At 72.0% G+C, this 57,671-nt stretch carries 45 protein-coding genes (2 of these 45 only partly in view); 20 read left to right on the top strand and 25 right to left on the bottom strand.

Features of this window, described 5'->3' with window-relative positions; all coding sequences use genetic code 11:
* The 3 genes from NAEX_RS07685 to NAEX_RS47460 all read left to right on the top strand — a co-directional run.
* Positions 1-1,179, top strand: partial view of a serine/threonine-protein kinase gene (locus NAEX_RS07685; RefSeq protein ID WP_170135539.1) — the 3' portion only. 1,599 nt of this gene lie to the left of the window's left edge; the window shows 1,179 of its 2,778 coding nt (coding positions 1,600-2,778); its start codon lies off the left edge, out of view; its stop codon occupies positions 1,177-1,179.
* A gap of 2 nt (positions 1,180-1,181) precedes the next feature.
* Entirely contained in the window at positions 1,182-2,072 is an 891-nt protein-coding gene (locus NAEX_RS07680) for a sigma-70 family RNA polymerase sigma factor (protein ID WP_245913945.1), read from the top strand.
* A gap of 153 nt (positions 2,073-2,225) precedes the next feature.
* Positions 2,226-2,870: a hypothetical protein gene (locus NAEX_RS47460; RefSeq protein ID WP_143140867.1), complete on the top strand. Its 645-nt coding sequence runs from the start codon at positions 2,226-2,228 to the stop codon at positions 2,868-2,870.
* Positions 2,871-3,182: 312 nt separating this feature from the next.
* Here NAEX_RS47460 and NAEX_RS07670 read toward each other — a convergent pair whose 3' ends face one another.
* The 4 genes from NAEX_RS07670 to NAEX_RS07655 all read right to left on the bottom strand — a co-directional run bounded on the left by NAEX_RS07670 (position 3,183) and on the right by NAEX_RS07655 (position 10,500).
* Positions 3,183-4,682: a sensor histidine kinase gene (locus NAEX_RS07670; protein ID WP_096326861.1), complete on the bottom strand. Its 1,500-nt coding sequence runs from the start codon at positions 4,680-4,682 to the stop codon at positions 3,183-3,185.
* A complete protein-coding gene (locus NAEX_RS07665) occupies positions 4,679-5,092 on the bottom strand; it encodes a response regulator (protein WP_096326860.1) in 414 nt (137 codons plus the stop codon). Before NAEX_RS07665 ends, NAEX_RS07670 begins: the two co-directional genes overlap by 4 nt.
* 86 nt (positions 5,093-5,178) lie before the next feature.
* Positions 5,179-8,541 (bottom strand): ATP-binding protein, encoded by a 3,363-nt coding sequence (locus tag NAEX_RS07660; RefSeq protein ID WP_096326859.1) that lies wholly within the window; start codon positions 8,539-8,541, stop codon positions 5,179-5,181.
* 459 nt (positions 8,542-9,000) lie between these two features.
* A complete protein-coding gene (locus NAEX_RS07655) occupies positions 9,001-10,500 on the bottom strand; it encodes an FAD-dependent monooxygenase (RefSeq protein ID WP_420814163.1) in 1,500 nt (499 codons plus the stop codon).
* A 76-nt stretch (positions 10,501-10,576) separates the two neighbouring features.
* Here NAEX_RS07655 and NAEX_RS07650 point away from each other — a divergent pair, with 76 nt between their 5' ends.
* Complete coding sequence (locus tag NAEX_RS07650) at positions 10,577-11,260, top strand: TetR/AcrR family transcriptional regulator C-terminal domain-containing protein (protein ID WP_096326857.1); 684 nt, start codon at positions 10,577-10,579, stop codon at positions 11,258-11,260.
* Between the two features lie 121 nt (positions 11,261-11,381).
* On the opposite strand, the gene NAEX_RS07645 is transcribed toward NAEX_RS07650, so the two are convergent.
* Entirely contained in the window at positions 11,382-13,715 is a 2,334-nt protein-coding gene (locus NAEX_RS07645; protein WP_170135538.1) for a TonB-dependent receptor, read from the bottom strand.
* The gene (locus NAEX_RS47455) at positions 13,712-13,963 is read right to left on the bottom strand and encodes a hypothetical protein (protein ID WP_143140866.1); all 252 of its coding nucleotides are present in this window, start codon (positions 13,961-13,963) and stop codon (positions 13,712-13,714) included. The genes NAEX_RS07645 and NAEX_RS47455 overlap by 4 nt, the downstream gene beginning before the upstream one ends.
* 242 nt (positions 13,964-14,205) lie before the next feature.
* Here NAEX_RS47455 and NAEX_RS07640 point away from each other — a divergent pair, with 242 nt between their 5' ends.
* Entirely contained in the window at positions 14,206-14,775 is a 570-nt protein-coding gene (locus tag NAEX_RS07640) for a hypothetical protein (protein WP_143140865.1), read from the top strand.
* Positions 14,776-15,330: 555 nt separating this feature from the next.
* Here NAEX_RS07640 and NAEX_RS07635 read toward each other — a convergent pair.
* On the bottom strand, positions 15,331-17,016 hold the full coding sequence (locus tag NAEX_RS07635) for an RCC1 domain-containing protein (protein WP_096326854.1): 1,686 nt from the start codon (positions 17,014-17,016) through the stop codon (positions 15,331-15,333).
* An 854-nt stretch (positions 17,017-17,870) separates the two neighbouring features.
* Here NAEX_RS07635 and NAEX_RS07630 point away from each other — a divergent pair.
* On the top strand, positions 17,871-18,299 hold the full coding sequence (locus NAEX_RS07630; RefSeq protein WP_338042613.1) for a protein kinase domain-containing protein: 429 nt from the start codon (positions 17,871-17,873) through the stop codon (positions 18,297-18,299).
* A gap of 128 nt (positions 18,300-18,427) precedes the next feature.
* Here NAEX_RS07630 and NAEX_RS07625 read toward each other — a convergent pair whose 3' ends face one another.
* Positions 18,428-19,921, bottom strand: coding sequence for a M23 family metallopeptidase (locus tag NAEX_RS07625; RefSeq protein ID WP_096326852.1), 1,494 nt, complete (start codon positions 19,919-19,921; stop codon positions 18,428-18,430).
* Positions 19,922-20,960: 1,039 nt separating this feature from the next.
* Here NAEX_RS07625 and NAEX_RS07620 point away from each other — a divergent pair.
* The 7 genes from NAEX_RS07620 (at position 20,961) to NAEX_RS49790 (ending at position 30,166) form a co-directional block, all read left to right on the top strand.
* Positions 20,961-21,962 (top strand): vWA domain-containing protein, encoded by a 1,002-nt coding sequence (locus NAEX_RS07620; RefSeq protein WP_096326851.1) that lies wholly within the window; start codon positions 20,961-20,963, stop codon positions 21,960-21,962.
* Between the two features lie 258 nt (positions 21,963-22,220).
* The gene (locus NAEX_RS07615; RefSeq protein WP_096326850.1) at positions 22,221-24,689 is read left to right on the top strand and encodes a heavy metal translocating P-type ATPase; all 2,469 of its coding nucleotides are present in this window, start codon (positions 22,221-22,223) and stop codon (positions 24,687-24,689) included.
* Between the two features lie 126 nt (positions 24,690-24,815).
* Positions 24,816-25,355: a hypothetical protein gene (locus NAEX_RS07610; RefSeq protein ID WP_143140863.1), complete on the top strand. Its 540-nt coding sequence runs from the start codon at positions 24,816-24,818 to the stop codon at positions 25,353-25,355.
* Positions 25,356-25,446: 91 nt separating this feature from the next.
* Positions 25,447-26,361, top strand: coding sequence for a hypothetical protein (locus NAEX_RS49795; RefSeq protein WP_170135536.1), 915 nt, complete (start codon positions 25,447-25,449; stop codon positions 26,359-26,361).
* Positions 26,362-26,441: 80 nt separating this feature from the next.
* Positions 26,442-27,917 (top strand): YbhB/YbcL family Raf kinase inhibitor-like protein, encoded by a 1,476-nt coding sequence (locus NAEX_RS07600; RefSeq protein ID WP_096326848.1) that lies wholly within the window; start codon positions 26,442-26,444, stop codon positions 27,915-27,917.
* Positions 27,918-28,047: 130 nt separating this feature from the next.
* Positions 28,048-29,010 (top strand): hypothetical protein, encoded by a 963-nt coding sequence (locus NAEX_RS07590; RefSeq protein WP_143140862.1) that lies wholly within the window; start codon positions 28,048-28,050, stop codon positions 29,008-29,010.
* Between the two features lie 40 nt (positions 29,011-29,050).
* Positions 29,051-30,166, top strand: coding sequence for a hypothetical protein (locus tag NAEX_RS49790; protein ID WP_096326845.1), 1,116 nt, complete (start codon positions 29,051-29,053; stop codon positions 30,164-30,166).
* Positions 30,167-30,388: 222 nt separating this feature from the next.
* Here NAEX_RS49790 and NAEX_RS07580 read toward each other — a convergent pair whose 3' ends face one another.
* From NAEX_RS07580 to NAEX_RS07570, 3 genes are all read right to left on the bottom strand, one after another.
* Complete coding sequence (locus tag NAEX_RS07580; RefSeq protein WP_096326844.1) at positions 30,389-31,417, bottom strand: hypothetical protein; 1,029 nt, start codon at positions 31,415-31,417, stop codon at positions 30,389-30,391.
* Between the two features lie 209 nt (positions 31,418-31,626).
* On the bottom strand, positions 31,627-32,295 hold the full coding sequence (locus NAEX_RS07575; protein ID WP_211302365.1) for an NHL repeat-containing protein: 669 nt from the start codon (positions 32,293-32,295) through the stop codon (positions 31,627-31,629).
* 9 nt (positions 32,296-32,304) lie between these two features.
* Complete coding sequence (locus NAEX_RS07570) at positions 32,305-33,522, bottom strand: HTH domain-containing protein (protein ID WP_096326842.1); 1,218 nt, start codon at positions 33,520-33,522, stop codon at positions 32,305-32,307.
* A gap of 308 nt (positions 33,523-33,830) precedes the next feature.
* On the opposite strand from NAEX_RS07570, the gene NAEX_RS07565 reads away from it, so the two are divergent.
* The gene (locus tag NAEX_RS07565; protein WP_096326841.1) at positions 33,831-34,541 is read left to right on the top strand and encodes a DUF899 domain-containing protein; all 711 of its coding nucleotides are present in this window, start codon (positions 33,831-33,833) and stop codon (positions 34,539-34,541) included.
* On the opposite strand, the gene NAEX_RS07560 is transcribed toward NAEX_RS07565, so the two are convergent.
* The 3 genes from NAEX_RS07560 to NAEX_RS07550 all read right to left on the bottom strand — a co-directional run bounded on the left by NAEX_RS07560 (position 34,526) and on the right by NAEX_RS07550 (position 37,008).
* Positions 34,526-34,903, bottom strand: a complete 378-nt coding sequence (locus NAEX_RS07560; RefSeq protein ID WP_096326840.1) for a permuted SH3 domain-containing protein — start codon at positions 34,901-34,903, stop codon at positions 34,526-34,528. The genes NAEX_RS07565 and NAEX_RS07560 overlap by 16 nt on opposite strands.
* Entirely contained in the window at positions 34,834-35,289 is a 456-nt protein-coding gene (locus tag NAEX_RS07555; RefSeq protein WP_096326839.1) for an efflux RND transporter periplasmic adaptor subunit, read from the bottom strand. Before NAEX_RS07555 ends, NAEX_RS07560 begins: the two co-directional genes overlap by 70 nt.
* 72 nt (positions 35,290-35,361) lie before the next feature.
* Positions 35,362-37,008, bottom strand: coding sequence for a prenyltransferase/squalene oxidase repeat-containing protein (locus NAEX_RS07550; RefSeq protein ID WP_096326838.1), 1,647 nt, complete (start codon positions 37,006-37,008; stop codon positions 35,362-35,364).
* Between the two features lie 126 nt (positions 37,009-37,134).
* Here NAEX_RS07550 and NAEX_RS07545 point away from each other — a divergent pair, with 126 nt between their 5' ends.
* The gene (locus tag NAEX_RS07545; RefSeq protein WP_096326837.1) at positions 37,135-37,851 is read left to right on the top strand and encodes an HAD family hydrolase; all 717 of its coding nucleotides are present in this window, start codon (positions 37,135-37,137) and stop codon (positions 37,849-37,851) included.
* Here the strand turns inward: NAEX_RS07545 and NAEX_RS07540 are convergent.
* Positions 37,824-39,212 (bottom strand): cytochrome P450, encoded by a 1,389-nt coding sequence (locus tag NAEX_RS07540; RefSeq protein ID WP_096326836.1) that lies wholly within the window; start codon positions 39,210-39,212, stop codon positions 37,824-37,826. The genes NAEX_RS07545 and NAEX_RS07540 overlap by 28 nt on opposite strands.
* Positions 39,213-39,428: 216 nt before the next feature.
* Between NAEX_RS07540 and NAEX_RS07535 the strand changes: the two genes are divergently transcribed.
* Entirely contained in the window at positions 39,429-40,373 is a 945-nt protein-coding gene (locus NAEX_RS07535) for an SMP-30/gluconolactonase/LRE family protein (RefSeq protein ID WP_170135535.1), read from the top strand.
* 3 nt (positions 40,374-40,376) lie between these two features.
* Here NAEX_RS07535 and NAEX_RS07530 read toward each other — a convergent pair whose 3' ends face one another.
* From NAEX_RS07530 to NAEX_RS07515, 4 genes are all read right to left on the bottom strand, one after another.
* Positions 40,377-42,338 (bottom strand): ATP-binding response regulator, encoded by a 1,962-nt coding sequence (locus tag NAEX_RS07530; RefSeq protein ID WP_096326834.1) that lies wholly within the window; start codon positions 42,336-42,338, stop codon positions 40,377-40,379.
* 1 nt (position 42,339) lies between these two features.
* Positions 42,340-42,792 (bottom strand): response regulator, encoded by a 453-nt coding sequence (locus NAEX_RS07525; RefSeq protein WP_177325973.1) that lies wholly within the window; start codon positions 42,790-42,792, stop codon positions 42,340-42,342.
* Positions 42,789-44,279: a sensor histidine kinase gene (locus tag NAEX_RS07520; protein ID WP_096326833.1), complete on the bottom strand. Its 1,491-nt coding sequence runs from the start codon at positions 44,277-44,279 to the stop codon at positions 42,789-42,791. The genes NAEX_RS07525 and NAEX_RS07520 overlap by 4 nt, the downstream gene beginning before the upstream one ends.
* 512 nt (positions 44,280-44,791) lie before the next feature.
* A complete protein-coding gene (locus NAEX_RS07515; RefSeq protein WP_143825532.1) occupies positions 44,792-47,239 on the bottom strand; it encodes a hypothetical protein in 2,448 nt (815 codons plus the stop codon).
* 257 nt (positions 47,240-47,496) lie between these two features.
* Here NAEX_RS07515 and NAEX_RS07510 point away from each other — a divergent pair, with 257 nt between their 5' ends.
* Positions 47,497-48,237, top strand: coding sequence for a hypothetical protein (locus tag NAEX_RS07510; protein ID WP_143825531.1), 741 nt, complete (start codon positions 47,497-47,499; stop codon positions 48,235-48,237).
* A 107-nt stretch (positions 48,238-48,344) separates the two neighbouring features.
* Positions 48,345-48,689 (top strand): plasmid stabilization protein, encoded by a 345-nt coding sequence (locus tag NAEX_RS07505; RefSeq protein WP_096326830.1) that lies wholly within the window; start codon positions 48,345-48,347, stop codon positions 48,687-48,689.
* A gap of 12 nt (positions 48,690-48,701) precedes the next feature.
* Here NAEX_RS07505 and NAEX_RS07500 read toward each other — a convergent pair whose 3' ends face one another.
* From NAEX_RS07500 to NAEX_RS07490, 3 genes are read right to left on the bottom strand one after another with little or no spacing between them, the layout of a single operon-like run.
* The gene (locus NAEX_RS07500) at positions 48,702-51,632 is read right to left on the bottom strand and encodes a PHP domain-containing protein (protein WP_096326829.1); all 2,931 of its coding nucleotides are present in this window, start codon (positions 51,630-51,632) and stop codon (positions 48,702-48,704) included.
* A 9-nt stretch (positions 51,633-51,641) separates the two neighbouring features.
* Entirely contained in the window at positions 51,642-52,109 is a 468-nt protein-coding gene (locus NAEX_RS07495) for a DUF2243 domain-containing protein (RefSeq protein ID WP_096326828.1), read from the bottom strand.
* Positions 52,100-52,309, bottom strand: a complete 210-nt coding sequence (locus NAEX_RS07490) for a hypothetical protein (protein WP_096326827.1) — start codon at positions 52,307-52,309, stop codon at positions 52,100-52,102. Before NAEX_RS07490 ends, NAEX_RS07495 begins: the two co-directional genes overlap by 10 nt.
* Positions 52,310-52,406: 97 nt before the next feature.
* Here NAEX_RS07490 and NAEX_RS07485 point away from each other — a divergent pair, with 97 nt between their 5' ends.
* Together NAEX_RS07485 and NAEX_RS07480 are read left to right on the top strand one after the other, a co-directional pair.
* Positions 52,407-53,087, top strand: coding sequence for a UdgX family uracil-DNA binding protein (locus NAEX_RS07485; RefSeq protein WP_096326826.1), 681 nt, complete (start codon positions 52,407-52,409; stop codon positions 53,085-53,087).
* Between the two features lie 282 nt (positions 53,088-53,369).
* On the top strand, positions 53,370-54,362 hold the full coding sequence (locus tag NAEX_RS07480; protein ID WP_096326825.1) for a WD40/YVTN/BNR-like repeat-containing protein: 993 nt from the start codon (positions 53,370-53,372) through the stop codon (positions 54,360-54,362).
* Positions 54,363-54,538: 176 nt separating this feature from the next.
* On the opposite strand, the gene NAEX_RS07475 is transcribed toward NAEX_RS07480, so the two are convergent.
* The 3 genes from NAEX_RS07475 to NAEX_RS07465 form a co-directional block, all read right to left on the bottom strand.
* Positions 54,539-55,750 (bottom strand): lanthionine synthetase C family protein, encoded by a 1,212-nt coding sequence (locus tag NAEX_RS07475; RefSeq protein WP_096326824.1) that lies wholly within the window; start codon positions 55,748-55,750, stop codon positions 54,539-54,541.
* A gap of 65 nt (positions 55,751-55,815) precedes the next feature.
* Entirely contained in the window at positions 55,816-56,970 is a 1,155-nt protein-coding gene (locus NAEX_RS07470) for an STAS domain-containing protein (protein WP_100793195.1), read from the bottom strand.
* Between the two features lie 406 nt (positions 56,971-57,376).
* On the bottom strand, positions 57,377-57,671 hold the final stretch of the coding sequence (locus NAEX_RS07465; RefSeq protein ID WP_096326822.1) for a terpene synthase family protein. The gene runs 779 nt beyond the window's last position; 295 of the gene's 1,074 nt are visible here — the last part of the coding sequence; its start codon lies off the right edge, out of view — the gene reads right to left on this strand; the stop codon is at positions 57,377-57,379.

Below are 57,671 nucleotides of genomic sequence, written 5' to 3'. Positions count from 1 at the left end.
ACCGAGCTGGGGCCCAGGGCCCAGGCGATGCTGGCGGTCGCCAGGGTCGAGCTCGATGCGCACGCACGAACCGCAGCGCGCGAGCATGCGATCGCGGCAGCCCGCGCGGCGAGCAACGCACGAGAGGACGATTTGCTGGCTGCTGCGCTGCTCGTCGAGGCCGCGGCCCTGATCGACGACCACCGCGCCGCGGATGCGCTCGGCGTCTGCGACGCAGTCGAGGCGTTCGCCGCCCGCGGACTCCCCCGCAGCGAGCGCATCGAGATCGTGCGCGCCGACGCCCTGTTCCAGCTCGGGCGCACCGACGAGGCGATCGCGCATTATCGACGCGGGATCGCCCAGCTCGAGGTCGCCGCCGCCCGCGATCCGGCGCGTCGCCTCGGCCTCGCCAGCGCCATCGGGGCCCTCGGCTCGGCGCTCGGCAAGGTCGATCGGATCGCCGAGGGGGCGGCCGAGCTTCGTCGTGCGCTCGAGATCGAGGAGGCGGCGTTCGGGCCCCAGCATCCCGAGGTCGGCCGGACGCTCCACGACCTGGCGGTGCTCGAGCGCAGAAACGGCGAGATCGAGGACGCCGAGCGCCACTTCGAGCGCGCGCGAGCGATCTTTGCCGCCGTTGATGGCGAGGCCACGCTCGAGGTCGCCACCACCGACTCCGCGCTGGCCGATCTGGCGTGGATGCGCGGTGACCTCGATCGCGCCCAGCGGCTCGCCGAGCGCGCGCTCGAGGCGCTCGCGCGTACCGGCCTCGATGAGCCGGTGCTGCGGTCCCAGCTGGAGAGCCAGCTCGGCGCGGTCCAGCAGGCGCGCGATCGCTGCTCGGCCGCGATTCCGCACTACGAGCGGGCGCTCGCCCTCTCGCTGCGCGCGGCGGAGCCGCCCGACCAGCAGGCGCTCGCGTACGTCAACCTGGCCGCCTGCCTGTCCGAGGTCGGCCGTGATGCCGAAGCGCGAACCGCCGCCGAGCAGGCGCTCGCCGCCTGGACGCGCGCGAACGCCGAGCCGCCGGAGCGCGCCGCGGCGTGGACGATCCTGGCCGGCATCGAGGCCCGCGGTGGGGACCGCCCCCGCGCCGTCGCGCTCGCCCGCCAGGCGATGGCTGCGCTCGCCGACCTCGAAGGCGAGCCGTACGTGGCGATGCGGGCTGTCCTGCACGATCAACTCGAAGGGTGGTCGCGTTGACGATGCGTACCCTGGCCCTGCAGCTCGCCGCGCGTACCGGGCACACGCTCGCTCCCGCCGATGTCACCGAGCTCGCCGCCCAGCTCGAGGCCGCCGCCGCGGCGACGCGCGCGAAGTGGCCGGAGCTGACGATCCGCGACGAGCTCTGGCTCGAGGCCCTCGCGCCGCGGCTCGACAGCGAGGCCGACCTCGTCGCCGCGTTCGCGCAGCTCGCGGTGGCCGACGTCTACCTCGTCGGCGCGTGTCTGGCGGGGGACAAGCCGGCGCTGGCGATCCTCGAGCGGCTGACCCGCACCGCGGCCACGCACGTGGTCGCCCGGCTCGGCGGCCGCCTCTCCGTCGAGGACGTCGTGCAGGAGCTGCTGATGAAGCTCGTCGTCGGCGAGTCGAGGAAGCTCGCAGGGTTCGGTGGTCAAGGCGCCCTCGCGGCGTGGCTGCGGATCTCCGCCGTGCGCACCGCCATCAGCCTCGGGCGCAAGCGCCAGGAGCTCGCGCTCGAGGACGAGACGCTCGAGGCGATCGCAGACGAAGGCGACGATCAGGCGCTCGCGTTCCTCAAGGCCAGCTACCGCGACGAGTTCAAGCGGGCGTTCGCGGCGGCCCTCGCCGAGCTCAGCAAGCGGAGCCGTACCCTGCTCCGCCTCCAGATCAACGATCAGCTCACGCTCCCGGAGATCGGCGCGTTCTACCGGGTGTCCCGCGCGACCGCTGCGCGCTGGCTCGCCGAGGCTCGGGCCGACCTGCTGAAGCGGACCCGCACCCGGCTGATGACCTCGCTCGGCCTCCCAGCCGAGGAGCTCGGCCAGCTGATGCGGCTCGTCGCCTCGAACCTCTACGGGACGCTGCCGGGACTCCTCCGCCAGACCCACGGCGGGGATGAGTCGGGGCAATAGGATCAGGGCCCGATAATTGGGTGAGACGGTCGAGCTCCTCGCTGCGTCCTGGCGGTGAGAGAGCCTGACCGTGTCCGACGCCATGGCTCGTCCATCACCTCATTACCCCCGAACCGCGCTCCAGCGGAGAGCCCAGGGGATCTGCAGCCCATCATGTCGAGACAATTCCTCCTTCTCCCCTCCGTCCTCGCCGCCGTTGCCCTGACCGTGGCCGGCTGCTCCCAACCGACCTCGGAGTCGAGCAGCTCCAAGGCCGAAGCGACCCCGAAAGCGAGCGGCTCCACCGCCGAATCGACCCCGAAACCAAGCAGCCCCACCGTCGAATCGAGCCCGGAACCCAGCAGCTCCGTCGTCTTCGAAGTCACCCCGGACCATCCGACCGTAAAGCTGGATCCCGCATCCGTGCAGCTTTCGGGAGCGCCGGTCGTGACGTTCTACAAGGACGCGGCGGGGTACGACTACGCCATCTGGCTCCACAATGGGCCGGCGGGCGCGAAGCTCACGTGTGCCAACTACGCGGAGGAGATCGACAAGAGCCCCGTCTCCGTCATCGTCTCCGGCAAGAGCCCCGCGGTCGCGAAGGACCTGAAGACGCTCACGGACACCCGGGGCGAGATCCACGTCACGAAGCCCGGGCAGCCGTTCGTCCGGAGCGGCGGCATGCGAGGGTTCGTCGTGACGTTCACCAAGACGAGCGACGCGGCGATGTCGGGCACCGTCGCTCTCCCCGAGGCGAGCGCCGCGGCGAAGAGCCTCACCGGCGAGTTCAACAACGCCATCGTCTGCGAAGAGAAGTAGCACCGACGCCAGGGGCTCGCGCGAGCCCCATTCTCGATCGCCCGCGGCGTCCGGGGCCGGGCTCCGGGGTCGCGGCGATCGACGCGTGCATGAAGAGCGCGAACAAGAAGACCCGGGGGCCCATCGAGGGCGGCCCGAGCCGAGCCGGTCCACGGGGTCGAGCGCAAGCCCTTGACCGAGCACCGATTCGAGCCGTCGCGCGAGACGACGGGCGCCGCGAGCCAGGGTTCATGGGCGCGGACGGCTTTCGGGCGACCGCAAGGGGCCACGGCAGCCGTGGCGGCGGCGATCGTCCGCCGTCGTCGTCGGACCCTAAAGACGCGGCAGGTCGATGTGAAAGGTCGTCCCTTCGCCCACGGCCGAGTGTACAGCCACGTTTCCGCCGTGCGCGTCGACGATCTCACGGACGATGAACAGGCCGAGGCCGATGCTGCGCTCGCGATCGTGGCGCTGTTCGCCGCGGCGGAACGGTTGGAACAGCGACGGGATCGACTCCGGCGGGATGGGTGGACCCTCGTTGTGCACGAGCACCTGCGCACGCGCCCCGCGGCCGACGCTGCGGACGGTGACCGGCGCGCCGGAAAGTCCGTAGCTGAGCGCGTTGTGGACGAGGTTGCCGACCGCCTGGGCGAGCCGATCGGGATCCCACCGGCCTTCGCCGTCGCCCTCCGGCTGGTGGAGGATGACGCGGTCGGGATGGTTGAGCGCCATCTCTTCGACGACCTGCCGGCACACCTCGTGGATCTCGACCGGCCGGGGATCGATCGGGAGCCGTCCGCTCGCGCGCACCTGCGTAAAGTCGAGCAGGTCGCGGATCAGCCGGGTCGCGCGCTCACCGCTGCGGACGATCCGCTGCACGACGTCGGCGAGCGGCGAGTCGGGCGGCAGGCTCTCGGCCAGCAGCCAGGCGCCGGTCAGCATCGCCGACAGCGGGTTGCGCAGGTCGTGGCTGACGATCCCGATCAGCTGTTGCTCGAACTCCGCCTGCCGCCGCTGCTCGGTGACGTCGCGCGCCGTGGCGACCAGCCGCTCCGGCTTGCCGCTGGCGGCGAGCACCGGCGAGACGATGACGTCCCACCACATCGACGCGCCGTCGAGCGCCGGGCCCAGCCCGACGACCCGACCGACCTTGCCGGCTCGCGCCGTGGCGAGCGCCTCGGCGACCTCCTGGCGGTGAGCGCTGCTCCACAGGTCGACCCAGGGACGGCCGCGGAGCTGACCGGGCTCGGCGGCGCCGAGCATGCGCAGCCCGCCGGGGCTGATCGACAGCATGCGCCCCTCGAGGTCGAGCACGACGATGCCGTCGTGGCTCGACTCGAGGATCCGCCGGCTGAACTCCTCGCTCGCGCGCAGGGCCTCCTGCGCCGCGCGGGTCGCCAGCTCCGACGCGCGCAGGCGGAGCGCGTGGCGGATGCTCTGCCCGAGCCGCTGAGGCGTCAGCGCGCCCTTGGCGATGTAGTCGACGGCCCCGTTCTTCATCAGCTCGACCGCCAGCGCGGTGTCCTCGTGCCCGGTGAGCACGATCGCCGGCACGAACACGTCGAGCTCGCGCAGCCCGCGGAGCACGACCAGCCCGTCGTGACGCGGGAACTGATAGTCGAGCAGCACGACCTCGACCGGCGACCGGCGCACGCGCGCGAGCGCGGCGATCGGGTCGTCCTCCTCGAGCAGCGTGACCTCGAGGCCGGACCTGGCCAGGCACCGACGGACCAGCTCGCGGTCGACCTCGTCGTCGTCGATCACCAGCACGCGCGCCGGCTCGCCGGGAGGCGGGCTCGAAACAGACTCCAGCTCGGGGTGAGGCTTGTTCACGGCATCTCGACCAGGGTCCAGTACTTGTTGAGCGTCGCCATCAGGTCGACGAAGTTGCCGAACGTGACCGGCTTGAGCAGGTAGCCGGCGACGTTGAGCTTGAACGCGTCGATCTTGTCGCGCTCCTCGTTCGAGGTCGTCAGCACGACGACCGAAGTGGTCTGCAGCGCCGGGTCGGCGCGGACGGCCCGCAAGAACTCGATGCCGTTCATCTTCGGCATGTTGATGTCGAGCAGCACCAGCCGGCGCGGCCCCAGCGAGCCGTCGCGCAGCTTCTCGAGCGCCTCGAAACCGTTGTGGGCGACGTGGATCGGGTTGGTCAGCCGGTTGCGCAGGAAGGCGCGCTTGACGGTCAGGACGTCGACCTCGTCGTCATCGACCAGAAGGATTTGCAGCTCGCGGTTGTCCATCAGGGCTCGTTTCGTGGCGCGCGTCGGGAGGATGAAGAGCCAGCTTCGGCGTGACCGGCGAGGAAAGCAAGCCGCGCCAGGTCCGCTCAGCCGGGGCGCTTGGGCCAGCGCACGAAGAACGTCGCGCCTGCGCCGGGTTGCGACTCGAGGGCGACGCTGCCACCCCGGCTCTCGACGATCTTTTTGACGACCGACAGTCCGATTCCCGTGCCCTCGACCTTGTCGCGGGACTCGAGCGTCTGGAACAGGCCCCAGACCCTCTCGTGGAATTCCGGCGCGATCCCCGGCCCATCGTCGCGGACCGAGAACTCGTAGAGCTGGCCCGCGTCGCGGCACGAGACGGTGATCCGGACATCGTCGCGGTGCGCGTGCTTGAGGGCGTTGCTGATCAGGTTCTGGAACACCTGCTGGAACGGGACGCGCTCGGCGGTCAGCGTCGGCATGTCCGGGGCGATCGTGATCCGCGCCGAGGGCGGCGGGGACAGCAGCTCGACCACCTCGGCCAGCAGCTGGCCGGTGTCGAAGGTGGTCGCGTCGACGCGGACGCGGCCGGCGCGCGAATAGTGGAGGATCCCGTCGATCAGCGTCTCGAGGCGGATCACGCGCCTGCGCAGCAGGTGCATGTACGACTGCGACTCCTCGTCGAGCTTGTCGACGAGCGCCTCCTCGATCCACTGCGACAGGCTGGCGATCCCCCGCAGCGGCGCCTTGAGGTCGTGGGAGGCGACGTAGGCGAACTGGTCGAGCTCCTTGTTCGAGATCGCCAGCTCCTCGGAGAGCCGCTCGACGCGTTGACGCGCGAGCACCTGCTCGGTGACCTCGAAGGCGACGACCATGGCGCCGGTGACCGCGTCGCTCGGGTCGCGGATCGGCTGCGCGACGTAGTTGAAGTAGGCGTCCCGGATGACGCCGTGGCGCATGATCGGGACGTTGAGCTCGAACACGTGGACGGGCTCGCCGGTCGCCAGCACGGTGTCGAGCGACGCGATCACGGCGTGCTCGCCGATCTCCGGGAACGCCTCGCGCACGGTCTTGCCGACCAGCTCCGGGCGCCCGAGCATCTCGCAGTACGGCGGGTTGGCGACCTCGTAGCGGTGCTCCGGGCCGACGAACACGGCGATCGGCACGGGCGCCTGCATGAACAGGTCGTACAGCTTCTCCCGCTCGCGCTCCGCGGCCGCGCGCAGGCGGGCGATCTGCAGGTGAGTGGCGACGCGGGCGACCAGCTCGCGCGCGGAGAACGGCTTGACGAGGTAGTCGTCGGCGCCGGCCTCGAGCCCCTCGACGCGCGACTCCTCGCCCGCGCGCGCCGACAGCATCAGCACCGGGACCCGCCGCGTGCGCGGGTCCTCGCGCAGCGCGCGGAGCAGGCCGAAGCCGTCGAGGTTCGGCATCATGACGTCGGTCAAGACGAGGTCGGGCGGGCGCTCCAGCGCCGTCGCGAGCGCGACGGCGCCGTCGGGGACGGCGTCGACGACCCACCGCTGCTGCAGCACGCGGCCGACGTAGTCGCGCATGTCGGCGTTGTCGTCGGCGAGCAGGATCCGCGCCGGCGGTCCGGCGTCGAGCGCCGGGTCGGACGCCGGCACCAGCGCGTCCGCGGCGAGGTCGTCGTCGCCTTGCTGCGGGCCGGCGAGCCAGCGCAGCGCCTCCTGCACGTACGGGGCCGCGCCGGTCGCCGACGATACCTGGGTGCGGCGGGCGTTGACCCGTTCGGCGGGCAGGTGCGCGTGGCCGCGAGGGATCGCGACCGTGAACGTCGTGCCGACGCCGACCTCGCTGGTGACGTGGATCGTCCCGCCGTGCAGGCGCACGAGCTCGTGGACCAGCGCGAGCCCGATCCCCGAGCCCTCGTGGGTCCGGGAGCGCGCGCCCTGGACCCGATGAAAGCGCCGGAACAGGTGCGGCAGCTCGTGCTCCGGGATGCCGGTGCCGGTGTCCCGGACGGTCAGCTCGACCTGGTCGCCGTACAGGCGCAGCGCGACCGCGATGGTGCCCTCGAACGTGAACTTGAGCGCGTTCGACAGCAGGTTGAGCACGATCTTCTCCCACATGTCGTGGTCGACGTGGATCGGCTCGGAGAGCGGCGGGCAGTCGACCGCAAAGACGAGCCCGGCGCGCTCGATGGCCGAGCGGAACGCGCTCGCCAGGTCGGTCGTCAGCGCCGACAGGTCGGTCGGCTCGTACGACGCCTGGATCCGGCCGGCCTCGATGCGCGAGAAGTCGAGCAGCACGTTGACGAGCTTGAGCAGGCGGACGGCGTTGCGGTACGCGGTGTCGAGGTCGGCGCCCTCGAGCCGGCGCTTCGCCGACGAGAGCGCGTCCTCGAGCGGGCCGAGCATCAGCGTCAGCGGGGTGCGGAACTCGTGGCTGACGTTGCTGAAGAAGATCGTCTTGGCGCGATCGAGCTCGGCGAGGGCCTCGGCCCGCCGCCGCTCCTCCTCGTACGCCTGCGCGTTGGCGATGCTGGCCGCGAGCTGCCCGGCGGCCAGCTGCAGGAACCCGCGGTAGTTGTCGTCGAGCTTGCGGAACGGGTTGAGCCCGACGATCAGGACCCCGGCGCGTCCCGTGTCGCCCGACGGGGCGATCGGCAGCGCGACCGCGTGCGTCGGCGGCCGCGGCCAGGCCCCGGTCGGGATGTCCCCAAGGACAGGCGGTAGCTCGATGACGCGCTCGTGCCCGCGGAGCGCCTCCGCGAACGGCCACACGGAGTCTTCGAGCGTCGACGCGACCTCCGGCGCGCCGGCGTGGCCGCGCGGGAGCCCGGCTGTCCCCGCCAGTTGCACGCGGCGCCGGTCGGCGTCGGCGATGTAGATCAGCGCGAACGGCAGGTCCTTCGGGTTGGTCTGCAGCGACGCCGCCCCGCGGGCGCACACCTCCTCCCACGTGCGCGCGTCGGCCGTGCGGGCCGCGAGCTCGCGCAGCAGCGCGAGCTGGCGCTCGCCGATGATCCGCTGCGTGTCGTCCGTGTTGGCGCAGATGATCCCGCCGGTCCCGCCCTGGTCGTTCGGCACCGGGCTGTATGAAAACGTGTAGTACGTCTCCTCCTGGTAGCCGTAGCGCTCCATGATCAGCAGCAGCGCCTCGTCGTAGGTGCCCTCGTTGAGGCGCATTGCCGACGCGGCGCGCGGCCCGACCTGATCCCAGATCTCGCGCCACACCACGGAGGCGGGCTGTCCGAGCGCCTCCGGGTGCTTGCCGCCGACGATCGATTTGTAGGCGTCGTTGTACAGGTTGATCAGCTCGTCGCCCCACCACACGAACATCGGCTGGAGCGAGGTCAGAATGATGCGTACGCAGGTCTTGAGGCTCTGCGGCCAGGCGTCGACCGGGCCGAGCGGCGTCGACGCCCAGTCGATCTCCCGCATGCGCGCGCCCATCTCGCCGCCGCCGGCGAGCACGTGCGACCTGCCCGAGCGGCCGGCGGAGGTATCCGAATCGGGGACCATCGATCTTCGATACCTCACCGAAGTCCGACTGAGAAGGACCCGCGTCAATCAACGCACGGAGCCGAGGTACGCCCCGGAATCACAATCCTTGCGGAGACTCACCGGACAATGATTATTTTGACCACGCCCTCGAGATCGCCGCCTCGATGCGAGCGGTATGGGCCTTCTGCGCGCAATTTCCGCCGTCGCTCCGGGCGCGCGACGGAGGCACGGGCGACAAATAGAACGGAACGCGGCCGCCCGAGATGGCAACCGAGCTCGGCTGCCGCTCAAGCTGTCATGTGCAAACGGCAGGCGACTTGAGGACCCCGTCGCCGTCTGCAGAAGCACTGCATCGATCTCGCCCGCAGCGAACAGACCGGCCGGCTCGAGCTGCCGACGTGGCCGCAGGCGTACCTCGACGACGACGAGTCCGACCAGGACCGCACGCCGGCGACGTCGAAGGGCCGCCGCCCCGTCTCACTCGAAGCTGGGCGGGAGAGGACCGCGGGTCGCGGCCGGCCCGCACCAGCGCGGCAGGACGGCGCCCAGGGACGACGCGTCGTCCCCGGCCCACGCGACGTGACCGTCCGGGCGGAGCAAGAGCCGCGTGACCCCCTCGAGCTCGTCCGGATCCGCAGCGAAGGTCGCGGCGACGAGCTCGACCCGATCGCGCCACGGCGCCCAGGCTTCGCGCAGCTCGAGGTCGCCGGCGCGACCGAGCAGAACGAAGCGGCCTGCGTGCAGCGAGGGGTAGAGGCGCTGCGGGCCGCGCTCGGTGGCCAGGTCGAGGTCGGGCACGCGTCGGCCGACCAGCGGGTGCGTCCCGGCTGCGTCGGGATAGGCCACGTCGATCGCGCTGATCAGGCCCGCGAGCTTGCGCTGGACCGCCGGAAAGGCGAGGAGCTCGTCGAACAGCTCGCGCAGGGCCAGGCCCTCGGGCGAGACGTCCATGAGCTTGCCCTGCGCGGTGGTGTTCCGCGCGAGCGCCTCGCCGACCGGGCGGCGCTCGTCGTGGTAGCTGTCGAGCAGCCAGGGCGGCGCCCAGCCGCGGACCGCGGCCGCGAGCTTCCAGCCGAGGTTGGTCGCGTCCTGCAGGCCGACGTTGAGCCCCTGGCCGCCTGCGGGGAAGTGCATGTGCGCCGCGTCGCCGGCGAGGAACACCCGGCCGACGCGATAGCGCTCGGCGAGCCGGGTCGCGTCGCCGAAGCGCGACAGCCAGCGCGGGGCGTGCATCCCGAGGTCGGCGCCGAAGATCCGCGTCACCGAGCCGCGCAGCTCGTCGAGCGTGACCGGCTCCGCGAGGGGGACCTGCGCCCGCGTCGGATCGATCACGACGATCCGATGCGCGCCGTCGCCGAGGGGGACCAGCAGCAGGAGGCCGTGCGCGTTCGTCCGCGAGACCGGGCGCGCGGGTGGATCGGCCAGGACGACGTCGCCGAGGATCGCCGTGCGGGTGGTCGCGCTGCCGGGGAAGTCGACGCCGACCGCCCGCCGCACGGCGCTGCCGGCCCCGTCGCAGCCGACGGCGTAACGCGCCCGCACCTCGAGCTCGCCGCCGGGCCCCTGGACGCGCAAGGCGACGGCGTCGTCGGTCTGCGCGAGGTCGACGAGCGCGTGCTCGCGGGCGATCTCGACGCCGAGCTCGCGCGCCCGCGCCTCGAGCAGCTCCTCGGTGTGCACTTGCGGGAGAAAGAGCGTGTAGGGGTGCGGGGTCGGCAGGCGCGAGAAGTCGAGCCGCGTGTCGAGCACGGCGAAGTGGGCGCTGGGGATCGGGGCCCCTCGGCGCACGAATCGGTCGACGATCCCCCGCTGGTCGAGGAGCTCGAGGCTCCGCGGGTGAAGGGTGAGCGCGCGCGACTGCTCCGTCCGTCGCGCCCGCCGCTCGAATACGCGCACCCGCACGCCCGCCAGCGCCAGTTCCGCCGCCAGCATCAGGCCCACCGGGCCCGCGCCCACGACGGCGACCTCGATCTCCATGCTCATGAGGACCTCCTCGTCGAGTCAAAACTCGAACACTGTTAGAGTTCTCTAACAGTGTTAGAAAGTCAAGCGCATGCTGCGACGCGAGCAGGTAGTGGAGGCGGCCCTGCGGCTGCTGGACGAGGTCGGGCTCGACGGCCTGACGATGCGGCGGCTCGCCGAGAAGCTGAACGTGAAGGCGGCGACGCTCTACTGGCACGTCAAGAACAAGCAGGAGCTGCTCGAGGCGATGGCGGAGGCGATGCTGGCCGACTGCGGCGCGAGCCCGCCCGAAGCCGCTCCAGGGCTCGCCCAGGCGATCGAGCTCGCGGGCAAGCTGCGGGCGGCGTTGCTGGCCCGCCGCGACGGGGCGCGGGTGTTCGGGGGCACCTACGTCGCGCAGCCGAACACGCTGCGGGTCTCCGAGCGGCTGCTCGGAGCGCTACGCGAGGCGGGCTTGCCGCTGCGGGCGGTCGCCTGGGGCGCCTGGACGATCACGTACTACGTGATCGGCTTCACCCTCGAGGAGCAGGCGCTGCGGACGACGACGGGCGCCGGGCCGCAGCGGCTGCGGGCGGCGCTCGACCCGACGCGCTTCCCTCAGCTCGCTGCCGCGTTCTCGCACCTGATCGACGGCGACCTCGAGGCGCGCTTCGACTACGGGCTGCGGCTGATCACCGCAGGATTGCGGGCGGAACTGCCGACAGAGGCCGAGCCGGTGCGTCCGGCGGACCCGCAGGCGACCGGCCGTCGAGCGCGACGCCGGCCCGCGCGCTAGGAGCAACCGGGCCGCACGCCGCGCCTCGTCGGGCGCCGCGGACTTGGGGCGAAAGGCGACACACCCACCAGTTCCCGCGGTCTCGCTCGCGGGTGAAGCAGATCCATGCGAGCGCGAGCGGTCAGAAGCTGATCTTCAGGCCGAGCACCGGCAAGATCGGGAGGCCGACGACCGCACGAGTGCTGGCGTAGGTGCTCGTGTAGAGCACGCCCTCGGCGTTCTGGCGGTTGTACACGTTCATCACGTCGAGGTAGGCGGCGACGATGCAGCGGTGCAAGATCCACGTGCGATCGACGCGCAGGTCGAGCTGGTGGAACACCGGCATGCGGTCGCTGTTGGTCGCGCCCGTGAGCGGCGCCACGAAGCCGTCCGCTCCCTCCACGCCGCCGGTGAAGGGCGTGTAGGGCAGCCCGGTGACGAGGCGGAAGCGAGCCGCGATTGACCAGCGGCGCGGGAGCTTGTAGCCGACCAGCATGACGAGGTTGTGCCGCTGGTCGAAGTCGGCGGGCGTGCGGACGACCCGAGTGGCGAAGGTGGCGCTGGCGGTCGAATGCATCCACGTGTACGCGAGCCAGCCGTAGAGCCGTGCGGTGAGGTCGTGGCGCAGCATGACCTCGACGCCGTGGGTGACCGAGCCGCTGGCGAGCACCTGAGGCCCGGACACCGAAGGATCGAAGGGGGCGGGGACAGGGTCGCGTGAAAGGGGCGGGATGTTGTCGCGGATCCGACGATAAAAGAGGGTAGCCTCGAGGTCGAGCGAATCGGTGAGGTCGAGGTGGAGGTTGGCGCTGTACTGGGTGGCTCGCATGGCGCCGAGGCGGCCGGTGGGCTCGAACTCGAGCTGCGGATCGAGGAACCGCGTCGCCCCGGGGAGGATGAGCTGCGGGTAGAAAACGGTGTTGGTCGGGGAGCCCTCCCAGCTCGACACCAGGCCGGCGGACACCAGGGAGCGGTTCAGGCTCGGCTGCGAGTAGAGGCCGGTGGCCAGCTGGATCCGCACGCGCGGGTGCGGCGTGTAGCGCAGCAGCACGCGCGGGTCGAACGCGAGCGCGTGGTTCTCGGCGCCGGTGAAGGCGTTGAGGCGCGCGCCGGCGATGATCGCAAAGCGGCCGACGTCGAGCTGCGAGGACAGGTACAAACCGGTGGTGGTCAAGAGGCCGCGGCCGGAGTCGTCCACCGGCGGCTCCATGTACGGGAAATAGCGGAGGCGCGTGGTGTAGCGATCGACCTGGGTGTCGAGGCCGAGGGTGATGTGGAGCGGCTTCACCGGGCGCACGCTGGCCTCGGCGCGCAGGAGGCCGACGACGTCGCCGCGGCGGCGGTGATACGAGCCGCTCTGGAGGATGGTGCGATCGAAACGCACGGCCGGCGCGAGCAGGAAGTCCCAGCGGCCGAGGCGCTTGCGATAGGCGAGGTCGACGCGGTGGAAGCCGTTCTGCATCGACAGGAAGAACCCGCCCTGTAAGCCCGGGATATTGAAGGTGTCATGGGCGCCGAGCAGGCGGGCGGTGATGGTGGCGCCCCGGCCGGCCGGGTGGTCGATGATGAGTTGATAATCGTGGTAGCGCGGGGCGAGGAAATCGTCGGCGACGACGTCGTCGGGCAGGGCCTTGAGGGCCAGGTCGAGGTAGCCGCGCTGGGCGGCCAACAGCACCGAGCCGCCCTTGCCGAACGGGCCCTCGACCAGGGCGCCGACCGAGGTGATGTCGAGCTTGGCGTGGCCGTGCACGCCGTCGCGCCGGCCGACGCGCGGGGTGAGGTGCACGAGGCCGCCGACGGCGTTGCCGTAGTGGGCGGAGAAGTTGCCGGGCACGTACTCGAGGTTCTGCAGGACGCCAGGCTGGACGACGCTGGCGAGGCCGGGGATGTGGAAGGCGCGCGGCAGCGGGTGCTCGCCGAAGAACACCTGCGACTGATTGGGGGCGGCGCCGCGGAGAATGAGCAGACCGAGGCCGCCCGGGACACGGGCGACGCCGGGCAAATTTTGTAGGGCGCGCAATGGGTCGCCCTGGCTGCCGGGGAGGTTGCCGATCTCCTCGGGCGAGAGCCGGGTGCTGGTCGCGCTCGGGCGGGTGACGCGCTCCTGCTGGACGATCGTGCGATAGTCGCCGTTGCCGACGGGTTGCAGGTAGATCACCGGCGGCTTGCGGCGGCGCCAGAAGCTCGCGGGGGTCGGTTGCTCGAGTCGATGGTGACCGGCGGCGACGATGACGAGGTTGAAGTCCTGGCTGGGGAGGTCCTCGAGGGCGAACCGCCCGTCGGGCCCGGAGACGGCCGAGCGCTGCCACTGGAGGCCGCGGCGCGCGGTGGCGATGACGCGCGCGCCAGCGACGGGGGTGCGCTCGCCGGCGCTGCGGAGCTGACCCTGCGCGACGGCGCGGCCGGGGCGCTCCACGGCTGCGGGCGCCGCGAGCGGGGCGGTGACGGCGAGGTGGGCGAGGAGGCCGAGGATCATCGGTCGGAGCCGTCGGCGACGAAGCGCAGCTCGGCGAAGTCGAATCCGCCACGTCCGTCCCTGACGTCGACGTAAAGCGTGGTCGGCACGACGTCGTGCGGGACGGTCCATTGCAAATCGGCGTGCCAGGGGGCGACCTCCCCCTCGTAACCGTCGATCGGGGCGCTGAACCAGCCGCGCCACTGGAGCGACTCCTTGCGCAGCGACGGCTCGCCCGACCAGGGTTTGCCCTCCTCGCCGTTGACCATGATGTAATACGATTGCGCGGAGCCGGCGGCGAAGATCGGCTCGACGGTGATTCGTTCGCCGCGACGTACCGGGACCTCGGCGCCGACGTCGGCGACGAGCTCGATGCGCGTGCCGCCGCGCTCGCGGGTGACGGCGAACGCGGTGATCTCGGGGTTGGTGTCGACCTCCTGCTCGCGGATCTCCCGCGGGAGCGCGGGCGCGTCGCCGAACGGGAGGGCGGCCCAGCTCGGGCGAAGTACACGTGCGTCCTGCTGAACAGGCAGGATTCGGACGGCGGGACCGGTCGCGTGCTCAGGCGTTCGAGGCAGGACGCGGGCGCGAGGTCCGGCTGCCGGCTGCCGATGACGATGAGCGGGAGGAGGTACGGGATGTCGCCGCCGGCCGAGAAGGCCCCCGCGAGCCCGGCGCGGAGCTGCCAGCCCTCGCCGAGACGACAGGTCTCGGGGGGCGAGAGCGGGAGCGGCACGGGGCAGTCTTTCAGCGCCACGAAGTCGAGCTGGACGATGGCGTTGTTGACGGCGGAGTCGATGCAATTGTTGTCGCAGACGAGCCAGATCGGCGGCGGCAGCTCGCCCTCCGGGGCGGTGACGTGCCAAGTGAACTCGACGGTGTCGAGCGGCAGCAGGGTCGCGCGGCGCTTGCCCGCGGGGACGTTGAGCAGCGACGCATAGCCGCCGGGCTCGACGACCTCGACCTTGACGCCGCGGAAGCGGGCGTCGGTGACGACCCATTCGGGCTCGACGGGGATACAGGCGCCCACAAGGCATGGCGACACGCACGGCAGGACGCCGATGAGGACCCGGAGGCCTGAAGGTCGCATGCGACCGTCACGGTAGCGCACGCGACCGGATGAGGCCAGTGCGCGCGTACGTTCGGGACGCATCACGAGCGCGAGCGTCGGGTGCGGACGCGTGGGCTCATGCGTGCCGCGCGGCTGACGCTCGGGGCATGTCCGATTGGACAGCCTCGGCGATCAGCCCAGGCAGATGCCGAGGGCGTCGGCGCCGGGGTTGTGATCGGGTGGAGTCAGTGGGAGGACCGCTCCGTGCATCTGCCGTCGACTGCTTCCTCCCGATGCGCGGCCTCGGCGACGGCACCGTCCGTGCGACAGGAGGTTCGGGTCGCCGCTCGCGGGCTCGTAGAGCACGAGGGATTCGCCTTCCTCGACCGCGATGTAGGCCTCAAGACGTTGACGGACACCAAGACGGTCACGCCGCCGCTGGTACAGTGACGGTGCTGCGCGCGATGTCCTGCTCCGTCGTCGAGCCCGTGCTGACGGAGGTCGAGACGAGCGGCCGCGACGGGGCGAGCGGAGGGGGATTGAGGAGATGTCCTAACGAACATGTGTTCTCCCTTCACGGACGAATCAGGGCAGACTGACCAGAAGGGGCACCGCGCTGTTGGTGGCGTTGCCGGAGTCGCCCTTGCCGAGCTGGCCGAACGAGTTGAGGCCCCAGGCCCAGACGCCGCCGTTCTCGTCGAGGATCACGGTGTGCGCGAAGCCGGCGGCGATCGCCCGCACGGGGGGCAGGCCGGGGACCAGGGTCGGCGCGGGGCGGTCGGCGTCGTCGCCGAGGCCGAGCTGGCCGGAGAAGTTCTGCCCCCAGGCCCACAGCGCGGCGTCGCCGGCGAGCGCGAGCGAGAGGTTGCCGGAGGCGGCGGCGGTCAGGACGTCGGCGAACTCCGGCACGGCGACCGGCAGCAATTCGTTGTCGGCGTTCAAGCCGTCGCCGAGCTGACCGGAGACGTTGAGGCCGCAGGCGGCCAGGCCGCCCAGCGGGGCGACGGCGAGGGTGTGCGCCTTGCCGGCGGCGACCGCCGCGGCGTCGACCATCGAGATGGCCTTCGGGACAGGTGAGTCGAGGGTCATGCCGTCGCCGAGCTGGCCGTCGGCGTTGTTGCCCCACGCCCACACCGCGCCGCTGCCGTCGACGGCGAGCGAGTAGGTGCCGCCGGCGGCGACGGCGACGATGTCCTCGAGGCCAGGTACGACCGCGGGCAGCGAGTCGCCGTCGCGGCCGAGCTGGCCGGCGTTGTTCAGGCCGAACGACCACACCTGGCCGTCCTCGGTGAGCGCGAGGCTGTGGCGCTGGCCGGCGGCGACGAGCACGACCTCGGGCAGGTCGAGGGCCACCGGGGTCGAGACGTCGGCGCCGGGCGGCTGGCCGAGCTGGCCCTCGTCGTTGCGGCCCCAGACCTTGACCGCGCCGCTCTCGGTGACGGCCAGCGAGTGGTTGAGGTTGGCCGACAGCGAGACGGCGTCGTCGAGGTCCAGCATCGCCGCGGGCTCGAGCCGATCGACGAGGTCGCCGACGCCGAGCTGGCCCTCGTTGTTGCGGCCGAAGCCCCAGGCCGCGCCGCCGGTGAGCGCGAGCGAGTGGGCGCCGCCTGCCGCGACGGGCACGCCGACGTGGACGTGCCGCACGCTGCTGCCGCTGTTGTCGGCGGCGTCGCGGGCGATCAGCTCGACGGTGTTCCAGCCGCGCCGCAGGCGGAGGTCGGCGCTGAACTCGAGGACAGGTCCGGGGACGACGGGCAGGGCGACCGGAGCCTCGCCGTTGACCACGAGGTCGACGGCGACGACCTCGACGTCGTCGGTGGCCTCGCCGGTGACGACGAGCCGCCGGCTGGCGAGGTGGACGTTGTCGAAGGGCCGCGCGAGGACGACGACAGGCGCGGTGTCGTCGACGGCGCCGGTGGTCGTGGTGGTGCTCGTCGTGGTGTCGCCGGTGGTGGTGTCGCCAGGGGTGGTGCTCGTGGTGTCGCCGGTGGTGTCGAGCGTGGTGGTGCTGCTGGTGGTGCCGGTGGTGACGTCGACGGTGGTCGAGGTGACCGGCTCGGTGGTGCCGGTCTCGCCCTCGGTGAGGCCGGTGCCGGTCGTCGTCGTGGTCGTCGGCGCCGCGGTCGGGTCGTCGTCGGTGGTGGTGCCGGTGCTGCCGGTGGTGGTGGTGGTGTCGGCGGTGTCGCTCGCGCTGGTGGCCCCGTCGTCGCCGCAGGCGGCGTGCGAGAGGACAGCGGTGAGGAGGATGGAGGTCGAACGACGAGCGATCATGAGGTGCCTCGGGCGCGACGCGTGCGCGGTCTCGCGTCGCCGTTTGCTGATAACAGTTTTCAAAAACTTGGGTCAACACGCCGCGGATGCCCCATGCGGGCCTGAGGGCGTGAGGTAGGATCAACTTTGGCTTTCAAATTCAAAACCGGACGGGTGGCCGGGTCAGATGGCTCCCGATGGAGATGACGTTACGAACCTGTCCTTATCAGCATGTCTGAATCAGGTACCTGAAGCATCACAGCATGGGTCGCGCTCGTCTCGACGGAGCGGCTCGCAGCACAGGCATCGCTGCCTCGGCTGCGCGGAAGCTCCGGGTCGTCTGGCATTCAGGCACGCGTGCGCTCGCCTCAGCGGGTCGGTCGCATCGCCAGAGCCACGCCGTGGAACGAGGCTTCGTCCCTGCAGAGGCGGGCAAAGAGCAGCTCGCTCGAGCCATCGGCTCACGCGCTCCCTGTTTTTTCTTCATCGACTTCGTTTCCCACCGCGGCCTCGACGAATCTCGTTTCCAGGCGCTGCTTGCCGAATAGGCTGTCGCGACCGTCCACTCCTGGTCGTTGGATCGTCGGTCTTGTCGCCTCTCGACCGATGGGGCTCAAAAGTGCCCTTCGCAGGCAGAAGCGCGGGAGACCAGCGCCGTCAGCCCTGCGCGGACATTCACGTGGGTGATGCGCCAGGTGGCGCCGTTGGATGCGCGGCAGTGAACGCGGAGGGGGTTGGGAACGCGTTTTTAAATGGGCACGACGGGGCCGAACTGAAGATGTATGCAGACCACCTTCTGCGCGCTCCCATGACTCGAGCGGCAACTTCTGCTGCTGCTGCACATGGGATAGGCGGCAGAGGACGTAACTACGCGCATTCGGTCACGGGTTCTGTTTCGCGCCGCGACCTCCGCTGGCGAAAGTCGGCGAGAAGGTGTAGGAAGGCTCGAAGGTGCAGCCCCAGGGTCGCCAGGATCCCTTGCCTGGGACCGTGCTGGGGGATGTTACCGACTCGATGACGTGCTCGGCCACGGCGGGATGGGCAGCGTGTACGTTGCCAAGGATACGCTGCTGGGACAACGTCATGCGCTCAAGGTGCTGAGCCCGGAATTGGCGCGTGATCGATCGTTTGTCGAGCGCTTCCTTCGAGAGGCACAGATGATTGCGCAGCTGCAGCACCCGAACTTCGTCGATATCCACATCCTCGGTGAGGATCTCTCGGGCATCGTCTTCTTTACGATGGAGCTGCTCGAAGGCGAAGACAAGCTCTTGACCGGGCGCCTGCCGGCGCGGGCGGGTCGCTGAAACTCTCCCGAGAGCGGTCGAAACCGGCGGGTCTTTTCGGACAGGATTCGGCGGAATTGGGGCCCGTGTGGCCCGTTGCGTTCCCGGGGCCGAGCGGCTTCACGCGGCGTGGCCCCGGCCCCGGCGAGTCACCGGGCGCGGCGACGGCGGGTGCCCATCAGGAGCACGAGGGCGCCGAGCCAGGCGGTCGAGCCCGATGAATTGCTGGCGCAGCCGCAGCCCTCGTCGCTGCCGAAGCCGGGCGGCAGACCGGCGCTGGCGGGGCCCTCCGGGCCGCTGCTGCTCGAGTCGGTGCCGGGGCCCGGGCCCGTGTCGCCGTCGGTGTGGCTGGTGGTCGGCTCGCCGGCGCTGTCACTTTCGCCGGCGGTGCCGGCCGGGGCCGGATCGAGGTCGACGTCGAGCAGCCAGATCGCGTCGCCGTCGCCCTTGACGAGGGTGGGACGCGGGCGCAGCGGCGGGGCCTCCTGCAGCGCGAGCAGCTCGGCGGCCGGCCACACGGCGGCGGTGTCGAGCTGCAGGTGCCAGGCCTCGGCGACCGCGAGGTCGGGGACGTGGCGCCGCCGCTGCAGGTCGGCGCCGTCGAGCAGCCAGACCTCGGGGCTGCCGTCGTCGGCGCGCACCAGGGTCGGCGCGGCCGGGATGTCGATGCCGAGCTCGAACACGTCGACCTGGGCGTCGCTCAGCGTGACCATGTCGGCGAAGGTCGAGAACTGCCAGGCGCCGAGGACGTCGACGCTGGCCACGCGCCGCCGCACGCCGGTGAGCCGCGGCGGCGGGCACTGGAGGGTCCGCGGGCTCGAGCCGAGCTCGGGGTTGTTGCCGCCCTGGGTGTCGATGCCGTAGGCGTGGACGGCGTGCGGCTGGCCGTCCTGCACGCTCAGCGGGGTGGGCATGCGGAAGCCGTGCTGGCACGAGCCGATCGCCATGCACAGGTCGTCGCGGTGGACGTCGGCGTCGATGGCGACGCCGACGGCGTTGGGGTCGCCCGCGGGGCCGTCGAAGTAGAGGTGGGTGGGGATGACCGAGTCGGGCGCGGTCGGGTCCTGCGACCAGCCGACGATGTGCTCGCAGCCCGTCTCGTCGAGGTAGCCGATCGGGGCGAGGTTGCACTCGAGCCGCTCGATGATGTAGGCGTACGGGTCGACGGTGGTGCCCTGAAACACGCCGTTGACGGCGGGCGCCATGGTGAGGTGAAGATGCGCGCCCTGCGAGCAACTGCCGGTGTTGCCGACCTGGCCGACCTGCTGGCCCTTCGTGACCGGGGTGCCGACGCCCAGCGGCGAGGCGGCGACCATGTGGCTGTAGCCGGAGAACATGCCGTCGGCGTGCTGGACGACGACGACGTTGCCGAGGCACCCGGACCATTGATTGAGGGCGACGACGCCGTCGGCGACCGCGGGGATCGGGGTGCCGGAGGCCTGCGGAAAGTCGACGCCGCGGTGCGGACTGGTGCGGCCGCAGCAGGTGCTGCCCCAGCCGTCGGCGAGGTTGGGGTTGGGGAACGGGAGCTGATAACACACCGCGGCGTGGGCGGCGGCTGCGGGCGCTGCCACCAATGCGACGGCGGCCAGGCGGGCGAGGACCTGCAGCGGCTTGCAAGACGATCCGTGTCGAGCGGGCATGCGAGCAGCCTGACGGAGGCCGCCGCGGCCCGTCAAGCGATCTTGGCCGTGCGAGCGCGAGGGCCGAATGATCGGGGAGACGCCCAGCGGTGATCGCAGACACGGCCCGCCCCGGGCGCGGGTGCGTGGGCGTCCATGGGGGCCGGGCGGTTTCGCCCGTGGGGAGACGCGACCTCTTCGGGGGCTCGCGTGGACGAGGCGGCGAGCGAGGCCGCGGGGACGAAGCCGCTTCCGGTGCGCGATGCCCAGGGCGCGAGGAAGACGGCTCGGCGGCAGCCGTACGGGGCGAGCTGTTCTGCTCGATCGAAGTCGGGCCGGATGCAAGCAGCCGAAGACCAATCTGCCGCTGGCAAATGCGAGCGCCCGACCTGTTCCATCGGCAACGAATAGATGATGGTCGTTCTGGCGTCGAGAGCATTGCGGCGGGGGCAGGCCGCGAGCGAGGGATGTCCGGCGCTGATCGAACTGCCACGACGATTGCCGGGCGCGGAGGGAGCGTCGATGCGTCGCGCGCGGCGCGCTGAAGGCGGGCCGCCCGCTCGCGACCGCGCTTGCCCGAACTCCTCGGGCATCGCCGGACTCGGCCGCGCGATAAACGCGCGGAAGCAGGTCAGCGAGCGGCGAAAGTTGCGCAGTCGGCTTCACGAGCGCCGGAGGGATCTGGATTCAAAGTGAGTTTGCGCTGGTTTTGTGCCCAGAAACTGGCCCTGCATGCGAAGACTGCGAAGCGCGGCGCGCGGGCCGCCGCGGCGGACGGGCCGCTGGGCCGGCGCCGTCGCGTGGCTTCGATGTGGGACATGGCGAAATGAACATGTCTCTCGAGGCATGCGACCATTCGGCGTGAGGCGCGGTCATGCGTCGGCGTCGAGACCGCGGCGTTGACCGCCGGCGTGGGCAGAGCGGATTGTGGAGATTGGAGGTGGGTCTGATGAATCTCGGCAATCGGCAATTCATCCGTCGTGCGGCTCTGGCGGTCCCGGTGTGCGTGGGTCTTTTCGGCGCAGGCTGCGGCGACGACGGGGGGCGAGATTCGGCGTCGGTGGGCGCCTCGCTCGGAGCGGTGACCACGGTGTCGCCAGGGACCTCACCGGAGGCGTCGTCGTCGACGACGACCGGGGAGGGGCCCGACGCGGCGCCCACGACCTCGGACGGCACGAGCACGGGCGCCGGCGGGGACACCGGCGCGACCGAGGAGGCGCCGCCCGGGGGCGAGGCGCCGTCCGATTCGGGGCCGAAGTTCGACCTCGGCGATTCGCCGGACCCGGTCGACCCGGGGGCGCAGGAGGCCAAGCCGTGCGTCAAGATCGACCTGCTGTTCGTGGTCGACAATTCGAGCAGCATGAAGCAGGAGCAGGTCAACCTGGTGGCCAGCTTCCCCACGTTCGTCAGCGAGATCCAGCAGGAGCTCGCGGACGCCGAGAGCCTGCACATCGGCGTGGTCTCGACCGACGATTACGAGCACAACGAGCCGGCCTGCGCCGACACGCTCGGCGCCCTAGTGACCCAGACGACCGGGGCCGAGGGCGCCAGCGACGCGGTGTGCGGGCCGTTCGTGAGCGGCCACCGCTTCATGACGGAGGCCGACGACCTGCCGACGAGCTTCACCTGCGCGGCCCAGGTCGGGATCGACGGCAGCGGCGACGAGATGCCGATCGACGCGGCGCTGGCGGCCCTGGGCCCCGATCTGGCGGCCCCCGGCGGGTGTAACGAGCAGTTCGTGCGCGAGGACGCGCTGCTGGTGCTGGTGATCATCACCGACGAGGAAGAAGAGGGCTCGGCCGGCGACCCGCCGCAATGGTTCAATGCGCTCACGGCGCTCAAGGGCGGGGTCGAGAGCAACATCGTGGTGCTGTCGCTGATCGGCCCGAAGAACCCGGCCTGCATGGACGCGGCGGAGATCGGCGAGCGCTTGACCGAATTCACCGAGATGTTCACCTACGGCAGCGTCGGCCAGATCTGCGCCGCGAACTATCAGATGTTCTTCCACGAGGCGATCGCGGGCATCGCCGAGGCCTGCGACGGCTTCATGCCGCCGGGCTGAGGGGCGCCGAGTCGTCCCGGCCGAAGCCGGCATGTCCCTCGGGACATGTACGAGCAAATTCGGTCACTCGCGGCCCTGCTGCCGCGCGGCAGGCGCGGTTCGTCCGCCCCCGGGCGGCGCACCGGCGCTCGCCCCGCAAAGCGGCGCGGGGCCGCAGACGACGCGGTCGGGGCGGCGGCGAGGCGGCCGCTCGCGCGGCGCGAGCGACGCGGGCCGGGGGGTGTAATGCACCGCAGGGGGCTGCGTCCGCTCGCTACCATGACCACGCATCACCACCACCCGGCCCCGACGGTCGACCCCGTGTGCGGCATGACGGTCGACCCGGCGACGGCCAGGGGCGGCCACCACGCCCACGCGGGACGGACCTACTATTTCTGCAATCCTCGCTGTCGGGAGAAATTCGCGGCGGCGCCCGAATCGTTCCTCGCGCCGCGGCCCGCGGCGCCCGCGATCGACCCCGTGTGCGGCATGACGGTCGACCCGGCGGCGGCCAGAGGCGGCCACCACGCCCACGCGGGACGGACTTACTATTTCTGCAATCCTCGCTGTCGGGAGAAATTCGCGGCGGCGCCCGAATCGTTCCTCGCGCCGCGGCCGGCGCCCGCCGAGGTCCCCGGCGGCGAATACACCTGCCCGATGCACCCCGAGGTCGTGCAGGTCGGGCCGGGGACGTGCCCGATCTGCGGCATGGCGCTCGAGCCGAAAGTGCCGAGCCTCGAAGAGGGGGAAAACCCCGAGCTCGTCGACTTCGAGCGGCGGTTCGCCTGGACGCTGCCGGCCAGCCTGGCGGTGCTGGTGCTGGCGATGTCGGACATCATCCCCGGCCAGCCGGTGCAGCGCGCGCTCGGGCCGGCGCTGGCGTGGATCGAGCTGGTGCTGGCGGCGCCGGTGGTGCTGTGGGCCGGCTGGCCGCTGCTGGCCCGCGGGGCGGCGTCGCTGCGCTCGCGTCACCTCAACATGTTCACGCTGATCATGCTCGGGGTGGCGGCGGCCTTCGTGTACAGCGTGGTGATGACGATCGCGCCGGTGCCGGGGCCGCACACGGCCGGGCACGGGGGGGCGCCGGCGGTCTACTACGAGGCCGCGAGCGTGATCGTCAGCCTCGTGCTGCTGGGGCAGATCTGGGAGCTGCGGGCCCGCCAGCGCACCGGCGAAGCCGTGCGCGCGCTGCTCGGGCTGGCGCCGCGGTACGCCCGCCGCGTCGAGCCGGACGGGCGCGAGGTCGACGTGCCGATCGCGGAGGTCGCGGTCGGCGACCACCTGCGCATTCGGCCAGGTGAGCGCATTCCCGTCGACGGGGCGGTGGTCGACGGCAAGAGCGCGGTCGACGAGTCGATGCTGACGGGCGAGCCGTTGCCGGCGGCGAAGCACGCGGGCGACCCCGTGGTCGGCGGCACGCTCAACGGCCAGGGCACGCTCGTGATGCGGGCGGAGAAGGTCGGCAGCGCGACGGTGCTGGCCCAGATCGTGCGCATGGTCGGAGAGGCGCAGCGCAGCCGGGCGCCGAGCCAGCGGCTGGCCGATCGCGTGTCGGCGGTGTTCGTGCCGGCGGTGATGCTGATCGCGGCGCTCACCTTCGTGAGCTGGTGGTGGGTGGGGCCGGAGCCGCGATTGCCGATGGCGCTGATGAACGCGGTGGCGGTGCTGATCATCGCCTGTCCGTGCGCGCTCGGGTTGGCGACGCCGATGTCGGTGATGGTGGCGACCGGGCGCGGGGCCGCGGCGGGCGTGCTGGTGCGCGACGCGGCGGCGCTCGAGACGCTGGCGCGGGTCGACACGCTGGTGTTCGACAAGACGGGCACGCTCACCGAGGGGAGGCCGCAATTGCGGGTCGTCGAGCCGCTCGGGGCGCTGGGGGCCGACGAGCTGCTGCGCCTGGCGGCCAGCGCGGAGCAGGGCAGCGAGCACCCGCTGGCGGCGGCGGTCGTGGCGGCGGCGCGCGAGCGCGGCTTGCCGCTGGCGGCGGTGCGAGAGTTCCGCGCGGAGGCGGGGCGCGGCGTGGTCGGGGTGGTCGAGGGTCGCAGCGTCGCCCTCGGCAACGCCGAGCTGGTGCGCGCGCTGGGGCTCGACGCAGCGAGCGTGACGAGCCGCGCCGGCGCCCACCGCGAGCGCGGCGCGACGGTGATGTTCGTGGTCGTCGACGGCGCGCTCGCGGGCCTGCTCGGCGTCGCCGACCCGGTGCGTCCCGGCGCGGACGAGACGCTGGGGCGCCTGCGCGGGCAGGGGCTGCGCCTGGTGATGCTGACGGGCGATCATCGCGCGACGGCCGAGGCGGTGGCGCGCGGGCTCGGGATCGACGAGGTCGCGGCCGATTGCTCGCCGGCCGACAAGGCGGCGTTCGTGGCCCGCCTGCAGCGCGAGGGCCGGCGGGTGGCGATGGCCGGCGACGGGGTCAACGACGCGCCGGCGCTGGCCCGGGCGGACGTCGGGATCGCCATGGGCAGCGGCACCGACGTGGCGATCGCCAGCGCCGGCATCACCCTGTTGCACGGCGACCTCCGCGGGGTCGCCCGGGCGCGGACCCTCGGCGTGCAGACGCTCGCGAACATCCGCCAGAACCTGGCGTTCGCGTTCTTCTACAACCTGGTCGGCGTGCCGATCGCCGCGGGCGTGCTGTACCCGGTCTTCGGCCTGCTCCTGAGTCCGATGCTCGCCAGCGCCGCGATGAGCCTCAGCTCGGTGTCGGTCGTCGGCAACGCCCTGCGCATGCGGCACAAACCCCTGTGACGGCGGCGGCGGCGCGGGTGGATCCGCTTGGAATCCGGGCGGGCGAGCCTGTCACAGCCCGCAGACATGCCCTCGCTCACCAGGCCGATTTTCGCGCGCGCGGCCACGTGCGCCACGTTGTCCCTCGTGATCGCAAGTTGTCGGCCGGACGACGGCGTGGCCGACCCGGAGTCGGCGCGGCGGGCCTACCTCGGGCTCGACCGCGCGGTCGACCGCGCCATCAAGCTCGGCTTCGACGGCTTCAACGCCGCCTCGAACGCCAACATCCCCGAGCAGATGGCGGCCGGCGACCTGTCCGGCACGGTGGTGGTCGGCGGCAAGGTCGACCAGGGCGCGTCGAACAACAAGGAGATGGACCTGCAGGTCACCCTCACCGACTACTCGGATGGGCCGGTCGAGGACATGTTCGACGTCGCCTACGACGGCGGGCCCGCGCTGCTCGACCTCAGCCTGCGCGACCTGCCGAACGGGACCTTCACGGGCAGCTTCAGCGGCGAGTTCGCGATGACGGGCGAGCTCGCGGGCACGGTCGCGCTCGACCTCGACGTCATGGGCCAGACGGAAGAGGCGCCCGACGGGACGATCCGCCGGAAGGTCGGGACGATTCATGTGACCGGTACGGCGACCTCCGACTACGGAGTCTTCGCGATCGACATCTCGTTGTGAGAAAGGGTTGGAAGCGGCGCTCTGGAGCCTGTCGAATTCGCCGATGCGACGAAATGTCTTTGCGTACAGTTTGTCCGTATTTTGTGGGTTGATGGTCGGCTGCACCTCGGAGTCGCCTGGGAGCACCGAGACCGAGACCGGGACGGGCACCCAGACGACCACGGGGACGACGACGACCGTCGGCGACACGACGACGACGTCCACGACCACGGGCACCCCGGAGCCGACGACCACCGGTGAGCCGGTCACGACCACGGGGCCGACGGTCGGGACGACGGAGCCGTCCGAGACGACGACGACGACCACCACCACCACCACCACCACCACCACCACCACGACCGGCGGCGGGATGCCGATGCCGGTGGCGTGCGGCGGCAAGATCTACGAGTGCGGCGACGCGATCGACAACGACGGCGACGGGGCGATCGACGGCGGCGACAAGGAGTGTACGAGCCCGTGCGACGACAGCGAGAGCTCGTTGCAGACCAACCTGCCGGGGCAGAACCTCGACTGCAAGAACGACTGCTACTGGGACCTCGACAGCGGCGTCGGCAACGACAAGTGCGAGTACGACCTGCAGTGCGACCCGCAGAACCCCGGCGAGCTGATCGGCTGCGCGTACAAGCAGGAGTGCGAGCCGAACGTGCCGCCGGAGTGCCTCGAGGTCTGCGCCGACCTGGTCCCGAACGGCTGCGACTGTTTCGGCTGCTGCCGCGTCGAGACCCCGAACGGGACGATCGACATCTTCCTCGGCTCGGCGCCGGACTGTTCGCTGTCGAACGTCGAAGCGTGCGGGTCGTGCACCTTCCAGGAGTCGTGCAACAACGTCTGCGAGCCGGAGAAGTGCGAGCTGTGCTTCGGCGAGGACGAGCTGCCGGAGGGGTGCGAGGAGGCGGGCTGCGACGCGGACGACACCCCGTGCATGGTCGACAAGGACGGGGTGTCGAATTGCCCGGAGGGCTTCTTCTGTTCGACCGGCTGCTGCCAGCCGATCGAGCCCGGGTGAGGCGGGCGGCGCGCGCGAACTCGCGGTGACCGGTCGATCAGCCTTGGAATCGGCGGGGCAGGGGTGGTCCAATCCGTAAGATGCGAAAGATCCTGGTCCTGACGTACGGGTCGATGCTCACGATCGGTCTTGCGAGTTGCAAGGAGAAGGAGCTCGACGTGACCGAGCCTTCGGCGAAGGGCGGTCCTTGCGATCCGCTGGTCGACCCGGCCGCGGCCGACGGCCCGCACTGCGCCGAGGGCCTCGCTTGCGATCCGGTCGACGGCGAGACGGACGTGTGGGTCTGCGGCGAGCCGCTGCAGATCCACGGCATGGTGATCGATCTGCAGACCGGTGAGCCGCTCGAGGGGGCGCTCGTCAACGGGCAGGATCGCACCGGCGCGCCGCTCGGCGAGGTCGCGGTGACCGACGCGATGGGCCACTACGAGTTGCAGGTCAGCGCGCCGCGTCAGCCCGACGGCGAGCTGGCGAGCAGCGTCAGTTACACGCTGCAGGCGTTCGCCCGCGACTACCTGCCGTTCCCGTCGGGGATCCGCGTGGCGCTGCCGATCAACGCGGCCGAGGCGGCGTACGACGAGGAGCTCGAGGCCAGCGTGATCGAGGGGCCGCTGACGACGGTCGGCTTGGTGATGCTGCCGGAGGCGCTGCGCGGCGGGGTGACGGTGACGGGCACGGTCGGCGGGGCCCAGCCGGGCGGGACGCTGGTGGTCGCGGAGGGCGTGAGCGGCGACGCGGAGGCCCAGTACGGGGTGGCCGATCGGACCGGCGCGTACACGATCTTCAACGTGCAGGCCGGCGACGCGGCGATCCGCGGCTACCGGCGCGGGCTCGAGCTGGCGTCGACGACGACCAAGGTGGCGGACGCCGACCTCGAGGCGGTCGATCTCGCGGCGGTCGCGGAGGGCGAGGAGAACCTCGGCGCGGTGAGCGGGACGGTGCAGATCGTCAACGCGCCGGGCGGCAGCGTGACGAGCGTGGTGCTGGTGCCGGTCAGCGTGTTCAATAAGACGCTCGAGCGGGGGCCGGTGCCGTTCGGGCTGCGGTCGCCCGACCCGGGGATCGAGCCCGACGTCACGGGGACGTTCCGGATCCCCGGCGTCCCGGCGGGCACCTACAAGGTGCTGGCCGCGTTCGAGAACGACCGGCTGGTGCGCGATCCGGACACGTCGATCGGCGGCACCGAATTGCAAGAGGTGACCGTGGCGGCCGGCGAGGCGGTGACGGTCGACGCGGGGTTCAAGGTCACCGAGGCGCTCGCGGTCGTCGCGCCAGGGGCCGAGGAGCCGACGGCGACCTCCGCGACGCCGACCTTCGAGTTCGACGACGACTCGAGCGAGAAGAGCTACATCGTGCGCGTGTTCGACGTGTTCGGCGAGCTGCTGTGGGAGAACACGATGGTGCCCGGGGTCTCGGGCAGCAAGACGGTGCAGGTGCCGTACGAGGGGCCGGCGCTGACGAAGGGGCTCTACTATCAATTCCGGGCGATCTCGCTCGACGGCGGGGGGGTGCCGCTGTCGGCCACCGAGGATCTGCGCGGGGTGTTCGTGGTCGAATGATCACAGGCGCTCGGCGGGCCCGCGCGCGTCCAGCGGGCTCTGCCGTCGCGGTGGTACGTGTTGCAGTGTGACGCCGGCCCGCGCGAAAACGGCGATTGCTTTTGCGCGCGACCGGCGAGAGCATCTGCATATGCGAAATATTCATGTCCTCGGAGTATGTGCGCTGCTGGCCTGCAACGGGCCGAGCAAGGGCGAGACGGAGACTCAGGTCGCCAGCGAGACCGGCACCGCGTCGGACAGCACGACGATGTCGGCGATGACGACCGCGGGGCCGACCACCGGGACCGACAATACGACCAGCACGACGGCCGAGCCGACCACGACCGAGCCGACGACGAGCACGAGCACGAGCACGACGACGAGCACGACGACCTCGGACTCGACGACCGAGCCGGTGACGGCGACCGAGACGACGACCACCACCACCGGCGGAGGGTCCTGCGTCCCGCTGCAGTGCGACGGGGGGATCTACGCCTGCGGCGATTGCATGGACAACGACGGCGACGGCCTGGTCGACCAGGCCGACCCGGAGTGCGTGTCGCCGTGCGACGACCGCGAGGACACGTTCGCCACCGGCCTGCCCGGCGACAACATGGACCCGTGCAAGCAGGACTGCTTCTTCGACGGCAACTCGGGCGGCGGGGCCGGCGACTGCGCGTGGAACCTGAAGTGCGACCCGCTGAGCCCGGGCGGCGACAAGTGCCCCTACGACGAGGACTTCAACAACTGCCCGATGGAGCAGCCGCAGCAGTGCCTCGACGAGTGCCAGGTGCCGAACGGCTGCGACTGCTTCGGCTGCTGCACGGTGGTCGTCGAGGGGATGACCTACGACATCTTCCTCGGCGACCAGGACTGCTCGCTGGCGCAGATCGATTCGTGTCAGCAATGCACGAAGAACCTCGACTGCGACGACGAGTGCCAGCCGGAGCAGTGCGAGGTCTGCTTCGGCGAGACCGAGCCACCCCCGGGTTGCGACGACCCCACCTGCGAGGGCGACGCCCAACCGTGCGAGATCGACGACATGGGCCAGAGCGACTGCCCCGAGGGCTTCTACTGCAAGACCGGCTGCTGCCACGTGCTGGAGCCGGGCTGACCCCGGTTGGAAGCGCGGGGGTGGCGCCGGTCTAGGGGGCATGGGACGAACGATCCTGGCCACCTCCGCGCTCCTCCTGTTCACCGCTTGTGACGCCGCCATCGTCGCCCAGGCCCAGTCCAACGCCGAGGCCGAGGCCGAGGCCGAGGTCGCGGCGGCGGCGGTCGCGGCCGAGGCCGAGGCCGACGTCGCGATCGTCGCGACCGCGCCGGCGAGCGCGTCGATCGAGCTGCAGGCCGACAGCTTCCGCCTGGCCGAGGTCACCGCGCTGGTCCAGGGCGGGACGATCGAGACCGCGGAGGAGCTCGAGCTGGCGGTCAACGACCCGGAGGCGAACATCAACCGCATCGACATCGACGCCGACGGGCAGATCGATCACGTCGAGGTGGTCGAGGTCCGCAGCGACGCGCGGGTCGACTTTCAGATGAAGGTGATCCCGTCGTCGCGGGCGACGGTGGTCCACGCGGTCGACCTGGCGACCGCGACGGTAGTGGCGAGCCGGGCCACCAGCGAGGTGTCGTTCTCGGCCAGCTTCTCGGCCGGGGTCCGCTTCTCGGCCGGGGCGGCGGTCCACGCCGACCTGTTGACATTCGTCGCGCCGGCGCGCTTCGAGGCGAGCGCGGTGGTGGTGGCCCAGCCGCTGCTGGCGTGGGCGTTCGTGGTCGACCGGCCGATGTACCACAGCATCTACGTCGAGGCGGAGACGGGGCGGTGGATCCCGCCGGGGCACCTCAAGCACGGCCACTGGAAGGCCACCGGCGGGCTGCCGCCCGGGCACGCGAAGGGGCACGCCGGCTTCGAGGGCCACGGCGCGTTCGGCGGGCACGCGAAGGGGCACGGCGGCGGGCACGGAAAGGGCGGCCTCGGCGGGCCCGGGAAGGGCCACGGCGGCGGGTCCGGGAAGGGCGGCTTCGGCGGTTCCGCGCAGGGCGGGTTCGGCGGCGGCGGGTCCGGGAAGGGCCACGGCGGCGGGAAGGCCGGGCTCGGCGGGTCGGGCGGCGCGAAGCACCACGGCGGCAAGTCGCACGGCGGGTCGCCCGCGCCGAAGCAGTCGATGCACGGCGGGGGCCCGAAGGGCGGCGGGGGCCCGAAGGGCGGCGGGGGCTCGAAGGGCGGCGGGGGCCCGAAGGGCGGCGGCGGGAAGGGCAAGAAGTAGCGCGCGCCGGAATTGATGGCACATGTCCACGGGGGCATGTGTCGTCGTTCCGCGGCTCGCGGTGGGGAGGCCAGAGCTCGTCGCGACGAGAATGATAGTATATGTCCATTGGGACATATACTATCATTCTGGAGACGGCGGGCTCGGGTCCGCTCGCCGCTCGCCGCTCGCCGCTCGTCGGGGCCACGAACGGCGGCGCGGCGCGTCACTCGCGGTCAACGCTCACGGGGCGAGGCGGTCCTGGCAGGTGCCGATGCAATCGATGTCGCCGGCGTCGGGGTCGCACTGGTCGCTCGGGTCGTCGACGCAGGCCTGCTTCTTGGGGCAGGTGAGGCCGCCGACGCCGCCGCACTGGACGGGGCTCTGGACGGGCGGGGCCTCGACCTGGCGGCAGACCCCGGGGCAATTGGCGTGGCCCTGCTCCGGGTCGCACTTGTCGTTGAGCTTGTCGACGCAGATCTGGCCCGCGTCGCACGTCTTGCCGTCGACGCCGCACGAGAGGTCGGGCTCGGGCTGGGGCTCGGGGTCGGGGACGGGGTCCGGACCCGGCTCCGCCGGGCGGCAGCCGCCGAGGCAGTCGGTGCCGCCGCGCGCGGGGTCGCAGTCGTCGGCGAGGTCGTGGCAGATCCAGCCCTCCTCGCACTCGACGTGGTCGGGGCCGCCGCACGAGCCGACGGGGACCGGGACGGGGTCCGGGCCCGGCTCCGCCGGGCGGCAGCCGCCGAGGCAATCGCTGTCGCCGCGCGAGGGGACGCAGTCGTCGGCGAGGTCGTGGCAGATCCAGCCCTCCTCGCATTCGACGTGGACCGGGCCGCCGCACAGGCCCTCGGGCAGCGGCGCGGGCTCGGGCTCGGGCTCGGGCTCGACCTTGGGCGCGGGCTTGTCGGCCAGGTCGAGCGGACGGCAGCCGCCGAGGCAATTGTCGTGGCCGAGCTTCGGGTCGCAGTCGTCGGCGAGGTCGTGGCAGACCCAGCCCTGCTCGCAGGCGATGTCGGCGACGCCGCCGCAGAGGCCCTCGATCGGCTCGCAGACGCCGACGCAGTCGGGGCCCTGGGTCTCCGGGTGGCAAACGCCGCCGCTGGCGTCGATGCATTCGAGGCCGGCTGGGCATTCGAGGCCGTCGATTCCGCCGCAGCCGATAGTTGCCTCGCGGCCGGGCTCTTGCGGGGTGATATCGCCGGCGTCGCAGGCGGCGACGAGGCCGAGGCCGAGGAAGAAGCAGTGAATTGTGGCACTAATGATTCTACGCATGATGTCTCCATGGTCCCGCTCCCATAATCGGAGCGGCGGGGGGTCACATGGAATGAGTGTTCACGGGCGGTGCGGCGGATCAACGTCGAACGACGCAGGTCCGAAATCGGTAGCACCTTGGACGGTCCGCCACACACACCCGGGATTCATGCGAGATTTCGATCTGGAGAAATTGAAATTGTCGGCCGTGACTTCTCACGGCCGGCATTTCAGTCGGCGGACTTGCGCCGGACCCGGCGGAGCTTCCCCTGCTCGCCGGCGCACCAGAAGCCGCCGGCGCCGTCGGCCTCGACCCCCGCGATCATGGCCACAGGGACGCTCAAAACCTCTTCCGGCGTGCCGTCGGTGGCCAGGCGGCGCAGCTCGCAGGGCTTGTCGTCGCCTGCCGCGCCGTGCCACAGCTGGCCGTCGACGCACGTCACCCCGGTGACGAACCGGTCGGAGGTAAGGGTCTTCACGACCTCACCGGTGGTCGCGTCGACCTTGTGGATCCGCGCGCCATAGCATTGGCCGATCCACAAATATCCGTCGGCCCAGGCCATGCCGCTGTCCTCGCCCTTGCCGGGGGCGGGCAGGCGTTTGACAATTTTTCCGTCGCCGGGGTCGATGACGAGGATCTCCTCGCGAGCCAATTGATAGAGGTGCTCGCCGTCGTATGCGGTGCCGGCGTCGGCCCCGGGGATCGAGAAGCGGCGCACGACGCCGCCCGAGGTCGGGTCGAAGGCGACGATTTCGCCGTCGCGGGCGAACCACACCGACTTGCCGTCGAAGGTGACGCCGTGGATCGGGCGGTCGTCGAGCGGCACGTACTCGCGCCAGACCTCGGCGGCGTGGGTGGGAGTGTGGTGATGGTCGCGGGTCATGATTTGCTGTCGCATGCCCCGGGTCTAGCCGCCCGGGACGAGGCCGAGGAGTAACATCCGTGACGCGATCGGGGCGCCGGGTCGGGTGTAGCGGACGTCCTTGCCCTTGCCGGTGCGGACGACGGCGCCGCGCTCGACGAGCTGCTGCAGGGCCCGCTGGGCGGTCCGCCGCGACACGCCGGCGTGCTCGGCGAGGGCCTGGGCCGACCACGCGGCGCCGTCGCCGAGCAAGAGCCCCAGGCGCGCGGCCTCGTCGTCGGTCGGCGGCAAGAGGACGGCGACGTCGCGCTGCGAGGCGAGCAGGTAGCCGTCGTCACTGGCGACCGGGGCCGCGGCGAGGCCGTCCATGAGCTTGCGCAGGCGGCCGATCTCGACCCGCAGGCGGGCCCGGTGCGAGTCGTTGACGCGGCGGACGGAAAAGGCGCGGGCGGCGAGCAGGTCGCGCGCGACGGCGGCCGGCCAGGCGCGCGCGAGCTCGAGGAGCAGGGCGAACAATACCGGGCGGCGCGCCAGCGGGATGGTGACGCGGCCGCCGAGCGCGAGGCGGCGACAGGCGTCGACCAGCAGCAGGTGGCCGCGCGACAGCGCCTCGATGGCGAACAGGTCGGCCTCGGTGGTGACGCCGGCGCGCCAGACCGAGGCGAGCGGGCGCGCGAGCTCCTGCTCGAGCGCCTCGACCGTGCGCGCGAGCAGCTGATGCGGGGCGTGGGCCATGGCCTCGCGGGCGCGGGCGAGGGCGCTGCGGGCGTCGGTGGGGGCCAGCGCGCGCACGGCGATCTCGGCCTGCACGAGCGAGGCGACGGCGCGCAGGTCGGGGCCGAGGTCGCCGGCGAGGACGGCCTCGACGGCGCGCCTGGCCTCGTTGAGGCGGCCGAGCAGGACCTCGGCGCGGGCGAGGACGAGGCGCTGCATGGCGGCGTTGCGGGGGTCGCCGAGGCGCTCCAGCGCGTCGGCGGCGAGCCGGGCCTCGCGAGCGGCCAGGGCCGGGGCGCCGCTGCCGAGTTCGACCTCGACGAGGGCGGCGCGGGCCCGGGCGGCGAGGAGCGGGTCGTCGGCGAGGTCGACGGCGCGCGCGAGGGCGTCGCGCGCCAGCTCGAGGTCGCCGAGCTGGGCGTAGGCGATGCCGCGGAGGGTGAGGCCGCGGGCGCTGTCGTCGCGACCGACGCCGGCGAGCGCGCGCAGGGGGTCGCCGCCGGCGAGGGCGCGGGCGGCGGCGAGGAGGGCGTCGGGCGGCGAGGACACGCGGCGAGGATGGGCCGCCGGTCGGGAAATGTCACGAGGTGAATCGCGCCACGAATGTTACGCGGCCGGGGCAGCGGAGGGGCCGGGCCGCCGGTCGGGCAATGTCACGAGGTGAATCGCGCCACGAATGTTACGCGCGAGGCGGAGCCGGCTCGCCTATGTTGCCGGCATGTGCCCTGCCTGTTGGACCTCCATTGCGCTCACCGTCGCCGCGGCGACGGGGACCGGCGCCGCCGTGACCACCTGGGTGGTGCGGGCGACGCGGCCCGGCGAGCCGAAGCGTCGACCCGAACCACGAAAGGACCGCCATGACCACCGCGAATGACGCCGTCGATCGAGCGACCTGGCTGACCGCCCGCAAGCAGCTGCTGGCGCGCGAGAAGGCGTTGACCCGCGAGTACGACGCGCTGGCGGCGGCCCGCCGCGCGCTGCCGCGGGTCCGCGTCGACGCGCCTTACGTGTTCACCGGGCCGGACGGCCCGCGCAGCCTGTCGGACCTGTTCGGCGGCAAGCGGCAGCTCGTCGTCTATCATTTCATGTTCGATCCGTCGTGGGAGCAGGGGTGCAAGAGCTGCTCCTTCGTCTCCGATCATTTCTCCGGGGCCGTGGCCCACCTGGCCGCCCGCGACACCGCGTTCGCGGCGATCTCGCGGGCGCCGCTGGCCAAGATCGAGGCGTTCCGGGCGCGGATGGGCTGGACGTTCCCGTGGCTGTCGTCGCACGGCAGCAGCTTCAATTACGACTTCCACGTGTCGTTCGACCCGGCGGACGTCGCGGCGCAGGCGGTCGAGTACAACTACACGACGCAGGCGTTCCTCCACCCGGAGGCGCCGGGGCTGTCCGTGTTCGCGCGCGAGGGCGACGCCGTCTACCACACGTATTCCACGTACGGCCGCGGCCTCGAGCCGGTGATGGCGACCTACGCGATCCTCGACATTACGCCGCTCGGCCGCCAGGAAGAGGGGCTCGAGTTCCCGATGGCGTGGGTGCGGCACCACGACCGCTACGACGGGGCGTGACGGGGGCCGAAGGGCGTGCGCCGGCGCGCGTGTCCGTTCGCGCATGTGGAACTCAGTGACATGTTCGGGTGGGTATGCCCCTTCGGACATGCCTGCTTGAACATGTCTCCGAGTTCAGTCGCAGACTGCTGGTCGATCAGCAGCGCGCCGGACACGGCCACGCGGTCGCCGGGGGCCACGCCGACGACGATCTGGGCGTGCTCGCCGGCGGTGTGGCCGACGACGACCTGGCGGGCCTCGAACACGCCGAGGTCGACCTCGACGTAGGCGGTCGCGGTCTCGCCGTCCTTGATCAGGACGGCCTGCTTGGGCAGCGTGACGCCGGCGGCGGCGGGGCCGGCGATGTCGGCGCGGACGAACATGCCGGGCTGAGCTTGTGCGCGGCGGTGTCGTCGGCGAGGGCGATGTAGACCGGGGCGCGGCGCTGGCCGACGTCGACCAGCGCGCCGACGCCGACGACGCGGCCGGCGACCGGCCGCGGATCGGCGGGGAAGCGCAGCTGGACCGCGGTGCCCGGGCGGACCTGCGAGAGGTCGTCCTCGAAGACGTCGGCGACCACCCACAGCGCGGTCTTGTCGCCGATCTCGAGCAGCGGGGCGCCGCCGGGCTCGACCTGGGCGCCGACGGTCGCGTAGCGGCGCAGGGCGGTGCCGTCGATCGGGGCGACGACGGTGACGGGGCCGGGGCGGCTGGGGCCGAGCAGCGGCCGCGGCGCGCGGTTCCTCGTGTGACCCCGCGCCGGCTGCATGGAGGACAATTCATCCGGTTCATGGGTGCGCGCTCGCACCGGATGTCGTCGGCGCAAGGCTCGGGCCCGCGCTCAGGCGGTGGTGATCCAGGCCCGGTCGTGACCGATGAGGGACAGGCGGGGCGCGAGCGCGCCGAACGGCACTTCATGCGCGCGGCCGGACAGCAGATCGCGGACCCGGGCCAGCGCCCACACGCTGTAGAGCGTGGCGAGCAGCGGGACGTCGTAGACGAACGGGCGCGGGCCGAGCGAGTCGGCTTCGGCCACGAACCCGCCGCTGCGGCCCTGCCCGGCCAGGAGGGCCAGCGTCGAGGCGTAGAGCTCGCCGGAGGTCAGGCTGCCCGGGCAGGCCGCGAGCCCGCCGAGGGCGTAGGCGGTGCTCAGCACGTGGCTGCGGCGGTCGTCGGGGTGGATCGGCCAGCCGCCGTCGGGGCGCCGGAGGTCGCGGAGGAAGGCGACGCAACGGCGGCGGAGCTCGGCCGCGCGGGTGCCGGGGCGCTGGCCGGCGGCGGCGTTGATCACATGAAAGGCCGGGTAGGTGACGCACAGCTTCCACTCGCCGCGGAAGCCTCCGCTCGGCAGCTGGGCGCGGGCCAGCCAGGCCCACGCGGCCTCGAGGACCTCGGGCGGGGCCATGTGGCTGGCGCGCAGGGCGGTGATCGCCTTGGCCGTGATCTCGGCCTCGGACGCGGCGCCGCGCACGAAGGTCGGGAAGCCGCCGTCGCTGTTCTGCAGCGCGAGCAGGTTGGCGACCGCGCGGCGGATGGTGGGGCGATGAATCAGCGGACCCCGGCGAGCGAGCAGCGACAGCACGACGCTGGTGTCGTCGGCGTCGGTCTGCGAGACGCCCTCGGCGTAGGCCCAGCCGCCGTCGGGCTGCTGCTGTGATACCAGGAATTGTTCGCAGCGCTGCAGCTCGTGCGCGGGCCGCCGCGCCTCGGTCAGCACCAGGCCGGCGAGGCAGGTGACCCAGATGTCTTCGTTGGTGATGAACGGGACGCCGCCGCCGGGCCGCAGTTGGCCGGCGATGAAATTGAGGCCGAGGGCGCGGTGGGGGGCGGCGCAGCCGAGGCGGGTCAGCGCCAGCAGGGCGATGATGGTGACGAGCACGTGCTGCTCCCAGCTGCCGTCGGTCGCCTGGGCGTCGAGGATCGTCGCCAGCTCGGCGTCGCCGACCTCGTCGGCGCGACCGGCGTGGCACAGCTGGAGCACGCGAATCGACGCCAGCAGGATCGTCACCCACAGATGTGAAGACTCGGAGCGGACGACCGCGAGTGGCAACACGGCCTGACCCGGAGGGAGTGCCCCGAGTTCGACCAGCATCACCTCGACCAGCACCCGCTTGCGCCAAAGCGTGGGGTGATCGAAGGCGACCAGGGTGCGCTGGAGCGAGGCGAGGCCGTCGGCGCCGAGCCGGCCGTGGACCACGAGCTCGCAGAGGAGGCGCGAAACCGTGCGGTCGAGCCGACTGGCATGACTCGAGTCGCCGTCGCCTTCGGGGTCGGCCAGGCGGCGCCGACAAAAACCCGCGATCTCGGCCTGGAGCGCCGGGCCGTGGCCGCAGGTGCGGAGCAGGTGCAGCGCCAGGGCGCTCTCCAGGGCCCGCCCGCTGCAGCCGGCCGCGAGCCGACCGTCGGGCAAGCGATGGTCGAGCACGAATTGCACGGCGCGCTCCAGCGCCGGCTCGATTTGTTCGAGCACGCCGATTCCGGTGAGCATGACTTTTGATCAGAGCTACTCGAATTATTGGTTCCGATCAACGACCATCGCGCAGAGCGACGAATTATCCGGCTGCTCGTGCGTCTGGGTCTGGAGCATGCGCCCTCGCTCCGCTATGATCGGGGTATGACGTACGACGAACCCGTGGCACGCGTGGCGATCCTCGACGTCGACGGTACGATGCACCCGCGGTCGATCGGGCTCGCGCTGCTCGACGAGATGGGCCGCCGCGGGCTCGGCCGGCCCGACGCGATCGCGGCGGTGATGGCCGCCGTGGCCGAGCTGCGCGCCGGTTCCATCGATTTCCCGGAGATGGTCGCCCGCAGCACCGCGGCCTACGCGGCGGCCCTGGCCGGGGCGGAGCAGGCGGCGCTGGAGGCCCTGGCCCGCGAGACCTGGCCGGCGCTGCGCCGCGAATTGTTCGCGTTCGTGCGCCCGCTGATCGCGCGGCTCACGGAGGCCGGCGTGGTTCCTTATATCGTGTCGTCCAGCCCTCACGAGATCGTCGCGCTGCTCGCCGCGGATCTCGGCGTAACTGACTGTGATGGTTCGCGATTCGCGGTCGAGGGGGGGCGTTACACTGGTGAATGTCGCAGCATGCCCGGGGCGCGCGGGGGCAAGTTGACATTGTTACGACAGTTCGCCGCGGCCCGCGGCGCGGCGCTTTCGCGGTCCCTGGCGCTGGGCAATGGCCCCGGCGACGTCGAGGTGCTCGCGGCCGTCGGTCGGCCCCTGGTGTTCGAAGCGGGGCAGCCCCTGTCAGCAATCGCACGAAGTAATAATTGGCCGCAGGTCGATCGTATCAATGTTCTGGATCATGTGGCGCTGGCGCTGGCGGCTTGACGCGACGTCAGCTTGACGCGGATCCCGCCGCGCGGGCGCAGGGTGGTCGAGAATTCGGCGGTGACCGGCGCGTGGTGGACGCGCTCGACGGTGAAGCGGCGCAGGATCGCCGCGGTCGCCAGCACGATCTCGGCGGTCGCCATGTGGTTGCCGATGCAGGTGCGCGGGCCGTAGCCGAACGGCAAGTAGCTGGCCCGCGCGCGGCCCTGGGCCACGCCGCCGAGGAAGCGCTCGGGGGAGAAGCGCTCGGGGGCCTCCCACAGCGCCGGATGGCGGTGCGTCAGATAGGGGCACAGCATCACGGTGGCGCCGGCGGGCACGAGATAGCCGCCGAGCTCGTCGTCGGCGACGACGTGGCGCGGGAACGCCCAGAACGGCGGGTACAGGCGCAGCGCCTCCTGCACCGCGGCGGCGAGGAAGGGGAAGCGGTTGCGGTCGGCGACCGTGGGCAGGGCGTCGCCGAATGTGTCGACCTCGTCCATCACCCGCGCCTTCGCCTCGGGGTGGAGGTCGAGGCAATAGAGCAACCACGTCAGCGCCTGCGCGGTCGATTCGTGGCCGCCGAGCAGCAGGCTGACCGCCTCGTCGCGCACGAGCTTGGCCGTGGCCGGGGCGTGCGGGTCGTCGCCGACGTGGCGCAGCAGGAAGGTGAGGAGGTCGGGGTCGCCTTCGGGGCGGCCGCGGTGGGCCTCGATCGCGCGGTGGATGAAATCGTCGATCACCGCGAGGGCGGCCAGGAAACGTTGATTGCGACGGGTCGGCCACGACAGCGGGACGCGGAAGACCTGGCCGCTGGCGGCGACGAAGTCGACGGCGTCGCGGATGGCGGCGCGCAGGCGCGCCTCCTCGTCGTCGAGGCGCTCGCCGAGCAAGGAGCCGAGGATCGCGTCGAGGGTGAGGGCGACCATCTCGTCGGCGAGGTCGAGCTCGTCGCCGCGGGCGGCTGCCTGCTGCCAGCGGCCCAGCTGTCGTTCCATGGCCCCCCGCAGCGGCGGGGCGAATCGTGGCAGGGCGCCGACCTGAAACCGCGGCGTCAGCAGCTTGCGCTGGCGCGCCCACAGCTCGCCGTTGCTGGCCGGGAGCCCGTCGCCGATCAGCGGGGCGGCGCGGTGCATCGCCTTGGTGTAGTTCTCCCGGCGCGTGACGAGCACATGCTGGATGTGGTCGGGGTGGACGACGAGATAGAGCAGCCTCGTGCCGACCCGGGCGCAGCTGATGTCGCCGTGCGCCCGCCACATATGATGCAGGAGCTCGAACATGCGGCCCTGGGCGACCTCGGCGAGGTTGCCGAGCAGGAGGCCGCCGCGCGGCCCGGGGGCGGTGCGCCGCATCAGGTGCGCGACGATTCCGGAGCGTGTCATCGCCGGCAGGATAGCAAGCCGAACGGGGCGCACCCACCGGCGATTTCGAGGATTCCGCGGCGCGTCCCGCCCGCGCTCGTCGCCGCGCGATCCGATCCTCGCACCCGCGACGAGCGATGATTTTTCGTGATCCTTGACAGCGTACCCCCGCGCTCCATCGCTCGGGGTTTTGTCATGGGTCGCAGCCTGATCGCGTCAATCTCAGTAGGGCTTTTCATGTCTCTGCCGCCGGGGGAGGCCGCGGCGGCGGGCAAGCTGTCGACGGTGGTCGCGTTCAACCCGGCCCTCGGCGAATTGCCGGAGTCGATCACCACGGATGACGACGGGAACATCTATGCGTCGATGGGGGCAAACATCAAGAGGATCACCCCGTGGGGCCATGTCAGCGTGTTCGCGACCTTGCCGCTGCCGCCCGGCGTGCTGGCGGCCGGCCTCAAGTTCGGCGAGGACGGCGACCTGTATGTGGCCACCGGCAGCATCTCGCCGGAGCCGCCGGTCGCGTTCGTGTTCCGCGTCGACCCCGAGGGCGGCGTATCGACGTTCTCGACCCTCGATCCGACCGGCTATCCCAACGACCTGGCGTTCGGCGCCCACGGCGAGCTGTTCGTCACCGATCCGCTGCACGGGCTGATCTGGAAGATCGACGACGACGGCGCGCCCGCGGTGTGGCTGGCAGACCCTGCATTCGCGGGCAATGAAGAGGATCCGTACCTCGAGCTGTCGCACTTCGGGATCGACGGCATCGCCTTCGACCGGCACAAGCGCAACCTGTACGTGTCGAACCTCGATTACGGGACGATCCTCCGCGTCGAGGTCGAGTGCGACGGTTCGCCCGGCGAGGTCGAGGTGTGGGCCGACGACTTCGACTCCCTGGCCGGCGCCGACGGCCTCGCGTTCGACGACAAGGGGACGCTGTTCGTGGCGGTCAACGGGCAGGATCGGCTGGTGGCGATCGACAAGCACGGCGACATCGACGTGGTCGCCGAAGGCGGACTGCTCGACGCGCCGTCGTCGCTGGTGTTCGGGGTGACGAAGCAGAGCACGAAGACGCTCTACGTGGCGAGCTTCGCCATCACCCGCGCGTACGGGATCGTCCCCGGGACGCCGAAGCCGGCGCTGCTGAAGCTGCCGGTGCAGCACAAGGGGCTGCCGCTGCTGTGAGGCTCAGTCGTGGCGCATCCTCGCCACCAACGCGGCGCTGACCTCCCGCGCGAGCTCCTGGCGCGGGATGCCGGCCTGCTCGACGAGCGCGCGCATCTCGGCGGCGAAGCTCGGCGGGACCGCGCGCGGGTCGTCGGGCGCGACCAGCACGACCGCGGGCCGGCCCGCGCGCTCGTCGGAGCGGCCGGCCGCGAGGCCCCACGAGGCCCCGGGGGCGGCCAGGTGGACGAGGTGCAGCTCGCTGAGGTCGACGCCGCCGCCGCCGGCCGCGGCGAGCCGGCGGGTGTGGCGGATCATCTCGGTGGCCTCCTGCAGCAGGCCGGCGCTGTTCGACCACAAGTGCAAGGGTTGACCTGTCCCCGGGGACAGGCGCTCGACGATCCGCTGCAGCTGCAGCGCCTGCAGCGGGGCGCTGACGACCCCGTCGCTGGCGAGCAGGCAGCCGAACTGGGCCTGCTCGTCGACCAGGTAGACCAGCAGGCCGGCCTCCTGCAGGCTGGGCTCGCGCGCGAGCTGGCCGAGCGTGACGAGGGTGGCCGGAGCGCCGACGTTGAGCTCGACCACCAGCAGCGAGGGACCGAGCGCGCGCGCCAGCTTGACGCCGCGGCGCAGGTCGGCCTCGACGACGATGTCGAGCTGGACGTCGGCGAGCTGGTCGCGCAGCTGGCGGCCGAACGCGTCGGTCGGCCCGAGCACGAACACGATCGGCAGCTGCCCGCGGTCGCGGGTGGCGAACTGCCGCTCGGGGGTGAGACCGCGCCAGCGCGCGGCGGCGGTGCTGTCCGACGGCAGCGACAGGCGGAACGAGGAGCCGCGGCCGATCTCGCTGCGCGCCCGCAGCTCGCCGCCCATGGCCCGCGCGAGCCGACGGCTGATGGCGAGGCCCAGGCCCGAGCCGCCGAAGCGGCGCCCGCCCGTGTCGTCGACCTGCGAGAACGGCTCGAACAGCCGCTCCATCTGCTTCGGCGTCATGCCGATGCCCGAGTCGGCGACCACGAACTCGACGCACTCGACGCCCTCGATCGGCTGGTCGCCGGCGTGATGGTTGAAGTCGCTGAGCCGCGCGGGCCGGCGCGTGACCGCGAGCGAGACGACGCCCTTGCGCGTGAACTTGCCGGCGTTACTCAGCAAGTTGAACAGGATCTGCCGGGTCCGGGTGGCGTCGGCCACCATCTCGCCGAGCTCGTCGGCGGGGGCGTAGACGAAGCGGTTGCCGTTGCGGTGGATCAGCGGGGCGACGGCGTCGACGACCTCGCGCAGCAGCTCGCCGAGCCGGTAGCGCTCGGGCGCGAGGCTGAGCCGGCCGGCCTCGATCCGGCTGAGGTCGAGGATGTCGGTGACGAGCGCGAGCAAGTGATTGCCGGCGGCGCGGATCCGGTTGAGGTCGTCCTCGATCTGCTCGAACTCGCCGGCCCGCGCCTGGTCGATCAGCATGTCGCTGTAGCCGAGGATGGCGTTCAGCGGGGTGCGGAACTCGTGGCTCATGTTGGCCAAGAACGTGCTCTTGGCCTGGCTCGAGCGCTGGGCCTGGACCTGCATCAGGCGCAGCTCCTCGGTCAGCCGGCGCTGGGCGGCGCCGGTGGCCGCCCGCTCGATGGCGTAGCGGATCGCCCGCTCGAGCTCGCGGGTGGTGAAGCTGCCCTTGATCAGGAAGTCGTCGGCGCCGGCGTGCATCGCCTCGACGTCGAGCTCGCGCTCGGTCTGGCCGGTGAGGAAGATGATCGGGACGTCGCAGCCGAGCCCGCGGACCTCGCGGAGCAGGTCGATGCCGGTGCGCGCCTCGAGCCGATAGTCGAGCAGGCACACGTCGGGCGCGGCGGTCAGCAGGGCGTGGACGGCGTCCTGATACGACTGGACCCACCGCACCCGGTAGTCGCTGGTCGTGATGTCGGCGATCAGCTCGCGCGCGAGGACGAAGTCGTCCTCGTCGTCGTCCACGATCAGCACGTCGACCGGCTCGTGCATCTCAGTCCGCGGCGATCTCGACGATCTCGAACCAGTACTTGCGCAGGACCTGCATGACCTCGACGAGCGAGTCGAAGGTGACCGGCTTGACGATGAAGGAGTTCACGCCGAGGTCGTAGCTGCGGTAGATGTCGATCTCGGCCTTGGAGGTGGTGAGCACGATGATCGGGATCCGGCGCAGGTCCGGGGTCTCCTTGATCTCGCGCAGCGCCTCGCGGCCGTCCTTCCGCGGCATGTTGAGGTCGAGCAAGATGACGCCCGGGCGCGGCGCGTCGTCGGGGTTGCTGAAGCGGCCGCGCAGCAGCAAGTAGTCGAGGAGCTCCTCGCCGTCCTCGACGAAGCGGATGTCGTTGGCCAGGCGGCTCTCCTTGAGCGCCTCGGCCGCGAGCATACGGTCCTCGGGGTCGTCGTCGGCGATGAGGATGGTGATCGGTCGCTTGCTGTTGGACTTCATGGGTACTGGTGCTTCCTCTCCTGACGGAGCGGGAGTTCGACGATGAAGGTGCTGCCCTCGCCGGGGTTGCTCTCGACCCGGATCGAGCCCCCGTGTTGTTCGCAGATCTTGCGGCACACGGCCAGCCCGACGCCGGTCCCCTCGTACTTGCCGCGGCTGTGCAGGCGCTCGAAGATGCCGAAGATCCGCTCGTGGTACTTCGCGTCGATGCCGATGCCGTTGTCGCACACGCGCATGAGCATGGTGGTGGCCCGCCCGCGCGCGGGCAGCTCCTCGGCCGTGATCTTGACCACGGGGGGGTGGTCGGGCCGGCGGAACTTGATCGCGTTGCTGATGAGGTTCTGGAACAGCTGCCGCATGTGCATCGGGTCGGCCTCGATCATCGGCAGCCCCGCCGCCTCGACCTTGGCCTCGTTCTCCTCGATCCGGACCTCGAGGTCGGACAGCACGGCGGTCAAGATCTTGTTGAGGTTGACCGGCGCGGGCCGCTGCTCCTTGGTGGTGAGGCGCGAGAACATCAGCAGGTCGTTGATGAGGTCCTGCATGCGCTTGGCGGCCTCTTGCATGCGATTGACGTAGTCGCGGCCGGCCTCGGGCAGCAGCTCCTCGTACTTCTGGCGCAGGCGGTCGCCGAACGCCTGGATCTTGCGCAGCGGCTCCTGCAGGTCGTGCGAGGCGACCGAGGCGAACCGCTCGAGCTCGCGGTTGCTGCGCTCGAGCTGGATGGTGTACTCGCGGATCTGCAGCTCGGCCGTCCGCCGCGCCTCCTCCGCCTGGCGCTGGCGGGTGAGGTCGCGGGTCACGAGCACGGTGCCGGTGACCCTGGTCCCGTCGAAGATCGGGCCGAGCCGGCTCTCGAAGGTGCCGTAGGTGTTGTCGGGGTAGAGGACCTGGGTCTCGTAGGTGAGGGTCTCGCCGGTCCGGACGACGTGGGCGAACCGCTGGCGCAGGGCCGGCCGCTCCTCGGGGGCGATCGGGGTGAACATGCTCTCGGGCCGACCGACGAGCTGGTCGGTGGGGATGCCCGGGACCTCGCGGTTGATGGTGAGGACGACGCCCTCGAGGTCGGAGGTGACGACGAAGTCGGGCAGGCAGTGGACCAGGGCGTCCCAACGGTGACCGATCCGCCGCAGGTGGTCGCGCTCGCCCTCGTCCAGCCAGCGCTCGCGCGCGATGAGGCAAATAACCCCCGATTCGGCGGCGCGCACCGCCCGGAGGTGGGTCAGCCGATATTCGCCGTTCCGGGCGCGGAGCCGGGTATGGAGGTCCCGGGGCGCGCCGCCGGGGGCGAGGTCCCCGAGCCAGCGCTCGAGGTGCTCGGCCTCCTGCGGGGGCAGCAGACCCATGAAGGGCTTGCCGACCAGATCTTCCGCCGAATGTCCGAAAGTCGGCTGCCAGCTGTCGTTGACGCGCGTGACGACGCCCTGCGAGTCGAGCAATACGGCAGGGTCGAGGCTCATGGCAAAGATGGGCTCGTGATAGCTCATGCGCGGCCGCTCTCCATCGAACGCCTCGGATGATGCCCCGAAGCCGCGAAGCGGCGCAACGCCGCGCGATCGCGCAGGGTGCGGATGCGACCCGCCGCGGGATGCGACGACATCCCATATCTGCGACTCGTGGCCCCACGCGAACGATTCACCGGTCCGAGTCGGCTGCGCAATCGTCGCGGGACCCCGCTGCGGGCGGCGAGTCCCGTGGCGGCGAAACACCGCCCCGCTCGCAGCGACGAGGGCACAGGGCTCGAATGCGCGCGGAACCGGAGGCCGGGCCAATCGTGCCGGCGTGAACTGGGTTATTCCCCGGGTTCGCCGTCGGGTATGGCGATTCGCCGGTGAGACCCCGGTGGGGCAGGGTGCGCGAATGCCGTCGGCGACGGTGAACGCGGTCGCTCCTCGGGGTCCGCCCGGACGGCGCGGCTTCCTTATTAAAGCGAACACCCGATCGGCGGCGACGCGCGCGAGCCGCACGCGAAGCCGCGAGACCGGGAGCGTCGGGCCAATCAGCGGAGGTGGGCGATCCCGACCGACGAGAGCCGGGCCTCCGGCGGGCCTGCCTCGGCGATCGTGCCGCCGAACCACAGGCCGTCGTGGGCCAGCGCCGACGATTCGACGTAGATCGCGGTCGCCCCGCCGCGCAGGCTCGAGAAGGTGGCGCCGTCGTAGACGAAGATGTTGCGCTGCTCCGAGTTCGGCCAGGCGAAGCCGGAGGCGACCACGTATTGCCCGCGGGCCAGCAGCGAATAGAAGGCGTAGCCGGCCTCGACCGGGCCGGGCTCGGGGGTGGCGACGTCGGCCCAGGCCGCGCCGTCCCAGCGGGCGAGGATCGGGCGATTGGGGGTACCGTCGTCGGCGGTGCTGGCATAGATCGCGCCGTCCTCGGCGTAGGCGACGGCGAGGACGCTGCCGACGATGCCGTCGGCGAGCGGCTCCCACGCGTCGCCGTTCCAGTGGGCGACGCCGCCGGCCGGGACGCCCTCGAACTCGCTGAAGTAGCCGCCGACGACGGCCTGCACCGGCTCGCCCGCGGCGGTCGGACGGAAGGCGAGCGAGGCGACGCGGCCATTGCTCGTACCGAAGACCACGAGCGCGCCGCCGTCCTCGCGGGCGACGAAGCCCTCGCCGCCGCCCCCGGCGGCCCACAGCGTGCCCGCCGGATCGAAGCCGACGGTGGCGACGCCGCCCTGGGGGAACGGCTCGCCGACGACCTGCCACGAATCGTCGTGAAGCCGCAAGACGCCGCCCTCGGGCGGCAGGTCGCCCTCGGGCGGCAGGTCGCAGCCGAGCGCCGGGACGCCGGCCGCGTCGACCGCGAGCTGCCAACAATAGGCCTCGGCGGGGATCGGCGGACCGAGCGGGGTCCAGGCGTCGCCGTCGCCGCGCAAGACGCGATTGTCGACCGCGACGCCGCCGGCGTGCGTCACCCCGCCCATGACGTGGACCGCACATTCGGGCCCGCCGACGGCGAGCGAGCGCGTGGCCCCGGAGAAGCCGCGGCCCGGCTCGCCCTGGGCGACCCATTGATCGTCGGCGTCGAGGGCGATGACGCTCTGGGAGGCGACGCCGCCCGCGCCCGCGAACGAGCCGCCGAGGAGGAGCCGGTCGCCGTCGACGAACAGGCGCTGGTGCTGGGCGTCCCAGATCGCGTCGGGGCCCTCGTCGCCGCACTTCAGCGGGGTGAACCACGCCGTGCCGACGCCGACGCCCGGGTCGGCGAGCGCCTCCCAGGCGCCGCCGGCCCAGCGCGCCAGGCCGGGCGCCGGGATCGCGGCCGGGTCGTCGGGCACGCCGCCGGCGGAGGTGAAGCAGCCGGCGACGTACAGCTCACCTGACCGAACAGCCAGGTCGGAGACGACCCCGCGGAAGCTCGGATTGGCCAGACCGCCGGCGACCGACTGCCATGATTGGCCGGACCAACGGGCGATGCCGCCGGTCTCGACGCTGCCCTCGACCGAGAACAGTCCGCCGGCGTAGAGGTCGCCCTGGCCGTCGCGCGCCAGCGCGAACACCGTCGAATTCGGCAGGTCGTACGCGGTCCAGTCGGCGCCGTCCCACGCGGCCACGGACTGCGCCGAGACGCCGCCGACGCCGGTGAAGGCGCCGCCGACGAGCAGGGCGTCGCCTTCGACGGTGAGCTCGAAGGCGCCGGCGCCGACCAGCGCGCCGCCGGGCGGGGCGTGCCAGCCCATGTCGCCATAGACCGCGAGGTGCGGCATGGCCGGCTCGCCGTCGAGCGAGAACACGCCCGCGACCCACAGCTCGCCGTCGTAGAAGGCCATGCTCCGCACCGCCCCGTGGAAGGTGCCGATGACCTCGAACTCGCCGCCGTCGGCCAGCAGCAGCTCGCCCTCGCGCTGCAGCAGGTCGAACGGCAAGGCGGAGTAGGTGGCGAGGGCGACGCGACCGCCGTCGTCGGCGGCCACGGCCGAGAGGGTGGGCCGCTCGAGCTCGACGCCGAGGCTCGGGTCTTCGATCCACCCGCTGCCGTCGTCGCGCGCGAACGGATGCACGACGTCCTTGCCGATGTAATGGAAGTACCCGACGGCGAGCACGTCGCCGTCGGCGTGGCGGGCGAAGTCGTAGACGGTCGGGGTGAGGCCGTCGTAGCCGGCGAAGCCGGAGATCGTGAGGCCGTCGTCCCAGGCGCCGTCCTCGACCAGCGTTGCCGGGAGCGGGATCTCGTGGCACGCGAGCGCGGGCCCCTCGGTGGTCGAGGTGCCGTCGGTGGTCGAGCTGCTGTCGCCCTCGCTGTCGCCAGTGGTCGGATCGACGTCCGTGGTCGGCGAGCCCGTGGTCGGTATCGTCGTGGTCGGCTCGCTCGTCGGCGCGGCCGTGGTCGGCCCTTCGGTGCTCGCGCCGTCGGTGGCCGAGGTGCCGCCGTCGTCGCCGCAGGCGAGCAGCGCGAGGCCGGACCAGGAAATCATCATGCCAAGGAGAGGTCGCAGGTGCATGGGCTTGCCATAGCACCTCGGCCGGACCGGCCCACGTGATTTCCGTGTGCGGTCAATTCGCGCGCGCTGCGCTCGGGCGATCACGCCCGCGGATGAGTGCGATGATTCGCCGGATCGTGAGCCGGTGAATCACGGGGCGATTGTCAGGTATGTGCGCACTGGTGGCGTTCCTGGGGCCGCGAGACCGCGTGAGGAAAGCCTTGGACAAGTCGAGCTCGCTGGCGCATCCTCGCAGAATGTCACTTGATGTTACGAGCTTGACGATGAGGACAATCCGCGGTTTTTGCGCGGTCTCGATCTGCCTGTTACCCGCCTGCCCCGACAAGGAGAGCGAGTCGGCGTCGGGTTCGGAGGCGACCACCACCGGGACGCCGACGACGGGCGAGACGATGACGCCGACCGAGGGGACGACGACCGAGACGACGACGACGACGAGCGAGGGGACGACGACCGAGGCGCTCACGACGACGACGGAGCCGACCACCGGCGCGACGACCGGGGAGCCGCTGTGCGACGTCGACATGGCCGGCTTCGAGGCGTCGTGCGAGCAGGTGTGCGAGGTGTACGGCTCGTGCGAGGCGGACGTCGACCCGGTCGCGTGCGCCGAGACCTGCAAGACGGAGACGCTGTTCAAGGACACGCCGGCGTGCCTGTGCAGCGCGACCGCGTGGAACGCCTGCCGCGGCGCGCTCGACTGCGCGGGGATCGACGCGGTCGGGCCGGTGGCGAGCTCGCCCTGCTTCGCCGAGACCGCCAGCTACCTCATCCATTGCGCGGACTGCCAGGTCGAGCCGGAGTTCTTCGGCGCGGACATGTGCGGGACGATCGTCGAATGCCCGGACGTCCTCGGAGTCTCGTTCCTCTGCCAGAACGGCACGTGCGTGTGCAACGACGGCGAGGCGGACTACGCCTCCTGCCCCGATCCGGGCGTGTGCGCAGGGATGGACGCGGAGGCGTTGAACGCGGCCGCCAGCGAGTGCTGCGGGATCCCGTTCTGACCCGCCGCCGTCACGGCCGCGATCGGTCGCGTGAAATCCACGGGGCCGTGGTGTTGCCGCGGCCCGCGTGTGTGCCACCTTCTCGAGCGAATCGCAGGAGGTTCCCGATGGCACGCGGAAGCAAGGAAAAGTACACCGACAAGCAGAAGCGCCAGGCCGACCACATCGAAGAGGGCTACAAGAAGCGCGGCGTGGGCGAGGACGAGGCCGAGCGCCGCGCCTGGGCCACCGTCAACAAGGAGACGGGCGGCGGCAAGAAGTCCGGCAGCGGCCGCGGCGAGAAGGTGAGTCGCTCGTCGTCGCGCAAGGGCGGGCGGATCGGCGGCAGCAGCCAGTCGGCCAAGAAGCGCAGCGAGGCCGCCAAGAAGGGCTGGGAGACGCGCCGCCGCAAGGCCGCGAGCGGGCGCAAGAAGACCAGCGCGAAGAAGAAGTCCAGCGCGAAGCGCCGGTGAGGCGGATCCGCGTCAACCTCGCAGGAGCCCCGCGAAGGGCCGAGCCCGGCGGTAGAACGGCTGGACCTGCGACACGTCGATGTGCGGATGCCCGCGGTCGATCTCGACCCGGCCGGTGAGCATGACCGGGCCGGGGTTGCGGATCGGGTCGCCGAGCGCGGCGTAGACGGCGGACGAGATCACGGCCTCCACCAGGCCCCATTCGTCCTCGAGGGTGACGAACTGCATGACGCGCCCGCGCGCGCCGCGGTGCCGGCGTGAGGCGGCGATGAGCCCGACGACGCGGACCTCCCGGCCCGTGCAGGCCGTCAGTGCCGGGGTGGGGACGCAGCCGGCGCGCTCCGCCTCGCCGCGGAGGATCCGCAGCGGGTGGTCGCTCAGGTGCATGTGCAAGCAGGCGAGCTCGTTGCGCACCCGCACCAGCCGGCGATACAGGTCGGCGGCGGGACCGACGGGCGCGCGGACGACGAGGCCGCGCAGGCGCTCCGGCGAGCGATCGGGCTCGAGGCGGGCCAGCAGGGCCTCGTGGGCGAGCGGGTAGGCGTCGGGGTCGAGCGGGGCGAGGCCGTCGCAGGCGCCGGCCAGCACCAGCGCCGGCAGCTCGCGGGCGCCGAGCGGGACGGCCCGCAAGAGCGCGGCGAAGTCGGCGAACGGGCGCGCGCGCAGGAGCTGCCGCGCGCTGGCGGTGGTGAGGTGCTTGACGTGGCTGAGCCCGACGCGCACGGCGCCGGCCTCGAGCGTGGTGGCGACGGTCGAGTGATGGACGTGCGGCGCGAGCAGGCGGACGCCGTGGCGCGCGAGGTCGGCGGCGATCGTGCGCAGCGGATAATGCCCGCCGTAATGGTCGAGCACGCCGCAGGCGAAGGCGGCCGGGTGATGCGATTTCATGGCGGCGGTCCGCCAGGCCAAATGGGCATAGCCGGCGGCGTGGGCCTTGTTGAACGAATAGGCGGCGAAGCGTGCGGCGAGCTCCCACACCGCGGCGGCGTCGCGCTCCGCCGCGCCTGTCGCGGCGGCGGCGGCGAGGAATTCCCGCCGCACGGCACTGAGGGCCGCGGGATCGGCCGAATCGTCGATCAACGCCGTGCGCACGGCGTCGGCCCGCGCGAGCGACCATCCGGTCATGGCAGCCAGGGCGGCGATGACATCCTCGTCGTAGACCAGCATGCCGTGGGTGTCGCGGAGTACGGCGGCGAGGCGCGGGTGCGGCGGGACCGGCGGCTCCTCGCCACGCGCGCGGCGAATGTAGGCAGCCCGCGCGCCGCCCGAGGCGGGGCCGGGGCGCACGACGGCGAGCGCGGCCATGACGTCATCGAGGTCGCGCAGCGGCAGCTTGCGCAGGGTGGCGCGCACCGGCGGGGTCTCGATCTGGAAGCAGCCGATCGTGTCGGCGGCGCGGAGGCGCTGCCAGGTGAGGACGTCGCGGCCGGGCGCGAGGTCGGGCTCGCCGGCCAGCCGGCGCGCGTCGGCGAGGGCGCTCAGGGCCCGGTTGCCGAGCAGATCGATCTTGACGAGGCCGAGCCTGGCGAGGCTCCGCATGTCGTACTGGGTGACGACCATGCCGCTCGGGACCCGCTCGAGCGGGACGTAGGTGGCGAGGTCGGGCTCGGCGACGACGACGCCGCCGGGATGGACCGAGAGGTGGTGCGGCTTGCCGATCAGCCGCCCGAGCAGCGCGCGCCACGGCGGCGCGCGCAGGGCGGCCGGCAATTCGTCGTCGTCGTCGGGCAGGCGCAGGTCGAGCGCGCGGGCCAGCTCGCGGGCGGCCGAGCGGGCGGCGAGGCGCTGCACGGTGGAGACGCGGGCGGCCCGTTCGGGGCCGAAGCGCCGCAGGACCCATTCGATGACGGCGTCGCGCCGATCGGAGGGCAGGTCGAGGTCGATGTCGGGCAGCTCGCGCCGGCCGGGGTGGAGGAACCGCTCGAAGTAGAGGCCATGCACGAGCGGGTCGATGGGGGTGATGCCGAGGACGTGCGCCAGCAACGAGCTGGCCGCCGAGCCGCGGGCGGCGACCTCGATGTCCTCGCTGCGCGCGTGATCGGTGATCTCGCAGACCAGGGGGAAATAGGCGGAGAAGCCGAGCTCGGCGACGACCGCGAGCTCGTGGGAAAGTCGCAGGTCGTAGGTCGCGTCGCGCCAGCGCCCCGCAGCGCGCCCGGCCGCGAGCCGCTCGCGGGCCAGCGCCGCCAGGTAGTCCGCCGGCGCGGCCCCGGAGGCCGGGTGCCAGCGCGGCAGCTCGGCCCGCACGGCGCCGAGGTCGAACGTACAGGCGTCGGCGAGCCGCGAGGACTCGCCGAGCAGGCGCTCGCCGAAGCGCTCGCGCAGGCTCCGCGGATCCGGCAGCCACTGCGCGGCGGCGGCGGGGACGTCGACCAGGCGCTGCTGCGTGCGCACGGCGACGAGCAATCGCTGCAGCTCGCGATCATTCGGGTCGAGCAAGACGACGTCGGGATCGGCGACGGCGCGGACGGGGGACGGTGATTCGTCCCCGCCGCGGGCGAGGCGGCGGATGTCGCGAGGATCGACGCCGGCGCGCAGCAGGCTCGACAGCACTGTCGGATCGTCGCTGAGGTAGAAGAGGCCGGTCGGGTCGATCGCGAGACAATCGCGGACATTGTCGCCGGCCCGGCCGGCGCGCCGGTGGGTCAGCAGCCGGCACAGGCTGGCGTAGCCGCCGGCGTCGCGGGCGAGGAGCACGAGGCGACCTGCTGCGCGGCCGAGCTCGCCGGGCACGAATTCGTCGCGCAGCTCGACGCCGCCGATCGCACGCAGGCCGTACGCGCGCGCGGCGTGGTGAAACTCGACCTGGCCGGCCAGAGTCTCGACGTCGGTGAGGGCCAGCGCCGAATAGCCGTACTCGGCGGCGCGGCGGACGAGCTCGGTCGGGGTGGCGGTGCCGTGGCCGAGCGAGTACTCGCTCTTGACGTGGAGCGCGGCGAACATCGCGCGCGCTCAGCGACGCGGCGGACAGACGAGGGCGATGCCGAGAGCGATGCCGAGGAGGCCGGAGCCGAGGAACCCGAGGTCCCAGGCGAGCTCGTGGGCGCCGGGGTGGACGTGGTGGATGCCGAGGATCTGGTGATCGACGAGGCCCTCGACGAAGTTGAAGAGGCCCCAGCCGAGCGAGATCCCGCCGATCAGCGTACGCCCGCGCCACGGCACGTCCTCGCGGCCGCCGGCGCGCCACAGCAGGGCGACGCCGATCACCGTCATCAGCCAGGTCAACACGTGGAACAGGCCGTCCCACATCATGTTGACCTTCATCGCCACCAGGTTGTCCGGCGGCAGACGGGAGCTCAGCATGTTGTGCCACTGCAACAACTGGTGGAAGAGGATGCCGTCGACGAAACCGCCGAGGCCGACGCCGAGAGCGATCCCGGCGGCGATCAGCGGGCCGTCGTGCTGCTTGTTCACGACCATCGCGTGACCTCCCGGCTCGGCTCGCTGCGGCCGAGGCGATACACCAGAGCGATCACCACCGAGGCGACCACGAACGGAGCGGCGACGCCGATCGCGTAGAGCCAGCGGTCGGGGTCGGCCGCGATCGCGGAGCGGGCGGCGCGGGCGGGGGCGCAATCGGGGCAAGCCAGCCATTGCGCAAAGGCGGCGAACGCGAGCATGCGCGGTATGTAGCACCGGATCTCCGGCGAGCACGCCCGCGCAAAAATCATCGCTCGCGGACGCGCGCGTCGTCGCCACCCGCGCCACACTGCGAACATGCACGACGACGACGTGACGGGCAGCGCCCGGGACTTCCTCCCGGAGCGGCTGTCACTCCCGACCCTGCGGGAGGCCGCGGCTGGCTGCCACGGCTGCCCGCTCTACCGCAACGCGACGCAGACGGTGTTCGGCGCCGGACCTGGCGGCGCGCGCCTGATCCTCGTCGGCGAACAGCCCGGCAACGACGAGGACATCGCCGGCGCGCCGTTCGTCGGCCCGGCAGGCCGCGTGCTCGACCAGGCGCTCGAGCAGGCCGGCATCGCCCGCGACGACGCGTACGTGACGAACGTGGTCAAGCACTTCAAGTGGGAGCGGCGCGGCAGCCGGCGCCTGCACAAGAAGCCGAGCGCCCGCGAGATCGGGGCGTGCCTGCCGTGGCTCGAGAAGGAGATCGAGCTCATCCGTCCGGAGGTGCTGGTGTGCCTCGGCGCGACCGCGGCGCAGGCGCTGCTCGGCCGGACGTTCCGGGTGACGACGATGCGCGGGCAGCTGATCGCCAACCACCGCGTGCCGCACGTGCTGGCGACGGTGCACCCGTCGTCGATCCTGCGCCAGCCGACGGCGGAGGACCGCCGGGCGGAGATGGCGAAGTTCACCGCCGACCTCGCGGTGGTGGCCGGCGTGCTGAACGGGCGGCGGGAAGCCGGGGCGGGCCGGCGCTCGTCGGCGGCGCGCTGACGCCGGGCGAGCCGGCGCTCGTCGCGAGCTGCGTCGGCGGCGGAGCCACTTCGCCGGCGACGGGTCACGCGTCTGCTTCAAGGCCGCACGAAGGGGCATGCGGCCGACTTCGACAGCCCTCGCGATCGCGGGCTTCGGGTCGTCGCCGGGCGAGCGCCGGCGCGCCGGCGGATTTTCGTCGCCCGGCAATTGCGAGCGAGCCGGCGGTTACTCCACCATCGCGCCGGCGACCGCGACCCGCGGGCGCCGCGCTCCCTGGCTTTTCCTCGACGAGACCGAATCATGCTCCGCTCCGCTCGAACCTCATGCCTCGCCGGTTCCCTCGCGCTGGCGGCCGCGGCCGGCGCGGCGCTGCCCGGCGCGGTCGCCTGCAACCGGTGCGACTCCTATTACAAGCCGATCGTGTGGGAGCCGGAGGAGAGCCCGGTGGAGGCCGACCTGTTCGCGGTCGCGACGGCGCAGGGCGTCGTGGTGGCGGTGGGCGAGGGCGGGGCGATCGCGCGGCAGGCGGGCGGGGGGGCCTGGACGGCGCAGGCGAGCGAGACCGACGCTTCGCTGCGCGGGGTCGACTTCACGAGGGGCGAGACGGTGGTGGCGGTCGGTGACGGTGGCGTGATCGTGCGCTCGACCGACGCGGGCCAGACGTGGACGGTGATCGACGCCGGCGTCACGGACGACCTGGCGGGGGTCGCCTGCAGCGAGGTGGGCACGTGCGTGGCCGTCGGCGACGGCGTGCTGCTGCTCAGCACCGACGCCGGCGCGAGCTGGGCGCCGCCGACCGATGCTCCGCCCGAGCTCGGCGCGCTGCGGGCCGTCGCGCACGAACCGCACGTGATCGACACGTTCATCGCCGTCGGCCTGGCCGGCGCGGTCGTCCTCAGCGAAGACGGGCAGACCTGGCGGGCGGTGCCCGGGGCCAGCGCCGACTTCCACGCGATCGCCCTGTACGCCAGCGACTGGGTGCTCGGCGGCGCCGACGGGGCCATGTTCTTCCTGATCAACGGCGTGTACATCGACGAGACGCAATTCGACCCGGCGACGATCACGGGCATCACCCGCGGAGGCGAATGGCTGGTGCGCGAGGACGGGGTCCTGATCGGCGGGTACCCGCTCTGGAGCGACGGTGCCGGCGAACGCACCGAGGAGGCGCTGCCGCCGCTGCGCGCCGTCGTCGCGGTCGGCGACGAGGCGCTCGCGGTCGGCGACGGCGGCCTCATCGGTCGCGCGCGGGTCGCCGAAGAGTTCGAGTGCGACAGGCTCGATCGCGGTCGATGATCCTGTCAAAAAGACATGTTTGAAGAGAGCCTGTCTCGATAGACATTGGGTGTGGGCGGGCATCTCTGAGGAGACAGCCGAACGCCCATCATTGTCGATATCCCGGACGCTTGAATCACGGACATGCTCCTGGGGGCATGTCCGAAGGGACACCTCCGGCCGCGGCGGTCCGGCGGTCAATCGAAGCTGTCGAGCGCCGGCAGGTCGGCCTTCTCGGTGAGGCAGTGCCACACGTACACCGCGACGCCCGGGTCGCCGGTCCACAGGGTGTAGCGGCCGCGGCCGTGCTCCCGGCGCATGCGCTCGCTCTGGCGGATGGCGTGCATCGCGAACGCGCGGGCGCGGGCCAGCCACTCGGGGTCGCCTGTCCGTCGATACAGCTTGAGGAACGCGTAGCCGTTGCCGGCGGTGCCGTGACAGAGGCTGGGGCCCTTGGTGAGCGGGCCGGCTTGCCAGGTCGCGCGGCCGGCCGCGAGCAGGAGCGCGTCCATGTCGGCGGACTGGCCGGGCGGGAAGTCGTTCAGGGCGGTGACGATGCCCGGGGCGCCGTGGCACCACTGCATGAGGATCTTCCCGCGACGGGCTTCGGGCGGGGCGAACTCCGGGTGCCAGTTCGCGGCGTCGCCCTCGTGCCTCGCGGCGACGCGCAGCGCCTCGACGCAGCGGGCGTACAGCTGCTCGCGCCGCTCGGCCGACAGCAACGCGCGGCCGCGCAGCAGCGGATACACGTTGCCGGCGAAGCCGTGCCCCGCGCCCGTGTATTGCATGACGTTGCCGTACAGGTCCTGCGTCCAGACGTGACAGCCGGCGCGCTCGCTCGGCGACCAGGTCCGCCACAGCTGCTCGACGTTGGCGAGGAACAGCTCGCGCCAGCGCGCCTCACCTGTCCATTGGAGCATGTGCAGGGCGCCGAGCATCGTGCCGGGGGCCGCCCACAGGGCCTCGTTGGTGGGATTGGGGATGTTGGCCTCGATGGCCGCGTACAGCCGCTCGGCGACGTCCGGCGCGCGCGTCAGCTTCCACTGCACGAGCAGGATGCCGACCTCGCCGAGGTAGTACGACGGCACGACGGCGCCGGCGTCGGGCACGTCGAGGTAGGCGGCGTGGACGCGGGCGATGTGGTCCTCGGGCGCGAACGGCAGGCTCGCCGCGCCCTCGCGCGCCAGGTACCCCATGGCCCACAGCGTCCCGGCGGCGCCGAGATAGATCGACTTGTAGCCGCCGGCGATCGGCGGCCCGTCCTCGTCGAGCGGGTGCTCCGGCCACAGCGCGGTGGGGCTGAAGCTGGCGGCGAGGTCGGCGACGATCGTGCGCACCGCGGCCCGCGCTCGCTCGGGGTCCCACGCCTCGTCGGTCAGCGGCTCGTGTCGCTCGGGGTCGAACAGCATGGCCCGAGGGTAGCACCGGCCGGCGCCGCGCTCCGAGACATGTCCCTCCGGACATGTGAAGGCGGTCACCCGGCGCGCAGGGCGTCCTCGAGGGTCTGGAAGGTCGGTACGCCGCCGAGGTCGAGGCGGGCGGCGAGGATCGCGTGGACGAGCCGGGGGTGGATCCCGCTGAGGACCGGCGCCACGCCCTGGAGGCGGAGGACGCGGAGGATCCGGAGCAGGCCGTCGGCGGCCGCGTCGTCGATGTCGGCGGCGCCGGTGAGGTCGAGCACGATGCGAGACACGCGCTCGCTCGCGGTGCGCTCGAGCAGCGCGGCGAGGGCGACCTGGATCCGGTCGCGGTCGAGCTTGCCGATCAGCGGCAGCGCGAGCACGCCGTCGCCGACGCGGATCACCGGCGCCGCCAAATTGCGCAGCTCCTCGGCCTGGGCGGCCAGCAGCTCGCGGCTGCGCTCGAGCTCCTCGACGTGCGAGCGGCGCTCGGCGATGTCGCGCTGAGTGACGAGGACGCCGGGCTTGCCGGTGACCGGGTCGAGGACGGCCCGGGCTTCGGTGTCGTACCACTGCTCGCCGGCCGTGGTGCGGACCAGGGCGTCGGCGCGATAGACCGCGTTCTCGCCGACGCGGGCGCGGAGCTCGGCGACCTGCGCCGGGTCGGCGAAGCCGGCGAGCAGCTGGTCCTGCGTCTCGCCCGGGGCGACGGGGTCGCCGAGGGCGCGGATCGCCGCCGGGTTGCGCAGCAGCGCCTCGCCGGTGCCGGCGTAGTAGGACACGAGCTCGCCGATGTGGCGCAGCGCCTCGTAGCCGCGGCGCTCGGTCGCGTGGACCTCCTCGGCGCTCAGCGGGCGGGCCTCGACGAGCATCGCCAGCCGCCCGGGCTCGCCGCGCTGGTCGGCGACGAGGAACCCCGAGGCGCGGCACTCGGCGACCACCGGCGCGGGGGCGCCGTCCGGATAAAAGGTCCAGCGCTCGGTCGCGACCTCGCCGCGCTCGAAGCGGCGGCGCAGGCTCTCCATGCGCGTCAGCGTCGCCGCCGACGGCGGGTGCACGGCGTTGCGCCCGATCCACTCGCGCAGCGACGGCGAGTGCCACAACGTCAGCCCGGCCCGGTTGCACCACCACCGCGCGGCCTGGGGGAGGTCGACGATCCACATCGGCGTGCGCAGCCGGTCGAGGACGGCGAGGTCGTCGGGAGTGCAGGGCGATGCGTCGAGGTCCATGCGCGCGGCGGAACCGTGGCATATCCTCGCGGGCTTGCCGAGGTCGTAGGATGCACGGGTCAGCGCATGATGCGCTGCGGACATTCGGCCAGGTCGTGGACAGGCCCGCGTGGCGAGGGACGACGACGCTTTCGCGGTCGAGCTCGGTGAGGCTTCGATGTCCACCACGTGCGATTGTCCGCCGCGCGGGATCGGCGCTCACCGAGGACGGCCTGCGCCCGGACGTTCGGGCTCGTGCGAACGTGCGGGAGGCCGCGCCGCGGCGGGAGCGGCTCGGCGGGCGGGGAGGTTCCTTCAATGTCTCTTCGGACATGTCCGCTTCAACATGTTCGCTCGGGGTCTCGCACCGGCCCGACTGGTGTCTCCTCCGGTTGAGAGAGACGGTGGCCCTCCTCCAAGGACGCGCTCAGCTCGCGGGGCGCAGGGCGACGGCGCCGACCCGGGCGCCGTAGCGGCGGCTGTGGGCGTACCAGTCGATGTGGCCGTTGACGCTGTGGACGATCGTCTCGACGTACCCGGCGATCGCGGGCTCGTCGGGGTAGGCGGCCAGCAGGGCGCGGGCGACGTGGGCGAGGTCGAGGGCGAGGGCGTTGACCTCGCGCAGGAGGGCGTGGAAGCGGGCGCGCAGGCCGGCGTCGCGGCGCTCGGCCAGCAGCAGGACGTTGTCGAGCTCGGCGCAGGCCAGCTCCTTGGCCAGGGAG

The sequence above is a fragment of the Nannocystis exedens genome, from assembly GCF_002343915.1.
In the GTDB taxonomy this organism is placed as follows: Bacteria; Myxococcota_A; Polyangia; order Nannocystales; family Nannocystaceae; genus Nannocystis; species Nannocystis exedens.
This window is presented reverse-complemented; position numbering and strand designations above follow the sequence as displayed.

Coding starts and splice junctions, on each gene's coding strand:
- NAEX_RS07680 (WP_245913945.1), top strand. CDS start 1,182: ATGCGTACCCTGGCCCTGCAGCTCGCCGCGCGTACCGGGCACACGCTC.
- NAEX_RS07470 (WP_100793195.1), bottom strand. CDS start 56,970: ATGGACCTCGACGCATCGCCCTGCACTCCCGACGACCTCGCCGTCCTC.
- NAEX_RS07495 (WP_096326828.1), bottom strand. CDS start 52,109: ATGGTCGTGAACAAGCAGCACGACGGCCCGCTGATCGCCGCCGGGATC.
- NAEX_RS07625 (WP_096326852.1), bottom strand. CDS start 19,921: ATGCCCGCTCGACACGGATCGTCTTGCAAGCCGCTGCAGGTCCTCGCC.
- NAEX_RS49790 (WP_096326845.1), top strand. CDS start 29,051: ATGGGACGAACGATCCTGGCCACCTCCGCGCTCCTCCTGTTCACCGCT.
- NAEX_RS07475 (WP_096326824.1), bottom strand. CDS start 55,750: ATGCTGTTCGACCCCGAGCGACACGAGCCGCTGACCGACGAGGCGTGG.
- NAEX_RS07580 (WP_096326844.1), bottom strand. CDS start 31,417: ATGCGTAGAATCATTAGTGCCACAATTCACTGCTTCTTCCTCGGCCTC.
- NAEX_RS07520 (WP_096326833.1), bottom strand. CDS start 44,279: ATGAGCTATCACGAGCCCATCTTTGCCATGAGCCTCGACCCTGCCGTA.
- NAEX_RS07545 (WP_096326837.1), top strand. CDS start 37,135: ATGACGTACGACGAACCCGTGGCACGCGTGGCGATCCTCGACGTCGAC.
- NAEX_RS07560 (WP_096326840.1), bottom strand. CDS start 34,903: ATGTTCGTCCGCGCCGACATCGCCGGCCCCGCCGCCGCCGGCGTCACG.
- NAEX_RS07555 (WP_096326839.1), bottom strand. CDS start 35,289: ATGCAGCCGGCGCGGGGTCACACGAGGAACCGCGCGCCGCGGCCGCTG.
- NAEX_RS47460 (WP_143140867.1), top strand. CDS start 2,226: ATGTCGAGACAATTCCTCCTTCTCCCCTCCGTCCTCGCCGCCGTTGCC.
- NAEX_RS07600 (WP_096326848.1), top strand. CDS start 26,442: ATGCGAAAGATCCTGGTCCTGACGTACGGGTCGATGCTCACGATCGGT.
- NAEX_RS07635 (WP_096326854.1), bottom strand. CDS start 17,016: ATGATCGCTCGTCGTTCGACCTCCATCCTCCTCACCGCTGTCCTCTCG.
- NAEX_RS07655 (WP_420814163.1), bottom strand. CDS start 10,500: ATGGAGATCGAGGTCGCCGTCGTGGGCGCGGGCCCGGTGGGCCTGATG.
- NAEX_RS07660 (WP_096326859.1), bottom strand. CDS start 8,541: ATGGTCCCCGATTCGGATACCTCCGCCGGCCGCTCGGGCAGGTCGCAC.
- NAEX_RS07505 (WP_096326830.1), top strand. CDS start 48,345: ATGGCACGCGGAAGCAAGGAAAAGTACACCGACAAGCAGAAGCGCCAG.
- NAEX_RS07615 (WP_096326850.1), top strand. CDS start 22,221: ATGACCACGCATCACCACCACCCGGCCCCGACGGTCGACCCCGTGTGC.
- NAEX_RS07665 (WP_096326860.1), bottom strand. CDS start 5,092: ATGGACAACCGCGAGCTGCAAATCCTTCTGGTCGATGACGACGAGGTC.
- NAEX_RS07590 (WP_143140862.1), top strand. CDS start 28,048: ATGCGAAATATTCATGTCCTCGGAGTATGTGCGCTGCTGGCCTGCAAC.
- NAEX_RS07535 (WP_170135535.1), top strand. CDS start 39,429: ATGTCTCTGCCGCCGGGGGAGGCCGCGGCGGCGGGCAAGCTGTCGACG.
- NAEX_RS07650 (WP_096326857.1), top strand. CDS start 10,577: ATGCTGCGACGCGAGCAGGTAGTGGAGGCGGCCCTGCGGCTGCTGGAC.
- NAEX_RS07485 (WP_096326826.1), top strand. CDS start 52,407: ATGCACGACGACGACGTGACGGGCAGCGCCCGGGACTTCCTCCCGGAG.
- NAEX_RS07500 (WP_096326829.1), bottom strand. CDS start 51,632: ATGTTCGCCGCGCTCCACGTCAAGAGCGAGTACTCGCTCGGCCACGGC.
- NAEX_RS07540 (WP_096326836.1), bottom strand. CDS start 39,212: ATGACACGCTCCGGAATCGTCGCGCACCTGATGCGGCGCACCGCCCCC.
- NAEX_RS07575 (WP_211302365.1), bottom strand. CDS start 32,295: ATGCGACAGCAAATCATGACCCGCGACCATCACCACACTCCCACCCAC.
- NAEX_RS49795 (WP_170135536.1), top strand. CDS start 25,447: ATGGTCGGCTGCACCTCGGAGTCGCCTGGGAGCACCGAGACCGAGACC.
- NAEX_RS07645 (WP_170135538.1), bottom strand. CDS start 13,715: ATGATCCTCGGCCTCCTCGCCCACCTCGCCGTCACCGCCCCGCTCGCG.
- NAEX_RS07550 (WP_096326838.1), bottom strand. CDS start 37,008: ATGCTCACCGGAATCGGCGTGCTCGAACAAATCGAGCCGGCGCTGGAG.
- NAEX_RS07515 (WP_143825532.1), bottom strand. CDS start 47,239: ATGCACCTGCGACCTCTCCTTGGCATGATGATTTCCTGGTCCGGCCTC.
- NAEX_RS07530 (WP_096326834.1), bottom strand. CDS start 42,338: ATGCACGAGCCGGTCGACGTGCTGATCGTGGACGACGACGAGGACGAC.
- NAEX_RS07490 (WP_096326827.1), bottom strand. CDS start 52,309: ATGCTCGCGTTCGCCGCCTTTGCGCAATGGCTGGCTTGCCCCGATTGC.
- NAEX_RS07480 (WP_096326825.1), top strand. CDS start 53,370: ATGCTCCGCTCCGCTCGAACCTCATGCCTCGCCGGTTCCCTCGCGCTG.
- NAEX_RS07525 (WP_177325973.1), bottom strand. CDS start 42,792: ATGAAGTCCAACAGCAAGCGACCGATCACCATCCTCATCGCCGACGAC.
- NAEX_RS07565 (WP_096326841.1), top strand. CDS start 33,831: ATGACCACCGCGAATGACGCCGTCGATCGAGCGACCTGGCTGACCGCC.
- NAEX_RS47455 (WP_143140866.1), bottom strand. CDS start 13,963: ATGGTCAACGGCGAGGAGGGCAAACCCTGGTCGGGCGAGCCGTCGCTG.